Source organism: Rhodococcus ruber, from assembly GCF_016804345.1.
Taxonomy (GTDB): domain Bacteria; phylum Actinomycetota; class Actinomycetes; order Mycobacteriales; family Mycobacteriaceae; genus Rhodococcus; species Rhodococcus ruber.
This window is the reverse complement of sequence record NZ_CP044211.1, coordinates 3,730,753-3,786,554: the sequence shown is the minus strand read 5'-3', so window position 1 is coordinate 3,786,554 and position 55,802 is coordinate 3,730,753. Positions and strand designations below refer to the sequence as shown.

The following is a 55,802-nucleotide window of genomic DNA, read 5'->3' as shown; positions in this document are numbered from 1 at the left end:
GATGTCGGTGTCTGGGCTGCCCGGCGGGATGACCGTGGTCGCCGACTCCATCACCGGACGCCCGTACATCGACAACAACGGGGTGCGCCAGCGGCAGGTCGGGATTGTCACCACCCCGACCGGTGCACCCTGGCGCCCGATAATGCTGGACACGCTGATGTGTTGGGAGTTGGTCGCCGAATCCGCTCCTGGTGCGCAGTACACGGTGATCCTGGAGCTGAGGGAGCGAGACTCGTGAACGTGCAGGTAGGGCTGGAGGCGATCGCCGAGGCCGAGGTCTCGAACGACCCGGAGCTGTGGGCGCAGACCATGCAAACCCAGAACGAGGAGGAGCAGCCGTGACCGTCGGAGTGAGCGCTGTCAACGTCGCGAACGAGGTGCTGGACTGGTTGCGCGGGGTCGCCCCCGCGGCGGTGGCCGGGCTGTACGTCAAGCTGCACACCGGGGACCCTGGCGCCGCCGGGGCGTCGAATGCGTCGGTGGTGACTACCCGTCGGCAGGCCACGATGAACGCCGCGGCCGGCGGGTCGATGACCCTGGCGTCGATGTCCGGGTCGTGGGCGATGACCGGTACCGAGACGATCACCCACATCTCGGTGCACGACGCCGCCACCGGCGGCAACTTTCTGTTCTCCGGGGCGCTGAGCACGCCGAGGTCGGTGGTCAACGGGGACACGCTGACGATGACCTCTCTGGTCGTCGGTAACACCCCGCTCGCCGCCTGATCTCGACGACCGCAGAAGGGAGCAGGTGACTCATGTCCTCGATGGGGATGAACAAGTCGGGGACGCAGACACTCGCCCGCGCCTCCTGGGTCAAGCTGACCTCGTTCACGGTGCGGTCCGGGTATCCGGACACGGTCATCTCGAACGACGCCCTGGTGATGAATGCCCCGGGCATCGGGGACATCACGTTCCAGGTGTCGTTCGAGTCGACCGGCGACGTCCAGCAGGTCCGGGTGGTGAAGAACGGGTCCACTGTGCTCGGCAGCGCGGTGAACGTCGGGGTGCTGGGCACGATCTCCGGGCACAGCGTCACCGCCGGGGACACTCTCGAACTGCAGGGCTACTCGGACTCGTTCTTCACCACCCGGACCCGGGTCACCGCGACGAGCACGTTCCTCGCATTCGACCAGACCACACAGGATCATCCGGCATCGTCCGGCCCGGAGGTCGGTTGGTACACCTCGTCGTCGGTGGAGGCGGAGAAGTACGCCGCCGCGAACCCCACCACGCTCGGCTGGTCCACGACCGCGGGCGTGGACCTGGACGTCGCCGCCGAAGTATCCCCTTCGATCGGCTGGGAGGTCGACGCGTTCCTCTACAAGCCGGAGAACTACGAGGGCACCGCCGACACGGTGATCGGCTGGCATACCGAGGCCGACCTGACGGTGCTGCGCAAGGCGCAGCCGCCGGAGGTGCTGTGGGAGGACACGGCGGTGTCGGTGCACACCGCCGACGGGCGTCTGCTGGGGGCGCTGCTGTGCTCGTCGATGGAAGGCATCACCTGGGGCCGGGAGCTGCGCGAGGTCTCGAGCTGCGAGATCACAGCACTCACGCAGGCCGACCCGGACCTGTTCGAGGACCTGCGCCCGTGGGTGCACTGGGTGACCGTGTGGCACGGGGAGCGCCCGGTGTGGTCGGGCCCGATCCAGCAGGCGACCATCGGGCGCACTCGCACCCGGATCACCGCCAAGGACACCGGCACGTTCATGTGGCGGACCCGGGTGCCGATCACCCGGCAGTGGGCGGACACCGACCCGACGAAGATCGCGGCCACGGTGCTCGCCTCGATGAACGAGCTGCACGGGATCACCGCCCCGCCGATCGTGCTCCCGGCGGTGACCGACGCGTTCACCTACGCCGCGGTGGCGGACTCGCGGATGCTCCACCAGATGTTCGACGACCTGGTCAAGCTCGGCCTGGAGTGGACCGTGGTCGCGGGCCGGTTCATCCTCGGCAAGTTCCCCGAGGCGCCGGTCGCCACGCTCGCCGAGTGCGACTTCCTGGTCGAGATCGAACGGATGCGGGATGGCACCGCCACGTTCAACGACGTGCGGGTGCAGGGGCAGAACTGGGCGCAGTCGGCGACGGCGCCGCTGGCCGGGCTGCGCTTGCAGACCCTCGTCTCGCTCGACGACGTGTTCGGGGTGTCGAACATCCAGAAGGCGGCACGTCTGTACGCCGCCGAGACCGCGGCGATCCGGGACGTGCTGGTGCTGCCGCCCAGCTCGTCGCTGCACCCGGAGGCGGACGTCGACTTCGACGACCTGATCCCCGGAAAGGTGCTGCTGGTGCAGGCCGAGGGCGTGTCGTCACTGATGCGGATCGATCAGGTGAACGTGTCCGCATCCCCGGCCGGCTTCGACACGCAAATCACGCTCGTCGCGATCCAGAACCGCGGGGAGATAGCCGAACTGGTGGGAAGGTGACATGTCGGGCACAGCGAAAGTGAAGCCTCCCAAGAACGACGCCGAGTGGGCGCGCGGGATGCAGCGGCGGGTCGAGCAGGTCGAGCACCCCTCGTCCACCCGGATCGGTCCGTGGGTGCTGTCCTCCGAGCAGGAGTCCGGCGACCTGATCGCCTCCCACGTCAACGGCGGCGCGGTGAAGCTCGCCCAGAAGCCGGAGGGCGAGGGCGAGGCCGACGCGGTCTCGTCCGGCTGGTCGCACATCAAGGTCTCCCGGCAGACCTCACAGACCATGAGCCGCGGCACCCACACCCCGGTCGCGTGGGACTCGGTGGACTCGCAGTCGAGCGACTGGTCTGCCACGCCGGGCTCGACCACCTTCGTCATCCCGCAGAACGGGGTGTGGCTGATCAACTACCGCCTCTACTTCGGGGCGCTGGCCGACGTCCTGGTGGAGTCGTTCGTGATCATCGACGGTTCGCCCCGGTCGGCGGACCGTACGGTGAGCGCCAGCGCTGAGCCGATGCTCTCGTGCACGGAGGTCTTCACTCTCAACGAGGGCGCCGAGATCGTGTGCACCGCCGGCAAGGCCGGAAGCGGCACGTTCACCATCGGCCCGTATGTGGGTGGGTCGGCGATGACCTCCCTGTCCTTGACCCGTCTCCCGATCGGATGAGCTGACATGGCGCAAGTGTGTGTTTCCCGCAACCTCGATATCACCGGCGGCGCGTTGTCTGTGCAGCCCTGGTCGGTGCCGCGGCACGTGTACGACCAGTCCTTCCCCTCCGTCGGCAATGGCACGTACGGGGCGCAGACCAACCTGCCGGGGAAGCTGATGATCGACTCGGGGGTGCAGGCGTGGACCAACACCTCGCCGTTGCCCGCGCAGGTGCTGTTCCGGCTCCACCGCGGCTCACGGTACTTCGCGGTGTCTTCCCCCAACGTCGTCCAGGTCCGGGACCGGTTCACCGTCGCGATCGAGGAGACCCCGCGGGTGCCGGACACCTCGAACCAGTACCAGAGCGCGTCCGGCGGCGGGGTGGACATGTCCACTAACACCGCGGCGAAGCCGTACGCCGGTCTGCTGCGGATCTGGGATGACGCGATGATCACCGAGGAATGGTTCGGCCCGGTCGGTCCCGGCGAGACGTTCCGGTTCCACTACCGGGCGACGCTGTGGACGCCGCCGCCGTGGTCGAACAACGCCAACGACAACGTCCCGTTCCACGAGTGCGAGATCGACCCGGTCCGGGTACAACTGCTCGCCTTCCCAACACAAGACCTGGAGGTGATGGGATGAGTCTTCGCGTGTGCACCGCCGAGTTCATGACGTCGACGACGAAAGGCACAGGCTTCTCCCCGTCGTGGATGCCGCGGATGGTGGCAGAACGCATGTCGGCGTCCGGCCGGGACGGGAGCACCGAGCGGGCGCCGGACGGGATCCCGTTCATCGACACCGACATCCTGTGGACCAACACCACCGACGACCCGCAGCACCTGCACATGACCGTGCACCGGGCGAGCCGGTCGCTGGTCTCCTCCAACCCGAACACCGTCGCGATCGACGACGCGTACTCGTTCGACGTCGGGCTGTCCCCGGCGGCGCCGATCCCGGCGGTGACCAACAACGGGTTCGGGGCGCGCCTCAAGGCGAGCCGGTCGACGGCGACCTCGGTGCTGTTCGGGCGGATCTTCCGGGACATCCCGGACTGGGTCACCAACGTCGACATCGGACCGATCGACCCGGGCGAGTCGGTGCACTTCCGGTACCGGGCGCTGTACTCCACGCCCGGGCAGTGGCGCACCGGCACCAGCGCCCGGCACGAGATGTACGCCCGGTGGGCGAGGCTGCGGCTGTGGGCCGCGCCGTGGGTGAACGGGAGCATCTGATGACTTACCCCTGCGTCGACCTCGACGACTTCGAGATGGTGGACGGGACGCACCTGCGCCCGAAGGATCACATGCAGTGGCGTCATGTCGCGCTCAACTACGCCAACGGGGTGATCATCTCGTTCGATCCGAACGACGGGGTCGCCAAGGATGTCGCGCTGCACGAGGTGCAGGCGCAGTGGACCAACACCACGCCACGTGATCAGTACGCCTACGCGCTGCTCACTCGTGCCGGTGGGAGAGTGGTGCTCCAGTCGCAGTCCTCCGCCTACATCCAGATGTCGGTCGGGCAGACCTCCGGGGTCTCGCCGGCTGACCCGTCGGCGCTCACGGCCTACTCCAAGTTCGGGGTCGGGTACACCCGTGGCGTCACCGCCGCCGGGGAGGCGTACTACGGCGTCATCGAGACCCGCATGGGCGAGCGCACGGCGGTGCTCGGGGACCGGGTGCTCCTGGCGCCGGGGGAGACGGTGAAGTTCAAGGCGGCGCTGCGGTTCGTCTCGACGTACTGGGAGTACCGCGACATCTACCAGGGCGACGTCGAGACGGAGGCGGAGGTCGACTCCGGCGAGTCGCAGATCGACATCTACGCCTACCCGGCGCTGTAGTTCACCACCACTCGTTACGGTGGCGCGCATGGCCTCACACGCTCCACCACCGCCGGGTCCGATGTTCGACCCCCCACCTTCCGACGCCGACCTGTTCTCCCAGATCGAGGACGTCGAGCAGGGCGCCGGGCGGTGGCACTCGATCATCGTCGAGGGCATCACTCTGCGGGCCCGCAAGCCGCAGCCGACGGCGCTGCGCTCGCTTACGGCCGCCACCTCCAAGTCGGTCGGGGCGGCGATGCGCAACGACATGGTGACCCTGTTCGTCCAGGACCATCTCGACCCCGAGTCGTGGGAGCGGCTGCTGGTGCACATGCTCGACCCGGCGACGGACTTCGATGTGAAGTCCCTCGGGGAGGTGATGAAGCGCATCGCCACGCTCGGGACCAACCGCCCTACCGTGCCGTCGTCAGTCTCGCGCTGGCGGCGGCGACCTACTGGCGCACGCTTCGGGCAAAGCTGATCCTCGCCGGGATCGCCGACCCGCTGCGTCAGCTGCCGGACCTGCACGCGCTGCTCGACGTGGTGGAGGCGGTGGCCGGGGAGTCGATGACCCGGGACGAGCTGGGCCAGTTCCACTTCCAGCTCTACCGCCCGGACCCGTCGGAGAAGCCGGTCGGGTTCGAGGAGGATGAGCAGCTCGATGCGTTCGCCGCGTTCGAGGCGGTGGCAGGAGGCCTGAAGTAGCGGCCTGTTCGTGGCGAGGTCTGCGGTGCACGGTGTGTCTTTACCGTGGTCGCCATGTCGCCCAGGTATTGGCCGCTCAAGCGCGGCCACATCGTCACATCAGGGTTCGGCCCTCGGTGGGGCGGGATGCACTTCGGCGTCGACTTCGGATGGGACGGCGGCTCCGGCGGCCTGCCCATCTACGCCGTCCAGGGTGGCAGCGTTGTCAACGTCGGGCCCGCCTCCGGGTTCGGGCAGTGGATCGTGATCGACCACCCAACCGAAGACGGAGCGGGCACCACGATCTACGGGCACATCATCCCCGAAGTCCAGTACGGCCAGCGTGTCGAGGCGGGCCAGCGGATCGGGCACATCAACCCGGACTCGCGCACGAACGGCGGCGTCGCCCCACATCTGCACCTCGAGTGGCATCGGGCTGTGTGGTCACCGCCCGGCCCGAACCGACTCGACCCACTCCCTCTCCTTGCCGGGGCGCTGTTCCCGGACGAGGCACCGCCCGCGCCGGCTACCTCCGTGCAGCGTGAGGGGTATTCCGACTACGTGCGGGAAGGGTTCGCGCAGCTCGTCCCACCGAAGGGAAACCGATGACCCTCTACGGCATCGACGTCAGCAACCATCAGCGGGCGTTCAACTTCGCCGCAGCCAAGCGCGAGGGGTTCGTGTTCGCCACCCACAAGGTCACCGAAAGCGACGACTACCGCGACCCGTACTGGCCCCGCGCCCGCGACCAGATGCGCGAGCACTTCCCCGGCCTGTTCGGCGGCTATCACTTCGCCCGCAACCATGTGGACGTGAACCGGCAGGCCGACGCGCTCCTCGCCCACCTCGGCGACCCGTCGATCCCGGTGCAGCTGGACTACGAGGACACCGACACCCGCGGCTCGATGGACAACATGAAGGCCCTGATCCGCGCGATCGAAGAGCGCGGGATGCGGGTGTTCGCGAACTACCTGCCGCGCTGGTACTGGACCGGACACATGGGCGCACCCCGCCTCGACGGAACCCCGCCGATCTGGAACAGCCACTACGTCCTCGGCACCGGCTACGCGTCGGTCTTGTACCCAGGCGACAGCCATGCCGGCTGGGCGGAGTTCCACACCGACGCGCCACCGGTGGTCATCCTGCAGTTCTCCGAACGCGGCCAGGTCGCCGGCCAATCCATCGACGTCAACGCCTTTCGTGGCACCGAGGAAGAACTCCGCGCGCTGTTCGGCAGCGCCCAACCCAAGGGGGAACCCGTGACCAACCTCGTCGAGCAGGGCGCCGGACAGTTACATCCGCAGCCGGGCCGCCTGCGTCCGATCGCGAGACCGCAGAACGTCAACCCGTCGACGCGTACCCCGGACGAGCCGTGGCCGTACGACATGTGGTGCGACATCTGGAACGAGGCCGTGTTCGACGGCTACGACATCCGCCCCGAATACGCCGATGTCCCCGACGACATGGGCCGCTCCCTTGTGGCACTCCTGCAGACCGTCGCTGCCCGCCAGGTCCGCGAGAAGGTGCAGCTGGACCGCATCGAATCCAAGCTCGACCGAATCCTCGGGGAGAAGAAGCTGTGAAGAACATCGGCAAGAATTGGCCGGCCATCCGACAGGTCGCCTACAGCGTTCTCGCTGCGCTCCTCGCCCTCGGGGTGGCGCTGAACGTCATCACCGAGGACCAGTCGACGCAGTGGCTGTCGATCGCCACGTCGATCCTCGGTGCGCTGGGGTTGCTCGTTGCGAACCTGTTCGTCGACCGCACCTCGCCGGCGCAGGAGGCGAAAATCGAGCAGGCCGTCGAGGTGGGGCTCGAGCGTGCAGCTCAGCGGGTGCAGCCGCAGGTACAGGCAGGCATCGATCACATGAACGATCTACGCGAGCAGTACGTCGACCCGTTTATCCGGCGGTGATGCGGGCAACGTGAGAATGCGTTCCACCTCTTCGCGAGGTGGAACGCATTTCGTCGTTTCGAGACAACTCATCGTCGTCGGCGGGGTGGTCGAAACACCGGCCGCGAGAAGCGGTGGCCTCGACCGCTCGCTGGGCGAGGCCACCGCGGTAGCCGCTCCTACCTTCCGAAAGTGACACTTACGACGTTGCTGGAATCGGTTGATCCCCCGGGGTTCGGCTGTGGTGCGGGTCCCAGCCATCGTTGGATCAGGGCGGGCTCGATGCCGTACTCGTCGGATGCGAGCGAAACGTAGTGGCGGCCGTACACCTGTTCCAGTGCTTGCCGGAATAGGCGCGGTGATTCTTGCGCCACTTCGACTGGCTCGTTCGTGCGCCAGCCTTGTGAGGACAGCTGGATACTCAAGCTACGGTAGCGCGAGGATGAGATCACGCCGATGTCCTTTGCGCGTCGTGTGATTGCGCCGACTGTGATCCCGTAGTCCGCTTTGATGCGCAAGTATCCATGTAGAGACAGAGATTCTGTCACCCGCTTGCGAACAACTCGCTCCGGTAGGAGCAAGGCGCCACCAAAGCGGAATGCGCGAGCCTCCTCTGGGCTACGTGTGCTCCCCAGAGGAGACTTTAGGTCTCGGTCGAAGATCCAATGGGCCGCTTCGTGCCCTAGGGTAAGCCGCTGCACGGCTCCAGGAAGTTGACTTGTGAGAGCTACGAGGGGTCGGTCGGTACCCACGTTTGGCCGGGATACTCCAACATGATCGGACACCGCACGAAAGGTTTCGTCCAAGTCGCTGATAACTCCGATTCCATGCCGCTCAAGAAGCCGGGTGACGTTCTTGACTGGGTCTTCTGGGCCCAGGCCGGCGGAACGGCGCAGAGCTTCGGCGCATTCCTCTGGATCGCCGTCGAACTCGGCGGGGTCAGGCAAGGCACTCGTGCGAAACTTCGATGTCTCGGAGATTGCGTTGAAGAGGCGAGCCGCCTCTGAATACAGTCGTTTCACTCGTCGTTCGTCACGCGCGCTGGCCTTTGCCTTCTTCCGAAAAGTGAACTGACCGGCGTCTGTTACTCCCTCTGTCACCTCGAAGAAGCTCATCGGGACGGAATACACCCGACACAGATCTAGTGCCAAAGGCTCCGGAAGGGCCCGGGTTCCATTCTGGACCCGAGACAAGAATCCCTGCGATACACCAGCGGCCTCTGAAAGCTCCTGCTGCGTCAGGCCCTTGAGGTCTCGCAGCGCCTCGAGGCGTGATCCGAGGAGTTCTCGGGGGGTTTCATTCATCATCATTTTCTGCGCGATCGATCTCAGCGCTACCGAAGAAGTCCTCATCGTCAGAGTCTCCGGCGAACGTCCTGTTGGTAAAGATATTGCCCCCTGCCCTCAGCGCAATGTCGAGGTCGTAAGGCACTGGCTTGCCGTAGATGCCGGGAGCGATCGGGCGGACGATTCGGAGGGTGAAACCTGCAGTCACCGACGCCTTCTTCGCGTAGTCCCAGAGAAGGAGGAGTTCGTTCGTCGACGGCTTCGGCTGGGGGACACCGAGCTCGTCCTCGCTGAACAAGCTCCACGCCTTCTGGCGGGCGGCGTTCTTGCCGGCGATCGGAACGCCGCCGGGGTACGTCTTGCGCCGTTCCTTCAGGAACCGCAGTTTCAGATTCAGTTCCGGCGCGGAGAAGTACAGCTGCCCCATTGCTTGCGGGTTGCCGGCCACTTGCCACTCCGGCGGGAGGCCTTCTTTCTCGAGGTATTCGCGGAGCGCGGCCCGCGTAACCATCGGGCGCATGTGCGGGTACTTCTTATGCGGGAAGCCCTCCATGCGGCTGTTGGCTTGCTCCAGGGCCAGGGAGACGCCCTCGTACATGCTGGGCGCAAGGATGCCAGCCTGAGTCACGATCTGCTGGCCTATTTCATCGGGCGTCATATTATGACCTTCTCTTCGGGTGCGGTCATAATATGACGTGGAATGAAAGATCGCAACTGCTTGGTGCGACCATCAGCCACGATGATCCATGCGAGGAGTGCTTGTGCGCCGCTCGGGTCAACGGAGTGATCATGCTGCAAGGCACGGTTGAGAACTCGGTGATCCCCTTCTCGTGGCGGTACGTCGGCACGACGATCCGGAACGACGAGCTCGTGTCCGGCGGTGGTGGTCCGCTCGGCCGTCTTGCATGACTTCCGGGTGTTCACCCCGTAGTCAGTCCACTCGGCTGTAGTTGATGCGGTCAGTCCGGCTCGAGCGACCCTCGAGCGTTCGAGCCGAACGAAGGAATGCGCCCTACCTCTTCGTGAGGTGGGGCGCATTCCGTGTGATCGCAGGCGCGTGGAGGTTACGAGTTCACGAGCTGGCTGGCGCGCTGGAAGGTGACACCGAGGATTTCGCCGATGTCACGCACAGGCACCTGACGGTCGGCGAGCTCACGCGCGAGCACCTTTGATTCGGCGAGTGCGTGCCGTTCGAGTCGTTCGGCTTCGCGGCGTTCGTTGCGGATCTTCTCGGCGCGAGCACCGGCGTCGGGAATGTCTTCGACATCGACGTGCATGTCGATGTCGAACGAGTCGGGTGCGGTGATCGTTCGGAGTGCGATGAGGTCTCGGGCCATTGCTTCGGCTTCGCCGATTCGTCGCGCCTGGGTGAGTTCGTCGAGTTCGGGGATTGCGACCATCCACCACTTGCCTTCGCGGGTGACGTTCACGCGATAGGTAGTCATGTCGGTGTTCCGTTCTGTCGTGTCGGTGTAGCGGGGGTGCTGGGGCCGGTTTCCCGGCCCCAGCGGTGTGGCTACTCGCGCTTGCTGGCGGCGATTGCCTTGTTCACTTGACGTACGACGCCCGGGGAGACTGTTCGGTGTCCGGTTGGAACCGAGACTGTCGTTCCGTTCGGTCCGTCCCAGATCTCGTGACTTCCCGAAGTGCGTTGCGGGGTGAAACCTGATTCTTTGAGGAGCTTCTGGATCTTCCGGGTGGGCTGCTCTGCAATCACAACGTTAGTCTATCCACTAGACTGTTTCTAGTCAAGCGAGTAGACAAAATGTCGATGTGGCTAGGGCGCATGGAAACGCCCCCACCCTCGTCGCGAGGATGGGGGCGCTTTCGCCGTGTGGACGCGGGCGGTGCTTCCCGGGCCGAAGCCCCACCGCCCACGCGAGGATCCAGCCTACGACGCGACAGGCGCCGCCAGCCATCTCCTGACTGTCGCCTCCGACTTCCCGATCTCATCCGCGATCGCATAGTTCGACCACCCGTCAGCGCGGAGCTGGCGCGCACGGTGACGCAGTGCGTCCACCGTGTCGCCCGGTACGTCATCCGGTCGCGTCTCTTCGGCTGGTTCGGACGCGGCCACCACGGTGAGCTGCGCTGACGCATGCGACGCGGGTGCGTCATCGGATGCGATCGGCTCGGTAACAATGTTCTCCGGCCGGTTGTTGTCACTGGACGACGTCGTGCTCGTGCGCGCCCGGGCGCGCACGATCGCCAGGTGCGTCACCGCCAGCGCGGCTGCTGGAGGAACCACCGCCACCGCAGTGCCTACTGCCGGATGCAGCGGCCCGGCCGGCAACAGCACATGCGCGATGTTCCCGGCCACCGACACGACTGCGCCGAGCCACAGCAGCGCCCACGCGTACCGCCGCGCCCCACTGTCGGCGGCGAACGTCACCACCGCCCACGTGCCGGCGAGGATCAGCCCGTCGACGACCAGCGGCCACACGGCCGCCTGCGCGCGCCCCAACCCCGCTCGCGCCGCCAGGTCCGCCAGTGCGGTGTACGACAGCCACAGTGCCGCCAGCCCGAGGGCTGCAACGAAGAGGCCGTCCCGAGGTGTCACCCGAGGTGCTGACAATGTCCCTTCTCCTTCCGATCGGTGCGATGCGGACCGGCCTTCCTCAGCCCGCATCGCGATGTACCGCTTATGAACCGGAAACCCCGTAAACCGCCCGGAACTACGGGCACCAATCGGCGCCGACCATCACCCACGGATTTACTCGATACGCTGCGCCAACCGCACCCACCCGCCCCCGCCAACACCCACCCAGTCACATAAGCCCTGGCGAGGCGGCGGAGGACCCGGGTTCGATTCCCGGCAGCTCCACCGGAACGCGAAGGACCCCGGCCACCCGGCCGGGGTCCTTCGCATCTGCCGGACCTCTACGGTTACCGGCATGGAGTACAAGCCGACGGCCGTGGTCGCCGCGGGCGGAGCGGTGGGCGCCGTGGCCCGGTACGCCCTGGCCGTGCAGTTCCCCGGCATCTGGACGATCGCGGCGATCAACGTCGCCGGCTCGCTGCTGCTCGGCCTCGTCGCCGCGCTGCTCGGTCCCGATCGCCTGTGGCGCCTGTTCCTGGGTGTCGGCGTACTCGGCGGCTACACCACCTTTTCCACGTTCGCCGTCGACACCGTCCGCCACCCCGCGACGGCCGTCCTGTACGTGACTGTGACCCTCGTCGGGGCACTCACGGCGGCACGCGTCGGGATGGCCACCGGTGAGGCGTGGCGGCACCGGTCGGCGACCCGATGACCGTCCTGCTCGTCGCCGTCGGCGGCGGTGCCGGTGCGGTCCTGCGCTACCTCGCGGGCCGGCACGTCCGCTCCTATCGCAGCGTCCCGGTGGCGACGATGACGGTCAACGTTCTGGGCTGCCTGCTGCTGGGCCTGCTGTCCGGCGCCGCGCTGGCACCGGCGACGTTCGCGCTGCTCGGCACCGGATTCTGCGGAGGCCTGACCACCTATTCGACGTTCGCCGTCGAAGCGGTCGGTCTCGTACGCGTGCGCCGCCCGGCCACCGCGACGGCATATGCGGTGGTGAGCGTGCTGGCCGGGACGGCCGCGGCCTGGGCCGGGTTCGCCCTCACGTCCTGACCGCCGGCGATCGACGCGCGCGGTGCACGCAGGCCGGGCAAGATGAGCAGGGCAAGGTCGGGTGGACGAGGAGGTCACATGGCGCACGAACGAGCGGGACAACCGGCGGCAGCCGCGGATCTGGAGGATCTCGCGCACCTGGTCACCGCGTACTACACGGTGACGCCGGACCCGCAGGATCCGTTGCAGCAGGTTGCCTTCGGCACCTCGGGTCACCGCGGATCGAGCCTCGACGGCGCCTTCAACGAGCAGCACATCCTCGCCACGACCCAAGCGATCGTCGAATACCGGGCGGCGCAGCAGGTCACCGGGCCGCTGTTCCTCGGCCGCGACACCCACGCGCTGTCGGAACCGGCATGGACGAGCGCACTCGAGGTGCTCGCCGCCAACGGCGTCGATGTGGTCGTCGACGCCCGCGACCGCTACACACCCACCCCGGCCGTGAGCCACGCGATCCTGCGGCACAACGCCGCCGCCGGATCCGGGGCCCGCGCCGACGGGATCGTCGTCACCCCGTCGCACAACCCGCCCCGCGACGGCGGATTCAAGTACAACCCCCCGCACGGTGGGCCGGCCGACACGGACGCGACGTCGGCGATCGCGGCGCGCGCCAACGAGCTGCTCGCCGCGGGACTCGACGGGGTGCGCCGGGTCCCTGCCGCCCGGGCGCTCGCCGCAGCCGGCCGGCACGACTTCCTCGCCGCCTACATCGACGACCTGCCGAACGTCGTGGACCTCGACGCCGTCCGCGAGGCCGGGCTGCGCGTCGGCGCCGACCCCCTCGGCGGTGCGAGCGTCGACTACTGGGGCGAGATCGCCGAGCGGCACCGGCTGGACCTGACCGTCGTCAACCCGCTCGTCGACGCCACGTGGCGGTTCATGACCCTCGACACCGACGGCAAGATCCGGATGGACTGCTCGTCGCCCAACGCGATGGCGTCGCTGATCGGCACCCGCGACCGCTACGACCTGGCCACCGGCAACGACGCCGACGCCGACCGGCACGGCATCGTCACCCCCGACGGGGGGCTGATGAACCCGAACCACTACCTCGCGGTCGCCATCGACTACCTGTACCGGCACCGTTCCGGGTGGTCCGCCGAGGCGAAGGTCGGCAAGACCCTCGTGAGCTCGTCGATGATCGACCGGGTGGCCGCGGGCCTGGGCCGCGGGCTGCTCGAAGTTCCGGTGGGCTTCAAGTGGTTCGTTCCCGGCCTGCTCGACGGCACCCTCGGATTCGGCGGGGAGGAGAGCGCCGGCGCGTCGTTCCTGCGGCGCGACGGCTCGGTGTGGACCACCGACAAGGACGGCATCCTGCTGGCCCTGCTCGCGTCCGAGATCACCGCCGTGACCGGCACGACCCCGTCCCGGCGCTACGCCGAGCTCGCCGAGCGCTACGGCGACCCGTCGTACGCCCGGGTGGACGCACCCGCCACGCGGGAGCAGAAGGCGGTGCTGGGGAAGCTCTCGCCCGAACAGGTCGACGCCACCGAACTGGCCGGCGAGCCGATCACCGCGACCCTCACCGCCGCGCCGGGCAACGGTGCCGCGATCGGCGGACTGAAGGTCACCACGGAGAACGCGTGGTTCGCGGCCCGGCCGTCGGGCACCGAGGACGTGTACAAAATCTACGCCGAATCGTTCCTCGGCCCCGACCATCTCGCGCAGGTCCAGGACGCGGCCCGCGACCTGGTGTCCCACGTTCTCGGCTGAGTCCGTACCGGCGGGACGCGCCTGCCGGACCGGTCGTGCGCGTCGCTAACATCAGGCCCATCATGCGAACACGCGACGCCGCCTTGCCGCGGGAGATCTGGGTCCTGGTCAGCGCGGCCTTCGTCATCGCTCTCGGCTTCGGTCTCGTCGCGCCCGCGCTGCCGCAGTTCGCGCGCAGTTTCGGCGTCGGGGTCACCGCGGCGTCCGTCGTGATCTCCGCGTTCGCGGCCATGCGGCTGCTGTTCGCTCCCGCCAGCGGAAAACTCGTGCAGCGGCTGGGGGAGCGGCCGGTGTACACCGCCGGTGTGCTCATCGTGGCGCTGTCGACCGGCGCCTGCGCCTTCGCGACGGACTACTGGCAGCTGCTGCTGTTCCGGGCGCTCGGCGGGATCGGCTCGACCATGTTCACCGTCTCGGCGTTCGGGTTGCTGATCCGCATCTCCCCACCGAACGCGCGGGGCCGGGTGTCGGGGCTCTACGCGACGAGCTTCCTGCTCGGCAACATCGGCGGTCCGCTCGTCGGCGGCGCGCTGGTAGGACTGGGGTTGCGGGCACCGTTCCTGATCTATGCGGTGGCCCTCCTCGTCGCAGCGGCCGTCGTGTTCGTGAGCCTGCGCCACTCCGCGCTCGCCGCGCCGGACTCGGGCGCCGGCATGCCCGCGATGCGGCTGCGGGAGGCCCTGCGGTCGCCGGTGTACCGGGCCGCACTCGGATCGAACTTCGCCAACGGCTGGGTCGTCTTCGGCGTGCGGGTGGCGATGGTGCCGCTGTTCGTCGTAGAGGTGCTCGGACGCGACGCCGGGCTCGCCGGGGTGGCGCTGACGGTGTTCGCCGTGGGCAACGCCCTGGTCCTGATGGTCTCCGGGCGGTTGTCCGACCGGTTCGGCCGCCGCCCGTTCGTCCTGCTGGGGCTCGTGGTGTGCGGGACCAGCACCATCGCGATGGGCCTGACCACGAACCTCGCGCTGTTCTTCGCGACCTCACTGCTGGCCGGCGTCGGGTCGGGCCTGATGAACCCGGCCCAGCAGGCGTCCGTCGCCGACGTCGTCGGCAGCAAGGCGCGCGGCGGCCCGGTGCTGGCGACGTTCCAGATGACCGCCGACGTGGGCGCGGTGATCGGACCGGTCGCCGCCGGAGTCCTGGCGCAGCACCTGTCGTACGGGGCCGCCTTCGCCGTGACCGGTGCCGTCATGCTGCTGGTGGCCGTGCCCTGGGCGCTGGCGCCGCGGCTCACCCGGGAACCCGCGGTGACCGAAGCCACGGAGCGCTGAGCGTCGACCTCGGTACTGTCGATGACGTGTGGATTCCCCTGCTCAGTCTGATCGCCCGGCTCGGTCTCGCCGCCGTGTGGCTGATCTCCGGCTGGATCAAGTTCGTCGATCCGTCGCAGACCGTGGTGGCCGTCCGCGCGTACCAGCTGCTGCCCGAGGTCCTCGTGCGGCCCGTCGCGGCCGGGCTGCCGATCCTCGAGCTCGTGCTCGGACTGCTGCTGCTGATCGGGCTCGCGGTGCGCGCGGCAGCGGTCGTGGGGGCGGCCGCGCTGCTGACGTTGATCGGCGTGATCGCGTCGGTGTGGGCGCGCGGGCTGTCGATCGACTGCGGGTGTTTCGGTGGCGGTGGGGCCGCCGACGTGGACGGCTGGGACTACGCCGGAGAAATCGCACGAGACCTCGGCTTCCTCGCCCTGGCCGCATGGCTGACCGTGTTCCCCCGCAGTCCGCTCGCGCTCGGTCCCGGCTCCCGGGCGAGGCTCTCAGCACGCACTCAGCCCGCGATGGCAGAGTGATCCCGCATCGATACCCGGACAGCGAAGGGCAGATTTCGTGAGCGCCAAGAAGGTCAAACCGGTCAAGTACACGCCGGAGCCGACGTCGAGCAAGTCCACCTTCATCCTCGGCGGGATCGCGGTCGTGGTGATCGCGGTGCTGGTCATCGGGGGGGTGCTGTGGCAGGCGAACCGGAGCAAGGCGCGCAACGAGGGCTACGGGACGGTGCAGAACGCGGCGGTGCAGGTGGAGTTGCAGGACGACGGGGTCGTCCTCCTCGGCCTCCCCGACGCCGCGACGACGATCGACCTGTTCGAGGACCCGCTGTGCCCGTACTGCGCCGAGCTCGAGCACAAGCACGGTCAGGAACTCGCGCAGGCGATCGACGCCGGCGACGTCGCTGTGCGATACCACATGCTCGCGTTCCTCGATCAGCTCTCGGCGAGCGGCGACTACTCGACCCGCGCGGTCGCGGCCGGTCAGTGCGTCGCGCAGGCCGGGGACGCGACGGCGTTCTCCGCGTTCCACGGTGCGCTGCTCTCGCCGGAGAACCAGCCCGCCGAGCGGGGCGACAGCGACCTCACCAATGCCGAGCTGGCACAGATGGCACGGGACGCCGGGGCGTCCGACGAGGCGGCGCAGTGTGTCGCCGACGGCGCGCGCGTCGAGCAGGCTGCGGTCGACGCGGAGGCGGGACGGCAGGCGCTCGCGGCGGCGGGCGCGTCCGGCACCCCCGCGGTGGTGCACAACGGCACCGTGATCGACGCACTCGGTAACGACAACTGGGTGGCCGAGCTCGGCTGAGGTGGCGGCGACGGTGGTCGGACGGACGACCGCCGTCGCCTCCCGGTCCGCACTGACCAGGCGATTTGTTGTCGTCGACGGCGATGGTGTAATTTTCTCTTCGCACCGGGGAGTAAATCCCGGGTGACGGTACGGGGCTATGGCGCAGCTGGTAGCGCACCACACTGGCAGTGTGGGGGTCAGGGGTTCGAGTCCCCTTAGCTCCACCATCGCGACACGAGGCGAGAGTGAATGCTCTCGCCTCTTGTCGTGAGAGGCCACCTCGGGTGGTCCGGTTGTTCAGGGGCTATGGCGCAGCTGGTAGCGCACCACACTGGCAGTGTGGGGGTCAGGGGTTCGAGTCCCCTTAGCTCCACTCCCGCACCCTCTCCACCCCCTCCGGGACGCCCCGATCGTTGCGCGGCCGGACCGGTATCCCGGGCAATGCCGACATTTCCCCCTCGGAACCTGCTTCATGCTCTCTCGTAGCGGCGCACACTGTGATGGATCGCTTCGAAAACGGGAGAGGTGAGCTGTCGTGTCCGAAGGTTCGAACATTACCCCGGGTTCTTCTGCCGGTTCCGGTGCCGGTGCCGCACCGGGTGCGGGTGCTACTGCCGGTTCGGGTGCCACTGCGGCAGCGGGTGCGTCTGCGCGCCATGCGGGTGGTGCCCACGAGGGTGGCGGCCCCGCCGCCGCTGTCCGCCACGGATCGGGGCCGGCGACCGGCTCGGGATTGAAGCAGGGTTTCGCCGCCGGCACGTCGATCGCGGCCGGCATCCTGCTGGCCACGGTCGGCGTCCTGCAGTTCCTGCAGGGCATCGCCGCGATCGCCAAGGACGACATCATCGTCGTGGGGCAGGAATACACCTTCTCCTGGGACGTCACGGCGTGGGGCTGGGTGCATCTGATCCTGGGCATCCTGGTGGCCGTGGTCGGTCTCGCGCTCGTCACGGGGGCGACGTGGGCGCGCGTCGCCGCGATCGTCATCGCGGCGCTGTCGATCATCGTGAACTTCCTGTGGCTGCCCTACTACCCGGGCTGGTCGCTCGCGATCATCGCGATCGACGTGGTGGTGATCTGGGCGGTGTCGACCTGGGACGCCGATCGCACCTGGGACGCCGGTCGTACCGAGCCGGGCTACCGTCCCTGATCAATCCTCGTACAAACGCTGCACGACGTCGGCGCAGCGCACGAGCACCCGCTCCGGCAGCGGGTGCCCGTGCGCGTCGACGTCCGTCGGCGGAAGCGGTGCGGGCAGCACGATGAACCGGCGAATGCGTTCCCAGCGGCCGAGGTCCGCGTTGAGCCGGTCGACGGCGGCCGCGGCCTCCGCCGGTGGGATCGGCCGGTCCGACATGGGGACGACCAGTCCCACGCAGTAGGGCCGGAGTTCACCTGCCACGACGAGGTCCGCGTCGGGCAGCAGTGCCCGGAACCGGCGTGCGACGGCAGCAGGCGCGACGTACTTGCCGGTGGAGGTCTTGAACACCTCCTTCTTACGGCCACGCAAGGTGACGAATCCGTCGTCGTCGACGGCGCCGCGGTCGCCGGTATGGAACCAGCCGTCGCGGTCGATGGCGGCCGCGGTGCGTTCGACATCGTCGTGGTACCCGGCCATGACCGCAGGGCTGCGGACGAGCAGTTCCCCGTCGGGGGCGATACGAACCTGCGTGCCGGGCAGGGGCCGGCCTACGGAGCCGAGACGCCGGCTGTCCGGGCGGTTGACGCAGGACGGTCCCGCCGTCTCGGTGATGCCGTAGCCCTCGAGGGCCGGCACACCGGCCCCGTCGAACCACTCGGCCAGCGGGCGGGCGAGCCGGGCCGACCCGGACAGCACGAATCGCAATCGACCCAGATCCGCGGCGCCGGACTCGACGCCGGTGCGGATCTTGCCCAGTACATGGGGAACGGATCCGAGGAAGGTGGGCCGGACGTCGCCGAGGTGCCGCACCACCCGGTCGGCGCGGCCGTCGACGAACGTCGGCAACCCCAGGTGCACGCCCACGAACAGCAAGGCGCGCCCGAAGACGTGGGAGAGCGGCAACCAGAGCAGTTGCAGGTCCGAGGAGGTGAGCATCCCCAGGCGGGCCATCGCCCGGGCTTCGTAGGCGACGGCAGCGTGCGACAGACAGGCACCCTTGGCGGTGCCGTCGGAACTGGAGGTGTAGATCAAGGTGGCCAGGTGGTCGGGGGTTACGCCCGCGATGCGGGCCGCCACCGCTTCAGGATCGGCGGCCAGGAGGCGCCGGCCCTCGTCCTCGAGCTCCCCGAGCCGATTCAGGTACAGCAGTGGCGTGGTGGGCAGCGGCCGGTCCGTGAACGTCAGCACGCTGCCCGAGTGCCGGAGCAGTGCCGCCACGTCCGCCGGCGGGGTAGCGGGGTAGATCGGCACGGTGACCGCCCCCGCACACACGATCGCCAGGTCGGCGAGGATCCACTCGTAGCTGGTGACGGCGCAGACGGCGACGTGCGCGCCCGGGGCGATGCCCCGTCCGATCAGCCCGGCGGCCAGCGCAGTGACCCGGCTGCCGACCTCGCCCCACGACACGCTCGACCAGTCGTCACCCGCGGGATGCCGGAACGCCTCCGCATGGGGCGTGCGGGCGACCCGGTCGAACAGCAACCGCGGCACGGTGCGGGCGGGTTCAGCCATCGCTGCTCGTCAATCCGCCGGGTCGCAGGGCGCGGCCGATCGCACGCGCCGCGGTGCGCACGAGCTGGGTCAATGCGGTGACCTGCGCGGTGTCGGCGGCCGCGACGATCGACAGTGCCGCGACGGCGATCCCGGGCCGCTCGAAGATCGGTGCGGCCACCGAGACTGCCTCCATCGTCACCTGGCGGTCGCTCACCGCGATCTCGGAACGGCGCACCTCGGCCAGGACCCGGCGCAGCTCGGCCGGTGAGGTGAGGGTGCGTTCGGTGAACCGTTCCAACGGCCGCGACAGCACCTCCTCCTGAACGGAGCGCGGGGCGAACGCGAGCAGCACGAGTCCCAGGCCGGACGCGTGGAGGGGAAAGGGACTGCCGACCCGGGCGAGGGTCTTCACCGCCCGCTGACCCCCCAGCCGTTCGACGAACACCACTTCTGTGCCCTCGCGCACGCCGAGCTGCACGTTCTCCTGGGTGATCTGCGACAGGTCTTCCAACACGGGCAGTGCCAGCTCGCGCAGCAGCGCACCGCGGGGCGCGAGGGCCCCGACCTGCCACAACCGGAGCCCGACGCTGAAGCCGCCGGACGAGTCGCGCTCCAGCGCGCCCCATTCGGTGAGATCCCCGGCCAGCCGGTGCACTGTGGTGAGCGGCAGACCCGTGCGCCGGGAGATCTCGCTCAGGGTCAGGCTGGGCTGCTCACGCGTGAACGCCTCGAGAAGGGTGAGCGCCCGTACCGTGACGGAACCGGTGGCCGGGCGGGCGGCGCCGGTAGGGGTCACGGTGTGTTCACCCCTTCCTCGGGAACTGCTCCGGCCGGGCCGGTACGACTCTGAGCGGAATGCTAGTCCAGCACTCGAGCGCGTTGTTCGGTTGCAGCATCGGATCCCGGTCGCGTCGATCCGGCGCGGTGAGCAGCACCGCCGCCCCGGGACGTGCACCCGGCCCGCCGACCTGCGCGCCCGGGGGAGCGCCCACCGAGCGGGGAGCCGGTTCCCCGGGCGTCCGCGCTATCGTGGCCGGAGTGAGCACCGCGATCCCGGCCCCCGACACGCTGATCACGCACCTACGGGACGTGCTGGTCGGGCCGCTCACCGAGATCGGCCAGCGCTTCTCGGCGCTGCTCACCGACCTGGTCCCGCACACCGCCCTGGTGATCTTCACGCGGGAATGCACCGGGCGGCCGCGCAAGGTGGCCGGCGACCCCGGTGTCGTCGACCGGGTGACCATCGCCGAACTCGACCGCATCCGGAGCGAACTCGCCACCGGGCAGATCCGTCGCGGCCCGGCCCGGATCGCGGGCCGGGACCGCGACGTGTGGGTGATCCTCGACGCCACCGATACGCTGCTCGTGCTCGTCCCGGACGGTGCCCGCACCGCCGCGATTCCCCTCGAGCTGGTCCGGGCACTGTTCGCCGTCGTGGCCACCGGCATCCAGCTCCAGGTCCGCAACGCCAGCCCGGCGTATCTCGCCGAATCGCGTGCCGCCTCGTCCGAACGCGCACGGACCGTCGCCGAGCTCACCGAGGCCCATGCGATGACACTCGAGTCGATCCTCGCGACGTTGCGGTCGAAGGACCTCGACGACACCCGGGCGCGCATCACCGCGCGTGAGACCGCCACCAATGCCCTCATCGGGCTCCGCTCGGCCGTCGACCGTCACCGCGAGCTCGCCGAGGAGGCAGTGACCACGGCCTTCGCTCGGCTGCACGGCGAGCTGCGTGGTCTGCTCCGGCACCGCGAGGTGGTTCTCGAGATGGTCGCCCCACCCGTGGACGGGCGGGCGCTGCCCGGAGAGGTCGCGCATGCCGCCCGGGCTCTCGCTCGCGGCGCGGTGCTCGCGATGTCCGCGCAGGCGGACCTCGGCCGCGTCCGGGTCGCCTGGCACTGTCACGGCGGCGACCTGCTGATCGACATCCGGGACGACGGGGACGGCGAGGCCGACGCCGCCGACCTCGCGCGGCAGTTGCGGGACCGGGCCGAGACCCTCGGCGGCACCGTGGAGGCCGAGTCCACACCGGGATGGGGTTGCCGCGTCGCGGCGCGGCTACCGCTCGACATGCCCGCTCCGGTGGCCGGTAGCTCCGCACTCGAGGCGCTGGCGGTGCTCGCGCCCCGTGAGGTGGAGGTGCTCGAGCACCTCGTCGCCGGCCGGCGGAACCGGGTGATCGCCGAGCGGCTCGGCGTCAGCGAATCGACGGTCAAGTTCCACGTGGCGTCGGTGCTCCGCAAGCTCGGCGTGAGCACCCGCGGAGAGGCGGCCGCGCTCGGCGCGGAGGCGGGGATCAAGGCCGCGGGCTGACGTCCGTCCCGGGCGTCCACTCGGCCGCGCGCCTGACGATTTCGGCGGCGATCTCGGCGGGCTCGGCGTCGATGCCGACGACGATCGCCGCCTCGTCGGGTTCGAGCGGCTCGAACGCGGCGAACTGCGAGTCCAGCAGGCCGGCCGGCATGTAGTGCCCGCGCCGTGCGCGCAGTCGTTCCCGGATCTGTTCGCGCGTGCCCGCCAGGTACACGAAGACCACGTTCTCACCGGCCAGGTCGTCGCGGTAGCTGCGGCGCAGTGCGGAACACGTCACCGCCCCCGGTCGGTTTCGCGCGGTGTGGTGCCGGATCCACTCGCCGATCGCCGCGAGCCACGGCGCTCGGTCCGCGTCGCCGAGTGGCCGGCCGGCGGCCATCTTCTCGACGTTGGCACGCGGATGCAGGTCGTCGCCCTCGAGCAGGTCCCATCCGAGGGTGTCGGCGACGAGTGCCGCGACGGTCGACTTACCGGAGCCGGACACTCCCATGATCACGAGAACCGGTGCGCCGGAGCGGCCGGGTGAGTCCATCTGTGCCTCCGTCGGTCGACGCCGGGGCGCTCGTCAGCGCCCCAGCATGCCCCACCGGGTGGACCGATTCACGGCGGCCCGGCGCGAGCGACGCTCGGACTCCGACATTCCACCCCAGACACCGTACGGCTCCCCGACTTCCAGGGCGTGGGTGCGGCAGCGCTCGAGAACCGGGCATCGGGCGCAGACGAGCTTGGCGCGGTACTCGCGCAGCTCGCGCGCGTGCCCACGTTCGCCGTCGGGATGGAAGAAGGCCGACGACTCGTGGCCGCGGCACGCAGCGTGCAGCTGCCAATCCCAGCTCTCGCTGCGGGGGTGGGGGAGGGTCACCGTGTTGGCGATCGACATTGCACTCCTCGGGCCTGCGAGGGGTCGCCTCGCCTGGACGCTGCGCCCTGTGAGGGCGGTCATACCTAAGCCTAACCCGACTTTCGTACTCGATCAACGACACTTCTGCATTCTTCAGGCAAAAGTGGCGGGGCTGGTCTTTCGGGCAGGTGAAGCCCGTCCTTCGATCAGGTACCGAGGCGTCTCGCCGCCGATAGCGTGTGCGCATATCGCGATACGTCGCCGACGTTGCGCGAGCACCGCACGAGAAGAAGGAGACACCGTCATGCCACAGCAGGTCCGGGGCGTCGTCGCCCGCGCGAAGGGCGCTCCCGTCGAGGTCGTGCCGATCGTCATCCCCGACCCGGGGCCGGGCGAGGTCGTCGTCGCGATCGCCGCGTGCGGAGTGTGCCACACCGACCTGCACTACCGGGAGGGCGGCATCAACGACGAGTTCCCGTTCCTGCTCGGCCACGAGGCCGCCGGGGTCGTCGAGTCCGTCGGTGAGGGCGTCGACTCGGTCGCGGTCGGCGACTTCGTCGTCCTCAACTGGCGGGCCGTGTGCGGGCAGTGCCGCGCCTGCAAGCGGGGCCGTCCGCAGTACTGCTTCGACACCCACAACGCGACGCAGAAGATGACCCTCGAGGACGGCACCGAGCTGACCCCGGCCCTGGGCATCGGCGCGTTCGCCGACAAGACCCTCGTACACGCCGGGCAGTGCACCAAGGTCGACCCCAGCGCCGACCCGGCCGTCGTCGGCCTGCTCGGGTGCGGGGTGATGGCCGGCCTCGGTGCCGCGGTCAACACCGGCGGGGTCACCCGCGGCGACTCGGTGGCGGTCATCGGCTGCGGCGGTGTCGGCGATGCCGCGATCATGGGTGCCCGCCTCGCCGGCGCCGACAAGATCATCGCGGTGGACCGGGACGCGAAGAAGCTCGAGTGGGCCACCGACCTGGGTGCGACCCACACCGTCAACGGCGCCGAGACCGACCCGGTCGAGGCGATCGCGGAGCTGACCGGCGGCTTCGGCGCCGACGTCGTCATCGACGCCGTCGGCCGCCCGGAGACGTGGAAGCAGGCCTTCTACGCGCGTGATCTGGCCGGCACCGTCGTCCTCGTCGGCGTGCCCACCCCGGACATGACCCTCGAGATGCCGCTGATCGACTTCTTCTCCCGCGGCGGGTCGCTCAAGTCGTCCTGGTACGGCGACTGCCTGCCCGAGCGGGACTTCCCGATGCTGGTCGATCTCTACCAGCAGGGCCGGCTGCCGCTCGAGAAGTTCGTGACCGAGCGCATCGCCCTCGATCAGGTGGAGAAGGCGTTCGAGACCATGCACCGCGGCGAGGTGCTGCGCTCGGTGGTGGTCCTGTGACCGGGGCGAGCGGAGCGACGGGGGATGTGACCGGGGCGAGCGGAGCGACGGGGGATGTGACCGGGGCGAGCGGAGCGACGGGGGATGTGACCGGGGCGAGCGGAGCGACGGGGGATGTGACCGGGGCGAGCGGAGCGACGGGGGATCGGCACCGTCTGCGTATCGACCGGGTCGTCACCCACGGCACCTTCGCCCTCGACGGCGGCGAGTGGGAGGTCGACAACAACATCTGGCTCGTCGGTGACGACGACGAGGTGGTCGTGATCGACGCCGCGCACACCGCACCGCCGATCGTCGACGCCGTCGGGGGCCGGAAGGTGGTGGCGATCGTGTGCACGCACGGGCACAACGACCACGTCACCGTCGCCCCGGAACTGGCCGCGACGCTCGACGCGCCGATCCTGCTCAACCCGGCCGACGACGTGCTCTGGGAGATGACCCACCCCGGGGTGCGGCACCGGCCGCTCGAGGATGGTGATCGGATCACGGTGGCGGGCACCGACATCCAGGCCATCCACACTCCCGGGCATTCGCCCGGCTCGACGTGCCTGTATCTGCCGGAGGCGGGTGAGCTGTTCACCGGCGACACCCTGTTCTCCGGCGGGCCGGGGGCGACGGGGCGCTCCTACTCGGACTTCCCGACCATCATCGGCTCGATCCGGGACAAGCTATTCGCGCTGCCCGCCGAGACGAAGGTGCACACCGGTCACGGCGACGGCACGACGATCGGCACCGAGTCCCCGCACCTCGAGGAGTGGATCCGCCGGGGCAGCTGACCCGGCCGCGGTGCGTCCCGTCGCCGGACCGCCGGACGGGACGCACCGCTACGCTCGCCTCATGGCGAACGAGCGGATCCCCGTGGTGATCGTCGCAGGCTTCCTGGGCTCCGGGAAGACGACCCTGCTCAACCACCTGCTGTGCAACAACCGTGGTGCGCGAATCGGAGTGATCGTCAACGACTTCGGCGCGGTCAACATCGACTCGATGATGGTCGCGGGACAGGTCGACTCGATGGTCTCGCTGAGCAACGGCTGTCTGTGCTGCGCCGTCGACGTCGCCGACATGGACGCGATGCTCGACCGGCTCGCACACCGCACCTCGGACATCGACGTCATCGTCGTCGAGGCCAGCGGACTCGCCGAGCCGCGCAACATGATCCGGCTCGTCGTTGGCTCGGGCAACGAGTACGTAGGCTACGGCGGACTCGTCCTCGTCGTGGACGCGGCCGAATTCGGCGGCACCCGTGAGCGGCACCCCGAACTCGACCAGCACGTCGCACTGGCAGATCTCGTGCTGCTCAACAAGACCGACCGCATCGACGGTGACGCCCACGACGAACTACTCGAATTGCTGTGCCGCCTCAACGACCGCGCCGCGATCGTGTCCACCGTGCACGGGCGCATCGATCCGGCGCTGTTGTTCGACATCCCCGAACGTCCCGAGCCGCAACCCGGCGAACAGCTCAGCCTCGACCGGTTGCTGTACGAGGAGCACGACGGCGAGCACACCCATCTGCACGACGGTTACGACGCCGTGGACTTCGATTCGCCGGTACCGCTGCACCCCCGCGCCCTCGTCGGCTTCCTCGAGGACCAGCCGGCCGGGGTGTTCCGAATCAAGGGGTACGTCCACGTCGTCGCCGGTGGTCGAACGCGCACCTATCTGCTGCACACCGTGGGCGACCACATCCGCTTCGACCCGGTGCGGCGTACGGGCGACATCCCTGCCACCACCCGGCTCGTCGTGATCGGTGCCGACCTGGACCCCGATGCGGTACGCGCTCGGCTCGCCGCGTGCGTACCCACCGAACCGGTGCCGGCCGATGCAATGCTGGCCGTGCACCGGTTCACGCCGCGCTGAGCGAAGGTGCGTGGACCCTCTACCGGGGTTTGTCTACCCCCGCGCGACGGTCGCCGACGTGCGGTTCGGGCGACGACGGCGGCTGCCCGGCTGTGCGCCGCGTTCCTGCCGAGCCGCCGGCTGCTCCTGCCGCGACGAGCTCTGCTGCCGGGCGGCACCGCCGCCGTGCTGTCGGGCGGCACCGCCGCCGTGCTGTCGGGCGGCACCGCCGCCGTGCTGCCGGGCACCGCGCTGAGCGGTCGCCCCGCTGCCGCCGCGTCGGGCCGGCCGTCGCGATGCGCCACCCGAGGGAGCCGCGGCCTGCTTGGCCGACGGTGCCACGTGCGGGGCGATCTCGCCGACCAGGTCCAGCACGTGCTCCGACTTCGCCGTCACCCGTACCGGGGTGACCTTGATCGCAGCCTTGCGCATGATGACGGCGAGATCCTTGCGCTGTTCCGGCAGGACCACGGTCACGACGTCGCCGGTGCTCCCGGCGCGGGCCGTACGACCCGAGCGGTGCAGGTACGCCTTGTGTTCGGCCGGCGGGTCCACGTGCACCACCAGTTCCACGTCGTCGACGTGCACGCCGCGGGCCGCGACGTCGGTGGCCACGAGCACCCGCGCCTCCCCGGAGGAGAACGCCGCGAGGTTGCGGTCGCGTGCGTTCTGCGACAGGTTGCCGTGCAGATCGACGGCGGGAATGCCGGACTCGGTGAGCTGACGGGCAAGCTTGCGGGCCTGATGCTTCGTGCGCATGAACAGGATTCGCCGGCCCGTGCCGGAGGCCAGGGTCCGCACGAGGTCCTTCTTCGTGTCGGCGTTGTCGACGTCGAACACGTGGTGCGTCATCGCCGCGACCGGGGAGTGCGCCTCGTCGACCGAGTGCAGCACCTCGTTGCGCAGGAACCGCGTGACGAGCTTGTCGACCCCGTTGTCCAGCGTGGCCGAGAACAGCAGGCGCTGACCGCCCTTCGGTGTCGCGTTCATGATCCGCGTCACGCCGGGAAGGAAGCCGAGATCGGCCATGTGGTCGGCCTCGTCGAGCACGGTGATCTCCACCGCGTCGAGTGTGACGAACTTCTGCCGCATCAGGTCCTCGAGCCGGCCCGGGCAGGCGATCACGATGTCCACGCCGCGGCGCAGCGCGTCGACCTGACGGTTCTGCGAGACCCCGCCGAAGATGGTGGTCACCCGCAGCCCGGCGACCCGCGCAAGGGGTTCGACGACCGCGGCGATCTGCGTGGCCAGCTCGCGGGTAGGGGCCAGCACCAGTCCACGCGGGCGGCCCGCGGCGCGGGTGGCGCCGCCGGCCAGGCGCGCGGTGAGCGGGATGGAGAACGCCAGCGTCTTGCCACTGCCCGTGCGGCCGCGGCCGAGCACGTCACGGCCGGCCAGCGTGTCGGGCAGCGTGTCGACCTGAATCGGGAACGGGCTGGTGATGCCGTTGTCGTTCAGGGACGCCACCAGGGTCCGGGGAACGCCGAGGTCGGAGAAGGAAACGGTCATAGGTACAGAACTGCCTTTCGATGCAGCGTGCACGCACTCCGAGACGATCTCGGAGGGCGCAGTGGATCGCCGCAAGGAAAGCCGATGCCGGTGTTGCATGCGGAGCCGGGCACGATCCCGGCCCGCCGGTATCCCACGACGGTGGGCATCGTCGTGATGCCCGAACTACCGCAGCCTACCCCACGCCGGGATGCTCGTCGGCGCACGCGTCGAGACCCACCCACTCGGACAGACCGTCGTCGAATCGCTGCCGCTTCCAGATGGGGACCTCGCGTTTGATGCGTTCGACCAGTTCGGCGCACACGGCGAAGGCTTCGGCCCGGTGCGGTGCCGCCGCCGCCGCTACCAGCGCGAGATCGCCGATGGTGAGATCGCCCACTCTGTGGACCGCGGCGACCGGCAGTCCCGAATCGGCAGCCACCTGTTCGCAGCAGCGGCGCAGGAAGTGCTCCGCCTCGGGATGGGCCTGGTACTCCAGCGCCTCGACCGAGCGCCCCCCGTCGTGGTTGCGCACCACGCCGCTGAACACCACGACCGCGCCGTGCTCCGGGCCGGCCACGGCGGCGTCCACGGTTCCCGGATCGAGCGGTTCGCTCGAGATCCGCGCCAGCAGTTCACTCATGCGCCCCTCCTCCGGCGACCTGAGCCAGCAGGTGGCCGAGAATCGGCTCGAGCACCGCCAGCCCGTCCTTCACGCCGCCCGGCGAGCCGGGCAGATTGACCACGACCGTGCGGCCCACGAGTCCGGCCACACCGCGCGACAGCGACGCGTGCGGGGTGACCTGCAGGCCGCGCAGGCGGATGGCCTCGGCGACCCCCGGCAGCTCGCGGTCCAGCAGTGCCAGCGTCGCTTCCGGCGTCGCATCCGTCGGGGAAGCACCGGTCCCACCGGTGGAGATCACGAGTGCGGGATCGCCGGCGAGCGCATCCTCGAGTCCCCACGCGATGTCCGCGTCGGCGTACACCAGCGGACCGCGCACCGTGAAGCCGCGCGTCTCGAGGAATTCCGCGATCAGCGGGCCCGTCCTGTCCTCCCGCGTACCGGCGGCCACACCCGTGGACGCGACGAGCACCGTCGCCGGTGCGCCCGTCTGCTCGACGAACTCGGCGTCCTCCGGCGCGACGGTCCCGGCCTCCCCGGCAGTGGTGGTCTCCTCCTCGCGACGACGCCAGTGCCCGCGTTTGCCGCCGTCCTTCGAGAGCAGCCGCACCCCGTTCAGCACCGCGGCGGGGTCGACGGCCTTGACCATGTCGTGCAGCGTCAGCCCGGCCACCGCGACGGCGGTGAGGGCTTCCATCTCGACGCCCGTGGGGCCCTTCGTCTTTGCCGTGGCTTCGATCGTGATCGCGTTGCCGGTGAACCCGAAGGTGACCTGCACCGACGACAACGCGAGCTGGTGACACAGCGGAATCAGCTCCCACGTGCGCTTCGCCGCAGCGATCCCGGCGATCCGCGCGGTGGCGAGCACGTCCGCCTTGGGCATGTCGTCGGCCCGCACCAGCGACACCACCTCCGCGGTGGTGACGAGCTCGCCGGCGGCGACCGCGACGCGGGCGGTGTCGGACTTGCCGGACACGTCGACCATCCGGGCGCGGCCACGGTCGTCGAGGTGGCTCAGCGGCCCGCTGTCGGGCGTGGTGACGTCGTGCGGTTCGGTCATAGCGGCAGCACCCTTACGAGTTCTCCGGGTTCGAGGCCCGTGGTGTCGGCGGGGATGTCGAGCAGCACATCCGCGGTGGCCATCGCGGCGATCAGGTGGGACCCGGCACCGGGGATCGCCACCACGGCGTCGCCGTCGCGCCGTCCGCGCAGGAACTGACGCTTGCCGGGAACGGAGGCGAGACTCGTTGCCAGAGGGCGCTTCTCGGGGTCGATCGCGGGCAGGCCCGCGGCGGAGCGCAGCACCGGCCTCGCGAACACCTCGAACGAGACCAGTGCGCTGACCGGATTGCCGGGAAAGGTCAGCACCGGTACCGCATCCACGAGCGCCGTGCCCTGCGGTCCGCCCGGTTGCATCGCCACGGAGACGAACTCGGCACCGCGCGGGCCGAGCACGTCCTTGACGACTTCGAAGTCGCCTTTCGACACCCCACCCGAGGTGAACACCACCTCGGCCACGGAGGCAGCGTGCGCGAGTTTCGCTGCGAACACCTCCGCGTCGTCGCCGCTGCGATCCACCGAGACCACCAGCGCGCCGTTGGCGGCCGCGCCGGCGGCCAGGGCCGGCCCGTTCGAGTCGTGGATCCTGCCCGTCGCGAGAACGCTGCCGCCGGGCACCAGTTCGCTGCCGGTCGAGATCACCGCCACGCGCGGCCGGGTGCGGACGGGCACGTGGGTGAGACCGACGGCGGCGAGGGCCGCGACGTGCCGGGCGGCGACGACGGTCCCCGCCGGCAGCAGGGGGCGGCCGCGACCGATGTCGCTGCCGCGTTCGCGCACGAACGCGCCCGGGGCGGGCGCTGTGCGCACGGTGACGTGACCTCCGCCGTCGGTCACGGTGTCTTCGACCGGGACGACGGCATCGGCGCCGACGGGCAGCGGCGCCCCGGTCATGATCTTCGTCGCAGTTCCCGGCACGTGCGTCGACTCGCCGTCACCGGCTGCCAGGACGGCACGAACGGGCAGGGTCACCGGTGCGGTGGTGACCGACGCCGTGTCGACCGCGTAGCCGTCCATCTGGGAGTTCCGGAAGGTGGGCAGGTCGATCGGAGCGACGAGGTCCTCGGCCAGTACCCGGCCGAGCGCCTCGAGCAGCGGGACCGGCTCGGTGCCGCGGATCAGCAACGGGGAGAGCAACGTCGCCACGTGTCGCGCATGCTCCTCCACCGACCGCCTGCCGCCCGCCATGGACCAATCCTAGGCACATCGGTCACGGCGCCGTGCGGCCTCGTCCGGGTCGTGTCCGTGCTCCTCCCACGCGACGGGGCGCGCGACGGCATACTGAGGGTCATGAGGACGGAGGCCCGATGACGGCGGTGCACGTGGGGATCCCGGCGGTGCGCCCTGCCGCGGCCGACGACGTCTCCGACCGGCCCGACACCCCCGTGCTGCTGGACCGGTTCGGGCGCGTCGCCCGCGACCTGCGGGTGTCGATCACCGAGAAGTGCTCGCTGCGGTGCACGTACTGCATGCCCGAGGAGGGTTTGCCGGCGATCCCGCGGGAGCGGCTGCTCAGCGCCGAGGAGATCGTCCGTCTCGTGGCCGTCGCGGTGCACCGGCTCGGTATCCGGGAGGTCCGCTTCACCGGCGGCGAACCGCTCATGCGGCGGGACCTCGAGCGGATCGTCGCCGGGTGTGCCCGTGCCGTCCCCGGCATCCCGCTGGCGGTGACGACCAACGCGGTCGGTCTCGCCCATCGTGCCCAGGCGCTGGCGGAGGCGGGCCTGACCCGGGTCAACATCTCCCTCGATTCGGTCGACCGCGCGCGGTTCGCGCAGCTGACCCGGCGTGACCGGCTCGATTCGGTGCTGGACGGGATCCGCGCCGCCAAGGCGGCGGGGTTCGCGCCGGTGAAGGTCAATGCCGTGCTGATGCCGCAGACCCTGGACGGGGCTACGGACCTGCTGGCCTGGTGCCTCGACGAGGGCGTGCAGCTGCGGTTCATCGAGCAGATGCCGCTCGACGCCGACCACGAGTGGGCCCGCGCGAACATGGTCCCCGCGCAGCGGCTGCTCGACGTGCTGGCCGCCCGTTTCTCCCTCACCGAGGTGGGGCGCGAGGATCCGTCCGCGCCGGCCGAACGCTGGGCGGTCGACGGCGGGCCCGCGACGGTCGGCATCATCGCGTCGGTGACCCGGTCGTTCTGCTCCGACTGCGACCGCACCCGCCTGACCTCGGAGGGCACCGTGCGCTCGTGCCTGTTCAGCGACCGGGAGACCGATCTGCGGGCGGCGCTGCGCGGCGGGGCGGGCGACGACGAACTCGCCGCGCTGTGGCGCGGCGCGATGTGGAACAAGTGGGCCGGGCACGGCATCGACGCGGCGGACTTCACGCCGCCGCAGCGCAGCATGGGAGCAATCGGTGGCTGAGACGACGACGGGTATCGAGGTGCGGTATTTCGCCGCGGCGGCGGATGCGGCCGGGGTGGAGAAGGAGACGGTGGCGTTGCCGCCGACGGCGGACCTGGGCGCGCTGAAGGCGGCGCTGGTCGACCGGCACGGCGCCGAGATGGCGCGCGTGCTGTCGGTGGCGGCGTTCCTGGTCGACTCCGAACTCACCCGTGACCTCGGACGCGCCGCCGGCCCGGCGGTCGACGTGCTGCCCCCGTTCGCCGGCGGCTGACGGGATCGCCCGCCCGGTGCCGGGTGCCCGTCAGCGCCACCAGGTGTCGAGCGGCGACACCGGCACGGTCCGCTTGTGGCGGGTGTTCAGGTACGTCCGTTCGAGCTTCTCGGCGAGCGCCGGGGTGACGTCCTTGCCCTCGAGGTAGTCGTCGATCTCCGCATAGGTCATACCCAGGGCCACCTCGTCCGGAAGGGCGGGCCGATCCTCCTCGAGATCCGCGGTCGGGACCTTCTGCCACGTGCTGTCGGGAGCCCCGAGTTCGCGGAGCAGGGCCGCGCCCTGCCGCTTCGTCAGGCCGGTGAGCGGGGTCAGGTCCACCCCGCCGTCGCCGTGCTTGGTGAAGAACCCGGTCACCGCCTCGGCTGCATGATCGGTCCCGACGACCAGAAGCCCGAGCTGACCGGCGATCGCGTACTGCAGGATCATCCGCTCACGGGCCTTGATGTTGCCCCGCACGAAGTCGCTCAGCTGCGACCCGTTGCCGTAGATCTCGTGCATGGCCTGCCCGGCCTCGGCGGCGGAGGCATCGGCACCGGGCTTGACGTTGATCCGCAACGAGCGGTCGGGGCCGATGAATTCCATCGCGACCTGCGCGTCGTGCTCGTCGGACTGTTCGCCGTAGGGCAGTCGCACGGCGACGAACTCGGCCTCGTGGCCCTCCGCGCGCAGTTCCTCCGCGGCGAGCTGGGCGAGGCGGCCGGCGAGTGTGCTGTCCTGGCCGCCGCTGATGCCGAGAACGAATCCCTTGGCGGAACTCGACACGACGTAGTCCTTCAGGAACTGCACGCGGGACCGGATCTCCGCCTGGGGGTCGATCGTCGGCCGGACGCCGAGTTCCTCGATGATCTGCGCGCGAAGGTTCGTCATCGTTCGAACCCTAGCGGGACGTCCGGCGGTGTGCTCGGGTGACATGCGCGGCGCGCGGCGGGCACACTCGTGACGATGAGCAGCGACCTCTTCCGCAAGCACCGGGCCGGGGCCCACCCCGACTTCTTCCGGGCAGAGGCCGCAGGGCTGGCCTGGCTCGCGGCCGCGGGCATGTCCGTCGTCGCCGTCCGCGAGGTCGCGGCGGACCACATCGATCTCGAGCGGTTGACCGAGGTGGCCCCCAGCGTCGCCGCGGCCCGGGGGTTCGGTGCGCGCCTCGCCCGCATGCACGCTGCGGGCGCCGGCGGGTTCGGTTGCCCACCGGACGGATTCGACGGCCGGCTGTTCATCGGCAAGCGCCCGATGAGCAGCACCGTCCACGCGAGCTGGGGCGAGTTCTACGTGGCGGAACGGGTCGCGCCGTTCCTGCGGATCGCGGTCGACGCCGGCAGCGTCACCGCGGCGCAGCTGCCGGACATCGAGCAGGCCTGCGCGCGCGTCGCCGCCGGCGAGTTCGACGACGACGAGTCGCCCGCCCGCCTGCACGGTGACCTGTGGAACGGCAATGTGCTGTGGACCGCCGCGGGTGTGGTGCTGATCGACCCGGCGGCGCACGGCGGTCACCGGGAGACGGATCTGGCGATGCTGGAGTTGTTCGGCTGCCCCCACTTCGACGAGATCGTCGCGGCCTACGACGCCACGTGCCCGCTGCGCGAGGGGTGGCGCGAGCGCGTGCCGATGCATCAGCTGCATCCGCTGGCGGTGCACGCGGCGGGCTACGGTGCAGGGTACGGGCGGGCGCTGCACCGGGCGGCGCTCGCGACCCTCGCGCTGGGAGAGAAGAGTTGACCGAGATCCTCGTCGTCGCCGCCACGAAGTCCGAGGCAGCGCACGTCCCGGCGCGCTACGAGACGGTGATCACCGGCATCGGCAAGGTGCACGCAGCCGTCGCGGTGACCGAGGCGCTGGCCCGGCACCGGCTCGGGACCCCGCCGACGGTGGTCAACATCGGGACCGCCGGCGCGCTGCACGTGCACCACGGCGGGCTCTACCTGCCGTCGGCGGTGATCAACCACGACATCAGCAGCGAGGTGCTGCGCAGCCTCGGCTATCCGGTCGAGGACGTACTCGAACTCGACGACGGCGACGGGACGGTGCTCGCCACGGGCGATTCCTTCGTCTCGGACGCGCAGGTGCGTGACGCGCTCGCCGCCCGCGCCGACCTCGTCGACATGGAGGGTTTCGCGATCGCTCTCGCCGCGTCCCGCATGGGCGCGCCGTGCCGGCTGGTCAAGCACGTCAGCGACCACGCGGACGAGACCGCGCTGGACTGGCCGGCCAGGGTCGACGCCAGCGCCCGCGAACTCGCGCAGTGGCTGGTGGAGCGGTACTGAACCGGCTCGTCAGCGCGCGGTGTACCCGAGACCGGTGACGCCGTCCGCGGCGGTCAGTCGCATCTGCGCGCCCTCGACCGTGTAGCGCACCTCGCCCGACAGCACGGCCAGGACGGCCGACTCGATGTCTGCGAGCTCCGGGTCGGGGCACGCCGCGCGGGTGGTGGCCAGCGGCCCGAACGTCAACGCGGTGTCTCCGACGGCGGCGTTGCCCGTGAACCGGTTGCAGCCGGTGCTGCCCGAGACCGTGCCGTCGGCGGCGACGGTCAGCGTGGGCGCGGCCTTCTCGAGGACCCGGGAGGTCGAGACCGCGGTGGCCGTGACGAGCTCGGTGAGCACCCACTGCGTGCCCACGACGGGACGGTCCGGGTCGGCGACCGTGCGGTCGAGCAGTGAGACGGACACGTCGCCGCCGTCGAGGGTCAGCACGTCGCCGTCGAGGTGCCAGCGCGGCTGCGCGGCGAACAGGTCGGACAGCCAGGTGTCGGCGCCGTCGATCGGCGGCGGGCACGACATGAGGGTGCTGGCGAGCCGATCGGCGCGCAGCACCCCGTCGGCGAGATCGACCGCGCCCACCGACCGGTTGCAGCCGGCGGTCGCGGCGATCCGGCCCGACTCGGGGAACTCCACGACGAGGGGTCCGCCGCCGGGAATCGGTGGGCCCGACACCGCGGTGGAGACGAAGGCGCGTCCCGTGAGCACGGCGGGGTCCTGGGGCGCGGTGGCGGCGCCGTCGCCCGCGCAGGCGGCCGTCGTCGCCGCCAGGGTGAGGAGCACCGAGAGCCCGAGCGTCCGCAGCATGCCGGTCACCGTACCGTCCGCCCGGCGGCGGCCGGTGCCGTGACGACGCGGCGCGCGAGGTCCGCCCACCCGTCGGCGAGCCGGTCGAGCGAATACCCGAGATCGCGCCACTGATGCAGGACCAGGGTGGCCTCGAGGGGGGCGAACAGGGACTGGGCCAGCAGCGGCAGGTCGCCGTCGACCCCCGCGGTGCGCAGCAGGAACTCGATGTGGGTCAGGCTTACCGCGCGCGCCGGGGCGTTGAACCGGGCTTCGGCGGAGCTCTCGGCGGCCCGCAGCACCTCGCCCTGCACCTCCACGAGGCGGATGCGGGCCCGGCCGAACGCGACGAGCCGGTCGACGGGATCGGCGCCGGGGCCCAGGGGCGGGGGACCGGTGAGGAACTGCTGCTGCAGTGCCTGTTCGGAGTGGTCGAGCAGGGCACGCATGAGTCCCGCGCGGGAGCCGAAGCGCCGGAAGACGGTGCCCTTGCCGACCCCGGCGCGGGCGGCGACGGCATCCATCGTGACCGCGTCGACGCCGCGTTCGGCGACGAGGAGCGAGGCCGCCTCGAGGAGCCGGCGCCGGTTGCGGGCGGCGTCGCATCGTTCGACGCTCTCGTCCCCGGCGAGCGGCAGCAGCGGAATGTCCACCACGTCACAGTACCGCCCGGGAACATAAGTGGACCGCAGTCCGTTTATAGTGGCGTCAGACCCGGACACCCGAATCGAAGGAACACTCCCATGTCCCAGACCCGCGTTCTCGCTCTCGTCGGCAGCCTGCGCTCCGCCTCCGTCAATCGCCGCCTCGCCGAGACCGCGGCCGCCGTCGCGCCGCAGGGTGTCGAGGTCGCCGTGTACGAAGGCCTCGGCGAGGTGCCCTTCTACAACGAGGACCTCGACGGCGAGCCGGGCGCGCCCACCGCCGCCGAAGCGCTGCGCGTCGCGGCGAACGAGGCCGACGCCCTCCTGCTCGTCACCCCCGAGTACAACGGCACCATCCCCGCCGTCCTCAAGAACGCCATCGACTGGCTCTCCCGCCCGTACGGCGCCGGTGCCCTGGCCGGCAAGCCCGTCGCCGTGATCAGCGCCTCGCCCAGCGGCAACGGCGCCAAGTGGGCGCTCGAGGAGACCGTCAAGGCGCTCGGCATCGCCGGCGGCCGGACCGGCCTGCAGCTGTCCATCGCCGGCACCCTCGACAAGTTCGGCGACGCCCACCCGAAGGAGAACGCCGAGGTCGCCGGGCAGATCTCCGCGCTGCTCTCCGAGCTTGCCGCCGCGCGTCGCGAGCTCGTCGACGCCTGACCCGATCACGCCTCGGACGGCCCCGGACCGCGCGCGGTCCGGGGCCGTCGGTGTCTGTGCCCGATTCCCGTCCGCGGCCGTGATTGCCGGGGCATGCTGCGGGGAATACCTCGCCAGTCCCCATCGCGACGGAGGAGCCCATGGCGCACGAGAGCGACAGTCCCGGCGAACACGAGCACACGATCACCCTGCGCGTCGACGGCCGTGAGCGCCGCTGCACCGTCGACGTGCGCACCACGATCCTCGACGCCCTGCGCGACCGGCTCGGGATCTACTCTCCGAAGAAGGGCTGCGACCACGGTCAGTGCGGCGCGTGCACGGTCCTGCTCGACTCCCGGCGCATCGTGAGCTGCCTGTCGCTCGCAGTCGCCCACGACGGCGCCGACGTCGTCACCGCCGCCGGGATCTCGGACGACGGGCCGTCGCACCTGCCCCAGGCGTTCGTCGAATGCGACGCGTTCCAGTGCGGCTACTGCACGCCGGGCCAGATCTGCTCCGCTGTCGGCATGTTCGACGAGATGGCCAAGGGTGCCCCGAGCCACGTCACCGCGGACCTCACCCAGGATCCCGAGCCGACCGACGACGAGATCCGCGAACGCATGAGCGGAAACCTGTGCCGCTGCGCGGCCTACCCGAACATCGTCGAAGCGCTCCGGCACGTCGCGCGCGGGGAAGGACACTGCTCGTGAAGACGTTCCGCTACGAGACGCCCGCCGATCCCGCCGCCGCGGTTGCCGCGGTCGCCGGCCACCCGGGCGCCGCCTACCTCGCCGGCGGCACGAACCTGGTGGACCACCTCAAACTCGGGGTCACCGCGCCCGACGTGCTCGTCGACGTCTCCCGTCTGCCGCTCGACGTCGTCGCGGAGACCGCAGAGGGCGGGCTGCGGGTGGGCGCCAACGTGCGCAACAGCGACCTGGCCGCCCACCCGATCGTCCGCCGTCGGTACCCGGTCCTGGCCCGGGCCCTGCTGGCCGGGGCGTCCCCGCAGCTGCGCAACATGGCCACCACCGCCGGCAATCTGCTCCAGCGCACCCGCTGCGTGTACTTCCGGGACCCGTCGACCCCGTGCAACAAGCGCGCCCCGGGCAGCGGCTGCACCGCACTCGGCGGCTACACCCGCTACCACGCCGTCCTCGGCGCCTCCGAACACTGCGTCGCCACCCATCCGTCGGACATGGCGGTCGCGCTGCTCGCGCTCGACGCCGAGGTGACGGTGCTCGGCGCGCAGGGGGAGCGGTGCGTTCCCGTCGAGCAGCTCTACCGGCTTCCCGGCGACAGCCCCGAGCGCGACACGGTGCTCGAGCGCGAGGAGCTGATCCTGCACGTCGAGATCCCCGCCCCCGAGGGCGCCGTCTCGACGTACCGCAAGGTGCGCGACCGGGCGTCGTACGCGTTCGCACTCGTCTCGGTGGCGGCGGATCTGACGATCGTCGACGGGCTGATCACGGGATGCCGCGTCGCTCTCGGCGGCGTCGCGCACCGGCCGTGGCGCGCCCACCGCGCCGAGCACGTCCTGCTGGGCAGCGCCCCCGGCGACGCTGTCTTCGCCGCGGCCGCCGACGCGGAACTCGCCGATGCCCGGCCCCTCGACGGCAACGAGTTCAAGGTGCCGCTGCTGCGCCGCACCCTCGTCTCGGTGCTGCGCGAACTCACCTCGGAGGCAGTCGCATGACCCCCTCGGCCCAGCGCCCGATCGGCAGGTCGACGGCGCGGGTGGACGGCCCGCTCAAGGTGGCCGGCGCCGCGCCCTACGCGTACGAGCATCCGTTCGACGACCCCGCCTACCTCGTCCCGGTCACGGCGACCGTCGCGCGGGGAACGGTGACCCGCGTCGAGACCGCCCAGGCGCTGGCCCTGCCCGGCGTACTCGCCGTTCTCACCCCGTGGGATGCGCCCCGGCTGGCGGACACATCGGAGGCCGAGTACGCGGTCCTGCAGGACCCGGCCGTCGCCTTCCGGGGGGAGATCGTCGCCGCCGTGGTGGCCGAGACACCCGAGATCGCCCGACACGCCAGCGAACTGGTGCAGGTCGAGTACGAGTCCGCACCACACGACGTCGCGTTCCGGCCCGATCATCCGCGCAGTTATGCCCCCGAACAGGCCAACGGCGGCTATCCCACCGACTCGGAGCAGGGCGACGCCGCGGCGGCCGAGGTCGCGGAGCGCGACGGCGTCGTGGTCGACGGCTGGTACTCCACACCCGAGGAGCACAACAACCCGCTCGAACCGCACACCGTCGTCGCGGTGTGGTCCGGGGAGTCGTTGACGCTGTACGACTCCACGCAGAGCACCCACGGCGTCGTCTCCACCCTGGCGCCCGTGCTGGGTCTGCGCCCCGAGCAGATGCGGGTGATCAGTCCCTACGTGGGGGGCGGTTTCGGCTCGAAGGGGGCGCCGCACGCCCACGACGTCGTGGCGGCGATGGCGGCGCGCCTGCTGCCCGGCCGGGCGGTCAAGTTCGCGGTGTCCCGGCAGGACATGTTCGGCTACGTCGGGTACCGCCCGCCCACCGTCTCGCACGTCCGGTTGGTCGCGAGCCGGGAGGGGCGGCTCGAGGCGGTGGTACACGAGGCCTTCTCGCAGTCCTCGCACGTGCGTGAGTACGCGGAGCAGACGGCGGTGTCGTCGCGGGGGATGTACGCCGCGCCGTATCGGCGTACCTCGCACCGCATCGTCGCCCTCGACGTGCCTGCTCCCTACTGGATGCGGGCACCGGGGGAGGCGCCGGGGATGTTCGCGGGGGAGGTCGCGATGGACGAGCTCGCGGTGGCGTGCGGGCTGGACCCGATCGAACTGCGAGTGCGCAATGACCCGCCCGTCGACCCCGAGTCCGGACGTCCGTGGTCGTCGCGACGGCTGGTGGAGTGCCTGCGTGAAGGTGCGCGGGTGTTCGGCTGGGATCCGGCCGACCGCACCCCCGGCACCCGCCGCGACGGCCGGTGGCTCGTCGGCACCGGAGTCGCGGCAGCGAGCTATCCGCACCTGCTCAACCCCGGCACCGAGGTCGCGGTCCGCCACGACGGTGACGGTCGCTACACCGTGCGCACGGGCGCCGCGGACATCGGGACCGGTGCGTGGACCGCGCTCACGCTCATCGCGGCCGATGCGCTCGGATGCGGACCCGAGGACATCCACCTCGAGATCGGTGACTCGGCCCTGCCGAACGCCACGGTCGCCGGCGGGTCCTCCGGCACCTCGTCGTGGGGCACCGCGATCGTCGCCGCGGCCCACGCCTTTCGCAAGCGGCACGGTGACCGGCCGGATCCGGGCGCCGAGGCCTCGGCGACGGCCGAGGAGAACCCCGCCCTCGAGCACTACCGAATCCAGTCGTTCGGCGCGCATTTCGCCGAGGTGCGGGTGGACGTCGACACCGGCGAGATCCGGGTGCCGAGGATGCACGGTGTGTTCTCGGTGGGGCGGGTGGTCAACCCCCGCACCGCACGTTCGCAGCTGATCGGCGGGATGTGCTTCGGCATCTCCATGGCGCTGCACGAGGAGAGCATCCGCGATGCCCGCACCGGGCACGTGGTCAACCACGATCTGGCGGAGTACCACATCCCCACCCATGCCGACATCGGTGACGTGGACGCGACCTGGCTCGACGAGGACGACCTGCACGCGACACCGATGGGGTCGCGCGGGGTCGGGGAGATCGGGATCGTCGGTAGCGCGGCGGCGGTCGTCAACGCCCTGTGGCACGCCACCGGGGCGCGGGTACGACGGCTGCCGGCGCGCCTCGAGGACGTGCTCCCGCACCTGCCCGACAGCGCTGCGGGCGAGTGACGACCTGGGAATATCAAGGCTGTAACTCACAACATCTCGCGTTCTATGATTCTGTCGGCCACTAGGTGTAGTGTCTAGAGCGCTGGAAGGCTTGATCGTTTCCGGTCCCTCGGGGAAGCGGGATCGCAGTGGTACGACGGGCCTCGAGGCACTGCTGTGCAGTCAGTCGTCAGGTTGCCGAAAAGGGGAAGCCATGAACATCACCGTCTACACCAAGCCTGCCTGCGTTCAGTGCAATGCCACCTACCGGGCCCTCGACAAGGCCGGTATCGAGTACTCCGTCGTCGACATCTCGGAGAACCCCGAAGCGCGGGACTACGTGATGGCCCTCGGTTACCTGCAGGCCCCCGTGGTGGTCGCCGGCGACGAGCACTGGTCGGGCTTCCGCCCGGACCGGATCAAGGCCCTCGCCGTCGCTGCCTGACCCCGTCGCGAGCCGACCCACCGCCCCTGCGGCCGGTCGCCGGACCCGAGCGAAGTGATGTGAGACATCCATGACCTCGTTGGTGTACTTCTCGAGCGCATCGGAGAACACGCACCGATTCGTCCGGCGACTGGGGTTGCCGGCCACCCGGATCCCGTTGCACGACCGGGACGGCGCCTTCGAGGTGCACGAACCGTACGTGCTGATCCTGCCGACCTACGGCGGTGGCACCACCGCAACCGGCCGGGACACGAATTTCGTGCCCAAGCAGGTGATCCGGTTCCTCAACAATCCGCACAACCGTGCGCTGATTCGCGGGGTCATCGCCGCCGGCAACACCAACTTCGGCGAATCCTATTGTTACGCCGGGGATGTGGTTTCCCAGAAGTGCAAGGTTCCGTACCTCTACCGGTTCGAACTCATGGGTACCGCCGAGGACGTCGAGCGCGTCCGGGAGGGCCTGACGCAGTTCTGGGCGCAGTCGTTGCAGTCGGCCTGACCGCGACCCCACCCGTCCACTCCATCAACGCTGCGCCGCCGTCGGGCTACGGGCGCGGCGAACCCGTCTACTCACAGTGGGAGCAAGCACCGTGACCGTCACCGATGCCGCGCCGGCAGCGAGCGCCAAGATCGACGAGTCCCTCAAGGGCCTCGACTACCACGCGCTCAACGCGATGTTGAACCTGTACGGACCCGACGGCGAGATCCAGTTCGACAAGGATGTCGCCGCCGCCCGCCAGTACTTCCTGCAGCACGTCAACCAGAACACGGTGTTCTTCCACAACCTCGACGAGAAGCTCGACTATCTCGTGGAGGAGAACTACTACGAACCCGAGGTGCTCGAGCAGTACTCCCGGCCGTTCGTCAAGCAGCTCTTCGAACACGCCTACTCGAAGAAGTTCCGTTTCCCGACGTTCCTGGGCGCGTTCAAGTACTACACCTCGTACACGCTCAAGACGTTCGACGGCAAGCGCTACCTCGAGCGGTTCGAGGACCGCGTCTGCATGGTCGCGCTGACCCTGGCCGCCGGCGACGAGCAGCTCGCGACCCACCTGGTCGACGAGATCATCTCGGGCCGGTTCCAGCCCGCGACCCCGACGTTCCTCAACTCCGGCAAGAAGCAGCGCGGCGAGCCCGTCTCCTGCTTCCTGCTGCGGATCGAGGACAACATGGAGTCGATCGGCCGCTCGATCAACTCGGCGCTGCAGCTGTCCAAGCGCGGCGGCGGAGTCGCATTGCTGCTCAGCAACATCCGCGAGCACGGCGCGCCGATCAAGCAGATCGAGAACCAGTCCTCCGGCGTCATCCCCATCATGAAACTGCTCGAGGACTCCTTCTCCTACGCCAACCAGCTCGGGGCCCGCCAGGGCGCCGGCGCGGTGTACCTGCACGCGCACCACCCCGACATCTACCGATTCCTCGACACCAAGCGCGAGAACGCGGACGAGAAGATCCGCATCAAGACCCTCTCGCTGGGCATCGTCGTCCCCGACATCACGTTCGAGCTCGCGAAGCGCAACGAGGACATGTACCTGTTCTCGCCGTACGACGTCGAGCGCATCTACGGAGTGCCGTTCGCCGACATCGACGTCACCGAGAAGTACTACGAGATGGTCGACGACAAGCGCATCCGCAAGTCGAAGATCAAGGCGCGCGAGTTCTTCCAGACCGTCGCGGAACTGCAGTTCGAGTCCGGCTACCCGTACATCATGTTCGAGGACACCGTCAATCGGGCCAATCCCGTCAAGGGCAAGATCACCCACTCGAACCTGTGCTCGGAGATCCTGCAGGTCTCCACACCCTCCACCTTCAACGAGGACCTGTCCTACAGCCATGTGGGCAAGGACATCTCGTGCAACCTGGGATCGCTCAACATCGCCAAGGCGATGGACTCGCCGGACTTCGCGCACACCATCGAGGTGGCGATCCGGGCGCTGACCGCCGTGTCGGACCAGACCCACATCTACTCGGTGCCGTCGATCGAGCAGGGCAACAACGACTCCCACGCGATCGGGCTCGGGCAGATGAACCTGCACGGCTATCTCGCCCGCGAGCGCATCTTCTACGGCTCCGAAGAGGGCGTCGACTTCACGAACATCTACTTCTACACCGTGCTCTACCACGCGCTGCGCGCGTCGAACCGGCTCGCCATCGAGCGGGGTACGTACTTCAAGGGCTTCCCCGAGTCGAAGTACGCCTCGGGCGAGTTCTTCGACAAGTACACCGACCAGGTATGGGAGCCGGCCACCGCCCGCGTGCGGCAGCTCTTCGCCGACGCCGGCGTGGCGATTCCCACGCAGGACGACTGGCGCGCGCTGAAGGCGTCGGTCCAGGAGCACGGCATCTACAACCAGAACCTGCAGGCCGTGCCGCCCACCGGGTCGATCTCGTACATCAACAACTCCACCAGCAGCATCCACCCGGTGGCGTCGAAGATCGAAATCCGCAAGGAAGGCAAGATCGGTCGCGTCTACTACCCGGCTCCCTACCTGACCAACGACAACCTGGAGTACTTCCAGGACGCGTACGAGATCGGGTACGAGAAGATCATCGACACCTACGCGGCGGCCACCCAGCACGTCGACCAGGGCCTGTCGCTGACGTTGTTCTTCAAGGACACCGTCACCACCCGCGACGTGAACAAGGCGCAGATCTACGCCTGGCGCAAGGGAATCAAGACGCTGTACTACATCCGGCTGCGGCAGATGGCGCTCGAGGGCACCGAGGTGGAGAACTGCGTGTCCTGCATGCTGTGACGAATCTTGCCGGTACACATCGAAACTCAGGTAGGGAAAGACAGATGACCTCCGCACCCCGCGCGCATTCGCCGTCCCACGGCGCCCACGTCAAACTCGTCGACCGTGTCTCGGCGATCAACTGGAACCGCGTTCCGGACGAGAAGGACTCGGAGGTGTGGGACCGTCTCACCGGCAACTTCTGGTTGCCCGAGAAGGTTCCGGTGTCCAACGACATCCCGTCGTGGGGCACGCTCACCGAGTACGAGCAGGAACTGACCATGCGGGTGTTCACCGGTCTGACCCTGCTCGACACGATCCAGGGCACCGTCGGCGCCGTGTCGCTGATCCCGGACGCGGTGACCCCGCACGAGGAGGCGGTGCTCACCAACATCGCGTTCATGGAGTCGGTGCACGCCAAGTCGTACTCGAGCATCTTCTCGACGCTGTGCTCCACCCGCCAGATCGACGACGCGTTCCGCTGGTCGGAGGAGAACGAGAACCTGCAGCGCAAGGCTCAGATCGTCCTCGACTACTACCAGGGCGACAGTCCGCTCAAGCGCAAGGCCGCTTCGACCCTGCTCGAGTCGTTCCTGTTCTACTCGGGCTTCTACCTGCCGATGTACTGGTCGTCGCGGGCGAAACTGACCAACACGGCGGACATGATCCGGCTGATCATCCGCGACGAGGCGGTGCACGGCTACTACATCGGCTACAAGTACCAACGCGGACTCGAGCAGATCACCCAGGCCGAGCGCGACGAGCTCAAGGACTGGGTCTTCGAGCTGCTCTTCGAGTTGTACGACAACGAAACCCAGTACACCGCAGACCTCTACGACGAGGCCGGCCTCACCGAGGACGTCAAGAAGTTCCTGCGGTACAACGCCAACAAGGCCCTGATGAACCTCGGCTACGAGGCTCTGTTCCCCAAGGACGAGACCGACGTCAACCCGGCGATCCTGTCCGCGCTGTCGCCGAACGCCGACGAGAACCACGACTTCTTCTCCGGGTCGGGCAGCTCGTACGTGATCGGTAAGGCAGTCGTCACCGAGGACGAGGACTGGGACTTCTGATCCCCCACCCGCTGTGACCGAATGTCACATGGGTTCGATGTGATCGAACCCATGTGACATTCGGTCGTCGGGCTCAGTTCGAGTAGCCGTTGAGGGTGTTGCGTACGTCCGTCAGAACGGCTTTCGCGGCCACCGGGCCGGGCGTGGACCACACGAGGTCGTCCACTGCGAACAGCCGGCTGTCGGTGACCGCCCCGAGGTCGAGCCAGGCCTCGGAGTCCATCACCTCACTGCCGTGTGCGACGCCGTCCTCGCCGGCGAATCGGACGTAGATCAGGTCGCCCTCCGCGGCGGCCGGGTCGTCCTCGTCGAGCGGGGCGGCGGCACTCCCGTCCTGCACACCGAACCGCTGTGCGGGCGGGCGCGCGACGCCGGTGTCGGCGAGGACCTGGCCGGCGAACGACGCGGTGCCCTCGACGACCGCGCCGTCACCGGTGAACCGCACGATCGACGCCTGGGTCTGTGACGCGGTCGTCGCCGTGCCCACGTCCGTTGCGGTGGCGCGGTAGTCGTCGAGCACTCGGCCGGCCGCCTGTGAGCGCCCGAGTGTCTCTGCGGCGCGGAGGAACTGCTGCCGCCAGAACACCGGATCGGAGCCGACGAGCACCGTCGGAGCGACGTCGCCGAGGCGGCGGTAGAGCTCCGGGTCGGCCGAGGAGCCGAGGATCAGATCGGGCTCCGCACCGTCGATGAGCGCGACGTCGGGCGCCGACGTCGCGCCCACCGAGGGCAGTTCGGCGATGCCGGTGCCGAGGTACTCGGCACGGGCGACGTCGGTGGTCGTGCCGACCACGCGCTCCCACAGGCCCAGTGCGCACACCGCGTCCATCGCGGCAGCGTCGAGGACGACGATCCGCTGCGGGTCGACGGGCACCTCGGAGATGCCGCCGGTGTGGATCACCGATCGGGTGCCGCCGGCGGGCTGGCCCGGATCGAGGGGACTGGGTAGCGCGCACGCGGTCGTGGTGTCGCGTTCGATGCCGACGACGGCAGCCCCGGCGATGCGGGTGGTCGTGCGCACGATGCTGCTCGCCGGATCGTCGGTCGTCTCCGCGCATCCCGCCAGGCCGAGTGCCGCCACGGCAGTGAGGGCGACGGTGCACGTGACGGCGCGGGACCGGGACGCTGCGGGCATACGACCACTCCTGTCTAGGGGACGGTCCAGGTTAACTGGTGTGCGGATCGACCCCGAAAGCCTCGGCGAGGTCGTCGAGGATCTTGTGCGCGCCCTGGACGGACACCGGCGTCATCCAGAGGCTGTCGTCCACGTCGACCTTCCGGCCGCGCAGGTTCTGCCACAGCGGATTGGACAGGAACGGCTGCGCCGCCGCCTCGGACTTGCCCTCCCCGTCGCGGTACATGCTGACGAAGATCACATCCGCATCCGCCTCGCCGATGAGTTCGGGGCTGATCGCATTCATGATGCTGCTCGGATCGGCCGGATCGGGTCCCTGGCTCGCGGGCCGGGCCAGGCCGGCATCCTCGAGGACGATGCCGCTGAACGACGTGGTGCGGTAGAGGCGGGCGGTGGGCTCGCCGGCGAAGCGGACCACCGAGACGGTGGGGTTGCCGGCCGTGGCGTTGATCTCGTCGCCGATGGCTTTCGCCCGGGCCTCGTAGTCGGCGATCTTCTGCTCGGCGAGGTCCTCCTTGCCGAGGGCTCGCGCGGCGAGCCGGATGTTGTCCTTCCAGGTCGGTCCGGTGCTCTGGGAGAACACCGTCGGTGCGATGGCGGACAGCTTGTCGTAGTTCTCGCCGTCGCGCACGTCCGCGGACAGGATCAGATCGGGCTGCAGAGCGGCGACCTTCTCGAGACTCGCATCGGACACCGCGCCGACCGACGTCGCGTCCGCGGCGAACTGCTCGCGCGTGTCACCGAGGTAGTCGGGCAGGCCCTCGGTGCGGTAGTCGACGTAACCGACGAGTTCGGATTCGAGGAGCAGCGTCGCATCCGCATAGCTGGTGTCGAGCGCGACGACCCGCAGCGGCGGGGAGTCGAGAGTGGTCGTTCCGCGGAAGTGCTCGACGGTACGGGGGAAGCCCGCGGTGGCCGGGGCCTGCTCGGCCGTCTCGCCGGAGGAGCAGCCGGCGAGCAGCACGGCCGTGAGGGTCGTCGCGAGCGCGGCGATTCCGCGGCGCAGGGGGAGGGGGTGCAAGGTGAACCTCGTCTCTCGGGACCTTCATACTTAGGAGACGCTTACCTTATGTCCTGGAGGAAACGGGAGGTGCGGGGGGTGGTGGACGGCCCCCGGGTTGCGTGGGTCACAGACCCCCGTGGGTATGCTCGAGGGCCGAGTACGACACTGAGTAGGACCCGGTGAGCGTGCGGTGGTCGCACCGTCTACGATTCGATCAGCGCAAGCCAGAGAACGTTCGCCTCGCACTGCGAGTCGAGCGCGCAATCAGGAGGATTAGTGACTGCCGTAGCGCCCCAGCCAGTCCCGGAGATAGCTGCAGCGAGGCCGTACCCGCCGCGGCAGGGACCCAAGGGCTCGTTCTTCTACAAGATGATCACGACCACGGATCCCAAGATGCTCGGGATCATGTACATGGTCACCTCGTTCGCGTTCTTCCTCATCGGCGGCGTGATGGCTCTGCTCATCCGCACCGAACTCGCGGTTCCGGGTCTGCAGTTCCTGTCGAACGAGCAGTACAACCAGCTGTTCACCATGCACGGCACGATCATGCTGCTGATGTACGCGACCCCGGTCGTGTTCGCCTTCGCGAACTACATCCTGCCGCTGCAGATCGGCGCCCCCGACGTCGCGTTCCCGCGCCTGAACTCCTTCAGCTACTGGCTGTACCTGTTCGGCGCCACGATCGTGACCGCCGGCTTCATCACCCCCGGTGGTGCGGCCGACTTCGGCTGGACCGCGTACAGCCCGCTCACCAGCGAGCTGCACTCGCCCGGCGTCGGCGGTGACTTCTGGGTCCTCGGCCTCGGTGTGATGGGTCTGGGCACCATCCTCGGTGCGGTCAACTTCATCACCACCGTGGTGTGCCTGCGCGCCCCCGGCATGACCATGTTCCGGATGCCGATCTTCACCTGGAACATCCTCATCACCAGCGTGCTGATCCTCCTGGCGTTCCCGCTGCTGACCGCTGCGTTCTTCGGCCTCTTCGTCGACCGCCACCTCGGTGGGCACATCTTCGACCCCGCCAACGGCGGTGTCATGCTGTGGCAGCACCTGTTCTGGTTCTTCGGTCACCCCGAGGTGTACATCATCGCGCTGCCGTTCTTCGGCATCGTCTCGGAGATCTTCCCGGTCTTCTCCCGCAAGCCGATCTTCGGCTACACCGGCCTGGTCTACGCGACCCTGGCGATCGCGGCGCTCTCCATCGCGGTGTGGGCGCACCACATGTACGCCACCGGCGCCGTGCTGCTGCCGTACTTCTCGTTCATGACGTTCCTGATCGCGGTGCCCACCGGCGTGAAGTTCTTCAACTGGATCGGCACCATGTGGAAGGGCCACCTGACGTTCGAGTCGCCGATGCTGTTCTCGGTCGGCTTCATCGTCACCTTCCTGTTCGGCGGCCTGTCCGGCGTCATCCTCGCCAGCCCGCCGCTCGACTTCCACGTGACGGACTCCTACTTCGTCATCGCGCACTTCCACTACGTGCTCTTCGGCACCATCGTGTTCGCCACCTACGCCGGCATCTACTTCTGGTTCCCGAAGATGACCGGGCGCATGCTCGACGAGCGCCTCGCCAAGTGGCACTTCTGGCTGACCTTCCTCGGCTTCCACACCACGTTCCTGGTGCAGCACTGGCTGGGCAACGAGGGCATGCCGCGCCGCTACGCCGACTACCTGCCCTCGGACGGGTTCACCACCTTGAACATCGTCTCGACCATCGGTGCCTTCGTCCTCGGCGCCTCGACCCTGCCGTTCCTGTGGAACGTGTTCAAGAGCTACCGGTACGGGCAGGTCGTCACGGTCGACGACCCGTGGGGCTACGGCAACTCCCTCGAGTGGGCTACCACCTGCCCGCCGCCGCGGCACAACTTCTACGAGCTGCCGCGCATCCGCTCCGAGCGCCCCGCGTTCGAGCTGCACTACCCGCACATGGTGGACCGCATGCGTGCCGAGGCCCATGTCGGCCCGGGCAGCAACAAGCACAACCATGTGGCGCTGAGCGAGGGTGCCGAAAGGACCCCCGCCGACCGCTGATCCGTACCCCGGATCGACGCCTCCCGAGGCCCCGCCCGTCCCCGACGGGCGGGGCCTCGCGCGTTCTGCCGAGGGGACCCCTGCTCACTCGGCACCCCGTTCACCTGCCACAATGAGTGGGCAAGTGCCGCGACTGACGAAGGATCGGAGACGTAGGTGGCGTCTGACACCGCGATGCTGGTGACTGTGACGGGGCCGGACCATCCCGGCGTGACCTCGGTGCTCTTCGCGGCGCTCACCCGGCACGACGTCGATCTGCTCGACGTCGAGCAGGTCGTGATCCGCGGCCGGCTCACCCTCGGGGTGCTCGTCTCCTGCCCCGCAGATCCCGACGCGCTGCAGGACGAGATCGAGGCCGCCATGGCGACCATCGGCATGCACGCCCAGGTCCAGACCGGTGTCGAGCCGGGTATCGGCTCGTCCGTGTCCACACACGCCCTCGTGGTCCTCGGCAGCCCCGTCAGCGCCCGGGCCCTGCGCTCGGTGGGCCGCGAACTTGCACGGCAGGGCGCCAACATCGACTCCATCCGGGGAATCGCCGACTACCCGGTGACCGGACTCGAACTCATGGTCACCGCCGCCGACCCCGGTTCCGAGGCCGACGCCCGACTGCGGGCCGGGCTGGCCGAGCTGGCCGCCGGCCTCGAGGTCGACATCGCCGTGGAACGCGCCGGTCTCGCCCGTCGCTCGAAGCGGCTGATCGTGTTCGATGTCGACTCCACCCTCGTCCAGGGCGAGGTGATCGAGATGCTTGCCGCACACGCCGGCGTGGAGGACAAGGTCCGCGCTGTCACCGAGGCAGCCATGCGCGGCGAGATCGACTTCACCGAGTCGCTGAACCAGCGGGTCGCCACCCTTGCCGGCTTGCCCGCATCGGTCATCGACGAGGTCGCCGAGAACCTCGAACTCACCCCCGGTGCCCGGACCACCATCCGCACACTGCGGCGTCTCGGGTTCCGCTGCGGCGTCGTCTCCGGGGGCTTCCGCCAGGTCATCGACGGTCTCGCCCACGAACTCGAACTGGATTTCGTCCGGGCCAACACCCTCGAGATCGTCGACGGCAAGCTCACCGGCCGCGTCGTCGGTGAGGTGGTGGACCGGGCCGCCAAGGCGCGCGCCCTGCGGGAGTTCGCCGCCGAGGCCGGCGTGCCGATCGAGCAGACCGTCGCCGTCGGCGACGGCGCCAACGACATCGACATGCTCGGAGCGGCCGGACTCGGCATCGCGTTCAACGCCAAGCCGGCGCTGCGTGAGGTCGCAGACACGGCTCTGTCCCACCCGTACCTGGACGCGGTGCTGTTCGTCCTCGGCGTCACCCGCGACGAGGTCGAGGCCGCCGACCGGGTCGACGGCACCCTGCGCCGCGTGCCCCTCGACACCGGTGCCTGAAACCACCGCACCGCACGGTGCCGATGTCGTGGCTCGCCACGGTGCCGATGTCGTGGCTCGCCCCGGTGCCGATGTCGTGGCTCGCCACGGTGCCGATTTCGTGGCTCGCCACGGTGTCCTCGCCCGGGGCTACGGGCATCGACCCGACCCGGACGACCCGGGGGCGGTGCTCGCGATGCCGATCGTGCTGCACATCCCCAAGCAGGACCCGCCTGCCCGCAGCGCACTCCTCGAGGCCGCTGCGATGGCGACGGTCGCGTTGTGCCTGGATCCGCGCGTCGGGACCGGACCGGAAGGCGAACCGGGACCGTGGCGCGAGCCCTATCTCGCGTGGACCGACGCGCGAATCCGCAAGGTCAGCCGCCGCGCCCGCGGCGCTCAGTGGCGCGCCGCGCAGGAGGTCGACGGAATCACCGTCGAACACCGCGGTGCGCAGGCCCGGGCGCTGGTCCCCGGACCCGTGGGACACCTGGATCCGCGCATCTCGCGGTTGCAGATCGGGGGCACGGACCTGCCACACGACACTCCGGACGATCCGCCCGCCGGCGTTCCGGTGCTGTGGATCGATGCCGCGCTCGACATGACGGTCGGGAAGGCCGCGGCGCAGGTCGGCCACGCCGCGATGCTGTTCGCCGGCGCCCTCGACGCCGAGCATGCCGGCGCCTGGGCCGAATCCGGTTTCGTGTGTGCCGTGCGTGATGCCGACCCCGTCCGGTGGCGGCACCTGACGAAGCGGGTCGCGGACGGCACGGCCGTGGCGGTGCGCGACGCCGGATTCACCGAAGTGGCTCCGGGGTCGGTGACGGTGATCGCCGTCCCGGGCTGATCACTTCGTGATCCGGAACACGAGCAGGGTCGGCCCCGTCAGGGGCAGCGTCGTGCCGGCGGGCAGCGGTGTGAGGTCCGCCGGTTCGCCGTCGACGGAGCTCGAGTCGAAGACACACACCATATCGCCGCGATACCACTCGGCCCGGCCGAGTGTGACGGCGGCGGGTCCGCCCGCGTGGAGCACGAGCAGACCGCTGCTGTCCGCCAGCGGAACGCCCGCGCGGGTGACCGTGCCCAGCTGCGAGCCGTCCACCCACGCCTGCAGCGTCCGCCGGTCTTCGTCGAGCCAGTCCGCGTCCTGCAGTTCTCGCCCGTCCGCGCCGAACCACACCAGATCGGGGTAACCGACCTGACGGGCCCGACCGTCGAAGAAGCGGCCCTGCCGCAGCACCGGGACCACCTTGCGCAGACGCAGCGCCTGCCGCACGAACTCCACCAGGTCCCGGTCCGCGTGCTCCCAGTCGAGGGGCCAGGCGTCGCGGACCGGGACGTCGGCAGGCACACAGTAGGCATTGTTGTTGCCACCCTGGGAGTGCCCGAACTCGTCCCCGGCGAGCAGCATCGGGGTACCGGTCGACAGCAGCAGAGTCGCGAGGAGCGCACGCACGTGCCGGGCGCGAGCAGCCACGACGAGGGGGTCGTCCGTGGGTCCTTCGACGCCGTGGTCGACGGATTCGTTGTTGTCACTCCCGTCACGGCCCTGCTCGCCGTTGGCCTCGTTGTGCTTGCGGCGATAGCTGACGAGGTCGGACATCGTGAAGCCGTCGTGCGCCGTGACGAAGTTGATCGACATCCACGGTCGGCGGGTGTGCCGGCCGTAGAGGTCCTCCGAGCCCGCGAGCCGGGAGGCGACCTCCCGAATTCCCGCCCCGCGTGCCCAGAAGCGCCGTACCGAGTCGCGGTAGCGGTCGTTCCACTCCGACCACTGGGGACCGATGTTGCCGAGCTGGTAGCCGGGCAGGGTCGCGTCCCAGGGTTCGGCGATCAGCTTGAGCCGGGTGAGGACAGGGTCGGTGGTGATCGCGGTGAACACTGCCGCGCGCGCGTCGAAGTCGCCGCCCCGAGGGCGGGCCAGTGCACTGGCGAGGTCGAACCGGAAGCCGTCCACGCCCATTTCCGTCGCCCAGTACCGCAGGCTGTCGCAGATCATCCGCACCGCCACCGGGGAACTGCCGTCGACGGTGTTGCCGCAGCCCGTCAGATCGATGTCGTGGCCGGTGGCATCGAGGAGGTAGTAGCCGGGTGCGTCGAAGCCCCGCCAGGACACGTGCGGGCCGTCCACCGACCATTCGCAGGTGTGGTTGTAGACCACGTCGAGGATCACTTCCAGTCCCGCCTCGTGCAGCGTGTCGACCATCGTCCGGAACTCCGCGATCTCGTTGCCGGGAGTGGTCGCGTAGCCGGGGTGCGGTGCGAAGTACGACGCGGTGGAGTAACCCCAGTGGTTGCGCATGCCGCGGACCCGTACTGGTGGCTCGGTGAGGAAGGCGTGCACGGGCAGCAGTTCGACGGCGGTGACACCGAGGCCGACCAGGTGGTCGAGGACGGCGGGCGCCGTCAGCCCCAGATAGGTGCCACGCCACTGTTCGGGGACGTCGGGATGGCGGGCGGTGTAGGAGCCGACGTGCAGTTCGTAGATCACCGTCTGCTCCCACGGCGTGCCCGGCCGGTGGTGCCGGGACCCGGCGGGGGTGTCGGTCACCACCGACAGCGGTGTGTGGCCCAGCGAGTCCACGGTCGACGCCTCACCGAACGGGGTGCGTTCGTAGCCGAGGAGGCGGCTCATGTCGCCGATGTCGCCGGTCAGCTGCCGACCCCACGGGTCGAGCAGCAGCTTGTGCGGGTTGGCGCGGAGCCCGGTCCGGGGCTGCCACGCGCCGTGCACGCGGTATCCGTAGCGCTGGCCCGGGCGGACTCCCGGCACCTCACCGTGCCAGACGCCGTACGTCTTGTCCGGCAGGTCGATGCGGTCCTCGCGACCCGTGTCGTCGATCAGGCAGAGCTGGACGCGGCTGCCGTGGGGTGCGTGCACCGCGAACCGGGTCCCGTCGTCGCCGGGGAAGGCGCCCAGAGGAAAAGGACCGGCGCCGGACCGGGCGACGGCAGGACCCGCCGGCGGCTCGCCGGGTACCGGTGAAGGGTGCGGAGGGGGCGAGGGGTACGACACGGAAGTGATCCTGCCGTGAACCGGGCTCGCGCGTACGCAAAGATGGTCGGCGTGGCCAAACCTGATCCCGATCTGCTCATCGAATTCGACGACGTGCTCGTACGGCGGGGCGGCAACGTCCTCGTCGGTCCCGTGTCCTGGAAGGTGGAACTCGACGAACGTTGGGTGATCCTCGGGCCGAACGGAGCGGGCAAGACGTCGCTGCTGAGGATCGCTGCGGCTGAGACGTTCCCCACATCGGGGACGGCGCACGTGCTGGCGGAGACGTTCGGGAAGACCGACCTGTCCGAGCTGCGACCGCGGATCGGGATGTCGTCGTCGGCGCTGGCGAACCGTGTCCCGTCCGACGAGAAGGTCGTGGACCTGGTGATCTCCGCGGGGTACGGCGTGCTCGGGCGCTGGCGCGAGCGGTACGACGAGGTGGACAGTGCGCGTGCCGTGGAGATGCTCGAGAGCCTCGGCGCCGAGCATCTGGCCGACCGCACCTACGGCACCCTCTCCGAGGGGGAGCGCAAGCGTGTCCTCATTGCCCGCGCGTTGATGACAGACCCGGAACTGCTGTTGCTCGACGAGCCTGCGGCCGGCCTGGATCTCGGGGGGCGTGAGGAACTCGTGGCTCGGCTCGGAGTACTGGCGGCCGATCCGGACGCTCCGGCCATTGTGCTGATCACCCATCACGTGGAGGAGATCCCGCCGGGCTTCACCCACGCGATGCTCCTCAAGGAGGGGCAGGTGGTCGCGCAGGGCCTTCTCGACGACGTGATCACGGGCGAGAACCTCAGCGAGGCGTTCAGTCAGGCGATCGCCCTGGACAAGGTGGACGGCCGGTTCTTCGCCCGCCGCAGGTACCAGCCCGGGCGGCACCGCCGCGCGTAGCGGAGCGGAGCCGTGGCCAGGCGGCACCGCCGCGCGTAGCGGAGCGGAGCCGTGGCCAGGCGGCACCGCCGCGCGTAGCGGAGCGGAGCCGTGGCCAGGCGGCACCGCCGCGCGTAGCGGGGCGGAGCCGTGGCCAGGCGGCACAGCCGCGCGTAGCGGGGCGGAGCCGCGGCCGAAAGCACGGCCGCGCGTCGTGGGGTGGCGCCGGCAGGTGGATGAGTCGTGGGTCACGTCATGCCGTAACTTGTGCGTATGGCTATCGAACGTTCGGGAGAACTCGCGGCGGCGGTGCCGCTCAAGGATGCCTCGACGGTGATCCTCGTCCGGGACGGCGACCGTGGCGTCGAGGTGTTCCTGCTGCAGCGCGTGCGCGGCATGGCGTTCGCGGGCGGGATGACGGTGTTCCCCGGAGGCGGCGTCGATCCGTCGGACAGCGCTGCAGCGGTGGCGTGGGCCGGCCCGCCCGTGCAGTGGTGGTCGGAGCGGTTCGGCACATCCGAGAACCTGGCGCAGGCGCTCGTTCTCGCGGCGGTGCGCGAGACGTTCGAGGAGTGCGGTGTCCTTCTCGCCGGGCCGACGCCGGACACCGTGGTGGCGGACACGACCGCGTTCGCTCCGGCACGCAGGCAGCTCGAGGCCCGGGAGTTCACCTTCGGTGAGTTCCTCGAGCGCGAGGGTCTGGTGCTGCGGGCGGACCTGCTGCGGCCGTGGTCGAACTGGATCACGCCGGTCGGGGAGGGCCGTCGTTACGACACCAGGTTCTTCGTGGCGGCGGCCCCGGAGGGGCAGATTGCCGACGGTGACACGAGCGAGGCCGACGCGGTGCGGTGGCAGACTCCACAGGAGGCGATCGCGCACTGGCAGGAGGGTGGAAGTGTGCTGCTGCCCCCGACCTGGAGCCAGTTGACGGCATTGTCGCGGTTCGGTTCGGTCGCGGAGATCCTCGCTGCGGAGCCGCAGATCACGCCGATTCTGCCGACCCTGATCACGGGAGACGAGGAGCTTCGGGTGGAGTTCCCCGAGCAGGACGGCTACTACGAGGCGGGGCCGCATCCGTGGGCCGCCCGGGGTGCCAACTAGCCTGTGCCTCATGGCTGAATTCGTGACGCTCGAGGTCTCCGACGGTATCGGCACCATCCGGCTCGACCGGCCGCCGATGAACGCACTCAACCGGCAGGTTCAGGAGGAGATCCGGGCCGCTGCTCGCGAGGCGACCGTGAACTCCGACGTCAAGGCCGTGATCGTCTACGGCGGGGAGAAGGTGTTCGCTGCCGGCGCGGACATCAAGGAGATGGCGGAGCTGAGCTACGTGCAGATGAGCGAGATCATCGCGGACCTGCAGTCGGCGCTCGGGTCGGTGGCGGACATCCCGAAGCCCACGGTCGCTGCGATCACCGGCTATGCGCTGGGCGGCGGTCTCGAGCTCGCGCTGGGTGCGGATCGGCGGATCGCCGGCGACAACGCGAAGGTCGGAGTGCCGGAGATCCTGCTCGGCATCATCCCGGGCGGCGGCGGAACCCAGCGCCTGGCTCGCCTGATCGGCCCGTCGAAGGCCAAGGATCTCGTGTTCACGGGCCGTTTCGTCGCGGCAGACGAGGCTCTGCAGATGGGGCTGGTCGACGAGGTCGTCGCCCCGGACGAGGTATATGCCGCGGCGCGCACGTGGGCATCGCAGTTCCCCCGGGGCGCCACCCGCGCGCTGGCGGCGGCGAAGGCAGCGATCGATCAGGGTCTCGATACCGACCTGGACACGGGCCTGAAGATCGAGCAGCACGTCTTCGCGGGCCTGTTCGCCACGAAGGACCGCACGATCGGCATGGAGTCGTTCGTGGCCAACGGTCCGGGAAAGGCGGAGTTCGTGGGGGAGTAGGCACCCCGGAACTGGAACTTGTTCACAGCTTACCGATGGGTAGGATGCCCTTCATGACTGCAAGCAGGACCGACGGGGTCGACCCCGCGCCGAACCCGCACGCCACTGCCGAGGAGGTTGCGGCCGCCCTTCAGGACACCAAGCTCGCGCAGGTGCTCTACCACGACTGGGAGGCCGAGACCTACGACGAGAAGTGGTCGATCTCCTACGACGAGCGCTGCATCGACTACGCGAGGGGCCGTTTCGATGCGGCCGCGGGCGAGCAGCCCCTCCCGTACGGGCGGGCCCTCGAACTCGGTTGCGGCACCGGTTTCTTCCTGCTGAACCTCATGCAGGCCGGAGTCGCGCGGACCGGCTCGGTCACCGACCTGTCGCCCGGCATGGTCAAGGTGGCGCTGCGCAACGCCGAACATCTCGGTCTCGAGGTGGACGGCCGGGTGGCCGACGCCGAGACGATCCCGTACGACGACGACACCTTCGACCTCGTCGTCGGGCACGCGGTGCTGCACCACATCCCGGACGTCGAGCAGTCGTTGCGCGAAGTGCTGCGGGTGCTGAAGCCGGGTGGCCGGTTCGTGTTCGCCGGTGAGCCCAGCACGGTCGGAAACTTCTACGCGCGCTGGCTCGGCCGGCTCACGTGGGAGGCCACCACCACCGTCACCAAGCTGCCGTTCCTGCGGGACTGGCGGCGGCCGCAGGCCGAACTCGACGAAT

The 55,802-nt window shown here is 69.6% G+C and carries 61 protein-coding genes and 2 tRNA genes (2 of these 63 only partly in view); 44 read left to right on the top strand and 19 right to left on the bottom strand.

Annotated elements, in window-relative coordinates; genetic code table 11:
* From F1734_RS17440 to F1734_RS17385, 12 genes are all read left to right on the top strand, one after another.
* On the top strand, positions 1-238 hold the final stretch of the coding sequence (locus tag F1734_RS17440; protein WP_228287052.1) for a sugar transferase. Its footprint begins 1,022 nt before the window's first position; the window shows 238 of its 1,260 coding nt (coding positions 1,023-1,260); its start codon lies off the left edge, out of view; it ends in the stop codon at positions 236-238.
* A gap of 100 nt (positions 239-338) precedes the next feature.
* On the top strand, positions 339-725 hold the full coding sequence (locus F1734_RS17435; RefSeq protein ID WP_203010819.1) for a phage tail fiber protein: 387 nt from the start codon (positions 339-341) through the stop codon (positions 723-725).
* A gap of 32 nt (positions 726-757) precedes the next feature.
* Positions 758-2,431 carry a hypothetical protein gene (locus F1734_RS17430; RefSeq protein WP_203010818.1) on the top strand — a complete coding sequence of 558 codons (1,674 nt, stop codon included), beginning with the start codon at positions 758-760 and terminating at the stop codon, positions 2,429-2,431.
* Between the two features lies 1 nt (position 2,432).
* A complete protein-coding gene (locus F1734_RS17425; RefSeq protein ID WP_203010817.1) occupies positions 2,433-3,086 on the top strand; it encodes a hypothetical protein in 654 nt (217 codons plus the stop codon).
* 6 nt (positions 3,087-3,092) lie between these two features.
* Positions 3,093-3,710 (top strand): DUF7172 family protein, encoded by a 618-nt coding sequence (locus F1734_RS17420; protein WP_203010816.1) that lies wholly within the window; start codon positions 3,093-3,095, stop codon positions 3,708-3,710.
* Positions 3,707-4,300 (top strand): DUF7172 family protein, encoded by a 594-nt coding sequence (locus F1734_RS17415; RefSeq protein WP_059174469.1) that lies wholly within the window; start codon positions 3,707-3,709, stop codon positions 4,298-4,300. Before F1734_RS17420 ends, F1734_RS17415 begins: the two co-directional genes overlap by 4 nt.
* The gene (locus tag F1734_RS17410; RefSeq protein ID WP_228287203.1) at positions 4,300-4,908 is read left to right on the top strand and encodes a DUF7172 family protein; all 609 of its coding nucleotides are present in this window, start codon (positions 4,300-4,302) and stop codon (positions 4,906-4,908) included. Before F1734_RS17415 ends, F1734_RS17410 begins: the two co-directional genes overlap by 1 nt.
* 28 nt (positions 4,909-4,936) lie before the next feature.
* Positions 4,937-5,371, top strand: coding sequence for a hypothetical protein (locus tag F1734_RS17405; RefSeq protein WP_238423967.1), 435 nt, complete (start codon positions 4,937-4,939; stop codon positions 5,369-5,371).
* Positions 5,329-5,595: a DUF7240 domain-containing protein gene (locus tag F1734_RS26555; protein WP_420803912.1), complete on the top strand. Its 267-nt coding sequence runs from the start codon at positions 5,329-5,331 to the stop codon at positions 5,593-5,595. The genes F1734_RS17405 and F1734_RS26555 overlap by 43 nt, the downstream gene beginning before the upstream one ends.
* A gap of 54 nt (positions 5,596-5,649) precedes the next feature.
* The gene (locus F1734_RS17395; RefSeq protein ID WP_238423966.1) at positions 5,650-6,183 is read left to right on the top strand and encodes a M23 family metallopeptidase; all 534 of its coding nucleotides are present in this window, start codon (positions 5,650-5,652) and stop codon (positions 6,181-6,183) included.
* Entirely contained in the window at positions 6,180-7,157 is a 978-nt protein-coding gene (locus tag F1734_RS17390; RefSeq protein WP_203010815.1) for a glycoside hydrolase family 25 protein, read from the top strand. Before F1734_RS17395 ends, F1734_RS17390 begins: the two co-directional genes overlap by 4 nt.
* The gene (locus tag F1734_RS17385) at positions 7,154-7,489 is read left to right on the top strand and encodes a hypothetical protein (protein ID WP_003938822.1); all 336 of its coding nucleotides are present in this window, start codon (positions 7,154-7,156) and stop codon (positions 7,487-7,489) included. The genes F1734_RS17390 and F1734_RS17385 overlap by 4 nt, the downstream gene beginning before the upstream one ends.
* A gap of 158 nt (positions 7,490-7,647) precedes the next feature.
* Here F1734_RS17385 and F1734_RS26550 read toward each other — a convergent pair whose 3' ends face one another.
* The 5 genes from F1734_RS26550 to F1734_RS17360 all read right to left on the bottom strand — a co-directional run bounded on the left by F1734_RS26550 (position 7,648) and on the right by F1734_RS17360 (position 11,314).
* The gene (locus F1734_RS26550; protein ID WP_420803911.1) at positions 7,648-8,772 is read right to left on the bottom strand and encodes a helix-turn-helix domain-containing protein; all 1,125 of its coding nucleotides are present in this window, start codon (positions 8,770-8,772) and stop codon (positions 7,648-7,650) included.
* Positions 8,765-9,412 (bottom strand): hypothetical protein, encoded by a 648-nt coding sequence (locus F1734_RS17375; protein WP_059174474.1) that lies wholly within the window; start codon positions 9,410-9,412, stop codon positions 8,765-8,767. The genes F1734_RS26550 and F1734_RS17375 overlap by 8 nt, the downstream gene beginning before the upstream one ends.
* Positions 9,413-9,818: 406 nt before the next feature.
* Positions 9,819-10,199, bottom strand: coding sequence for a hypothetical protein (locus F1734_RS17370; RefSeq protein WP_059174475.1), 381 nt, complete (start codon positions 10,197-10,199; stop codon positions 9,819-9,821).
* A 71-nt stretch (positions 10,200-10,270) separates the two neighbouring features.
* On the bottom strand, positions 10,271-10,471 hold the full coding sequence (locus F1734_RS17365) for a type II toxin-antitoxin system HicA family toxin (protein WP_082335489.1): 201 nt from the start codon (positions 10,469-10,471) through the stop codon (positions 10,271-10,273).
* Between the two features lie 174 nt (positions 10,472-10,645).
* Entirely contained in the window at positions 10,646-11,314 is a 669-nt protein-coding gene (locus tag F1734_RS17360) for a DUF2637 domain-containing protein (protein WP_059174476.1), read from the bottom strand.
* A 334-nt stretch (positions 11,315-11,648) separates the two neighbouring features.
* On the opposite strand from F1734_RS17360, the gene F1734_RS17355 reads away from it, so the two are divergent.
* The 9 genes from F1734_RS17355 to F1734_RS17315 all read left to right on the top strand — a co-directional run bounded on the left by F1734_RS17355 (position 11,649) and on the right by F1734_RS17315 (position 17,761).
* Positions 11,649-12,005: a fluoride efflux transporter FluC gene (locus tag F1734_RS17355; protein WP_010594666.1), complete on the top strand. Its 357-nt coding sequence runs from the start codon at positions 11,649-11,651 to the stop codon at positions 12,003-12,005.
* On the top strand, positions 12,002-12,346 hold the full coding sequence (gene crcB / locus F1734_RS17350) for a fluoride efflux transporter CrcB (protein WP_026137790.1): 345 nt from the start codon (positions 12,002-12,004) through the stop codon (positions 12,344-12,346). Before F1734_RS17355 ends, crcB begins: the two co-directional genes overlap by 4 nt.
* Before the next feature lie 78 nt (positions 12,347-12,424).
* Positions 12,425-14,059, top strand: a complete 1,635-nt coding sequence (gene pgm / locus F1734_RS17345; RefSeq protein ID WP_010594664.1) for a phosphoglucomutase (alpha-D-glucose-1,6-bisphosphate-dependent) — start codon at positions 12,425-12,427, stop codon at positions 14,057-14,059.
* Positions 14,060-14,121: 62 nt separating this feature from the next.
* Positions 14,122-15,330 carry an MFS transporter gene (locus tag F1734_RS17340; RefSeq protein WP_017680855.1) on the top strand — a complete coding sequence of 403 codons (1,209 nt, stop codon included), beginning with the start codon at positions 14,122-14,124 and terminating at the stop codon, positions 15,328-15,330.
* A 26-nt stretch (positions 15,331-15,356) separates the two neighbouring features.
* The gene (locus F1734_RS17335) at positions 15,357-15,845 is read left to right on the top strand and encodes a MauE/DoxX family redox-associated membrane protein (RefSeq protein WP_010594662.1); all 489 of its coding nucleotides are present in this window, start codon (positions 15,357-15,359) and stop codon (positions 15,843-15,845) included.
* A 37-nt stretch (positions 15,846-15,882) separates the two neighbouring features.
* Positions 15,883-16,629 carry a DsbA family protein gene (locus F1734_RS17330; RefSeq protein WP_010594661.1) on the top strand — a complete coding sequence of 249 codons (747 nt, stop codon included), beginning with the start codon at positions 15,883-15,885 and terminating at the stop codon, positions 16,627-16,629.
* A 133-nt stretch (positions 16,630-16,762) separates the two neighbouring features.
* Positions 16,763-16,838, top strand: a tRNA-Ala gene (locus F1734_RS17325).
* Between the two features lie 73 nt (positions 16,839-16,911).
* Positions 16,912-16,984: transfer RNA gene (locus F1734_RS17320), tRNA-Ala, on the top strand.
* 360 nt (positions 16,985-17,344) lie between these two features.
* Positions 17,345-17,761 (top strand): DUF7144 family membrane protein, encoded by a 417-nt coding sequence (locus tag F1734_RS17315; protein WP_010594660.1) that lies wholly within the window; start codon positions 17,345-17,347, stop codon positions 17,759-17,761.
* On the opposite strand, the gene F1734_RS17310 is transcribed toward F1734_RS17315, so the two are convergent.
* Positions 17,762-19,264 (bottom strand): AMP-dependent synthetase/ligase, encoded by a 1,503-nt coding sequence (locus F1734_RS17310; protein WP_017680853.1) that lies wholly within the window; start codon positions 19,262-19,264, stop codon positions 17,762-17,764.
* Positions 19,257-20,042 carry an IclR family transcriptional regulator gene (locus F1734_RS17305; RefSeq protein WP_203010813.1) on the bottom strand — a complete coding sequence of 262 codons (786 nt, stop codon included), beginning with the start codon at positions 20,040-20,042 and terminating at the stop codon, positions 19,257-19,259. Before F1734_RS17305 ends, F1734_RS17310 begins: the two co-directional genes overlap by 8 nt.
* Positions 20,043-20,284: 242 nt before the next feature.
* On the opposite strand from F1734_RS17305, the gene F1734_RS17300 reads away from it, so the two are divergent.
* Positions 20,285-21,562, top strand: coding sequence for a LuxR C-terminal-related transcriptional regulator (locus tag F1734_RS17300; protein ID WP_010594657.1), 1,278 nt, complete (start codon positions 20,285-20,287; stop codon positions 21,560-21,562).
* On the opposite strand, the gene F1734_RS17295 is transcribed toward F1734_RS17300, so the two are convergent.
* Together F1734_RS17295 and F1734_RS17290 are read right to left on the bottom strand one after the other, a co-directional pair.
* The gene (locus tag F1734_RS17295) at positions 21,546-22,094 is read right to left on the bottom strand and encodes a gluconokinase (protein ID WP_064066103.1); all 549 of its coding nucleotides are present in this window, start codon (positions 22,092-22,094) and stop codon (positions 21,546-21,548) included. The two genes, F1734_RS17300 and F1734_RS17295, sit on opposite strands and share 17 nt — an antisense overlap.
* A 33-nt stretch (positions 22,095-22,127) precedes the next feature.
* Complete coding sequence (locus F1734_RS17290) at positions 22,128-22,442, bottom strand: WhiB family transcriptional regulator (RefSeq protein WP_003938109.1); 315 nt, start codon at positions 22,440-22,442, stop codon at positions 22,128-22,130.
* A gap of 265 nt (positions 22,443-22,707) precedes the next feature.
* Between F1734_RS17290 and F1734_RS17285 the strand changes: the two genes are divergently transcribed.
* The 3 genes from F1734_RS17285 (at position 22,708) to F1734_RS17275 (ending at position 25,653) form a co-directional block, all read left to right on the top strand.
* Positions 22,708-23,793: an S-(hydroxymethyl)mycothiol dehydrogenase gene (locus F1734_RS17285; protein WP_010594655.1), complete on the top strand. Its 1,086-nt coding sequence runs from the start codon at positions 22,708-22,710 to the stop codon at positions 23,791-23,793.
* A 116-nt stretch (positions 23,794-23,909) separates the two neighbouring features.
* On the top strand, positions 23,910-24,569 hold the full coding sequence (locus F1734_RS17280) for an MBL fold metallo-hydrolase (RefSeq protein WP_203010812.1): 660 nt from the start codon (positions 23,910-23,912) through the stop codon (positions 24,567-24,569).
* A gap of 61 nt (positions 24,570-24,630) precedes the next feature.
* Positions 24,631-25,653 (top strand): CobW family GTP-binding protein, encoded by a 1,023-nt coding sequence (locus F1734_RS17275; RefSeq protein WP_203010811.1) that lies wholly within the window; start codon positions 24,631-24,633, stop codon positions 25,651-25,653.
* Between the two features lie 33 nt (positions 25,654-25,686).
* Here the strand turns inward: F1734_RS17275 and F1734_RS17270 are convergent, their stop codons facing one another.
* The 4 genes from F1734_RS17270 to F1734_RS17255 form a co-directional block, all read right to left on the bottom strand.
* Positions 25,687-27,141: a DEAD/DEAH box helicase gene (locus F1734_RS17270; RefSeq protein ID WP_119699871.1), complete on the bottom strand. Its 1,455-nt coding sequence runs from the start codon at positions 27,139-27,141 to the stop codon at positions 25,687-25,689.
* 175 nt (positions 27,142-27,316) lie between these two features.
* Positions 27,317-27,763, bottom strand: coding sequence for a molybdenum cofactor biosynthesis protein MoaE (locus F1734_RS17265; RefSeq protein ID WP_010594651.1), 447 nt, complete (start codon positions 27,761-27,763; stop codon positions 27,317-27,319).
* On the bottom strand, positions 27,756-28,802 hold the full coding sequence (gene moaCB / locus F1734_RS17260; RefSeq protein WP_010594650.1) for a bifunctional molybdenum cofactor biosynthesis protein MoaC/MoaB: 1,047 nt from the start codon (positions 28,800-28,802) through the stop codon (positions 27,756-27,758). Before moaCB ends, F1734_RS17265 begins: the two co-directional genes overlap by 8 nt.
* Positions 28,799-29,989: a molybdopterin molybdotransferase MoeA gene (locus F1734_RS17255; RefSeq protein ID WP_043805479.1), complete on the bottom strand. Its 1,191-nt coding sequence runs from the start codon at positions 29,987-29,989 to the stop codon at positions 28,799-28,801. The genes moaCB and F1734_RS17255 overlap by 4 nt, the downstream gene beginning before the upstream one ends.
* Before the next feature lie 119 nt (positions 29,990-30,108).
* On the opposite strand from F1734_RS17255, the gene moaA reads away from it, so the two are divergent.
* Together moaA and F1734_RS17245 are read left to right on the top strand one after the other, a co-directional pair.
* A complete protein-coding gene (moaA, locus tag F1734_RS17250) occupies positions 30,109-31,170 on the top strand; it encodes a GTP 3',8-cyclase MoaA (protein ID WP_010594648.1) in 1,062 nt (353 codons plus the stop codon).
* Positions 31,163-31,423: a MoaD/ThiS family protein gene (locus F1734_RS17245; RefSeq protein WP_010594647.1), complete on the top strand. Its 261-nt coding sequence runs from the start codon at positions 31,163-31,165 to the stop codon at positions 31,421-31,423. Before moaA ends, F1734_RS17245 begins: the two co-directional genes overlap by 8 nt.
* 30 nt (positions 31,424-31,453) lie before the next feature.
* Here the strand turns inward: F1734_RS17245 and nadE are convergent, their stop codons facing one another.
* Positions 31,454-32,293: an ammonia-dependent NAD(+) synthetase gene (gene nadE, locus F1734_RS17240; protein ID WP_010594646.1), complete on the bottom strand. Its 840-nt coding sequence runs from the start codon at positions 32,291-32,293 to the stop codon at positions 31,454-31,456.
* A 75-nt stretch (positions 32,294-32,368) separates the two neighbouring features.
* Here nadE and F1734_RS17235 point away from each other — a divergent pair, with 75 nt between their 5' ends.
* A complete protein-coding gene (locus F1734_RS17235) occupies positions 32,369-33,142 on the top strand; it encodes a fructosamine kinase family protein (RefSeq protein ID WP_010594645.1) in 774 nt (257 codons plus the stop codon).
* Positions 33,139-33,687: a nucleosidase gene (locus F1734_RS17230; protein ID WP_010594644.1), complete on the top strand. Its 549-nt coding sequence runs from the start codon at positions 33,139-33,141 to the stop codon at positions 33,685-33,687. The genes F1734_RS17235 and F1734_RS17230 overlap by 4 nt, the downstream gene beginning before the upstream one ends.
* Before the next feature lie 9 nt (positions 33,688-33,696).
* On the opposite strand, the gene F1734_RS17225 is transcribed toward F1734_RS17230, so the two are convergent.
* Complete coding sequence (locus F1734_RS17225) at positions 33,697-34,488, bottom strand: META domain-containing protein (protein ID WP_026137785.1); 792 nt, start codon at positions 34,486-34,488, stop codon at positions 33,697-33,699.
* Positions 34,489-34,493: 5 nt separating this feature from the next.
* Positions 34,494-35,123 (bottom strand): TetR/AcrR family transcriptional regulator, encoded by a 630-nt coding sequence (locus F1734_RS17220; RefSeq protein ID WP_017680843.1) that lies wholly within the window; start codon positions 35,121-35,123, stop codon positions 34,494-34,496.
* An 87-nt stretch (positions 35,124-35,210) separates the two neighbouring features.
* Here F1734_RS17220 and F1734_RS17215 point away from each other — a divergent pair, with 87 nt between their 5' ends.
* From F1734_RS17215 to nrdF, 8 genes are all read left to right on the top strand, one after another.
* Positions 35,211-35,771: an NAD(P)H-dependent oxidoreductase gene (locus tag F1734_RS17215; protein ID WP_017680842.1), complete on the top strand. Its 561-nt coding sequence runs from the start codon at positions 35,211-35,213 to the stop codon at positions 35,769-35,771.
* A gap of 140 nt (positions 35,772-35,911) precedes the next feature.
* A complete protein-coding gene (locus F1734_RS17210; protein ID WP_010594640.1) occupies positions 35,912-36,460 on the top strand; it encodes a 2Fe-2S iron-sulfur cluster-binding protein in 549 nt (182 codons plus the stop codon).
* On the top strand, positions 36,457-37,446 hold the full coding sequence (locus F1734_RS17205) for an FAD binding domain-containing protein (protein WP_010594639.1): 990 nt from the start codon (positions 36,457-36,459) through the stop codon (positions 37,444-37,446). Before F1734_RS17210 ends, F1734_RS17205 begins: the two co-directional genes overlap by 4 nt.
* A complete protein-coding gene (locus F1734_RS17200; RefSeq protein WP_203010810.1) occupies positions 37,443-39,557 on the top strand; it encodes a xanthine dehydrogenase family protein molybdopterin-binding subunit in 2,115 nt (704 codons plus the stop codon). The genes F1734_RS17205 and F1734_RS17200 overlap by 4 nt, the downstream gene beginning before the upstream one ends.
* Before the next feature lie 193 nt (positions 39,558-39,750).
* Positions 39,751-39,981: a redoxin NrdH gene (locus F1734_RS17195; protein ID WP_003936942.1), complete on the top strand. Its 231-nt coding sequence runs from the start codon at positions 39,751-39,753 to the stop codon at positions 39,979-39,981.
* A gap of 70 nt (positions 39,982-40,051) precedes the next feature.
* Complete coding sequence (nrdI, locus tag F1734_RS17190; protein WP_010594637.1) at positions 40,052-40,480, top strand: class Ib ribonucleoside-diphosphate reductase assembly flavoprotein NrdI; 429 nt, start codon at positions 40,052-40,054, stop codon at positions 40,478-40,480.
* Between the two features lie 91 nt (positions 40,481-40,571).
* Positions 40,572-42,737 carry a class 1b ribonucleoside-diphosphate reductase subunit alpha gene (gene nrdE, locus F1734_RS17185; protein ID WP_017680840.1) on the top strand — a complete coding sequence of 722 codons (2,166 nt, stop codon included), beginning with the start codon at positions 40,572-40,574 and terminating at the stop codon, positions 42,735-42,737.
* A 44-nt stretch (positions 42,738-42,781) separates the two neighbouring features.
* Positions 42,782-43,789: a class 1b ribonucleoside-diphosphate reductase subunit beta gene (gene nrdF, locus F1734_RS17180; protein ID WP_017680839.1), complete on the top strand. Its 1,008-nt coding sequence runs from the start codon at positions 42,782-42,784 to the stop codon at positions 43,787-43,789.
* A gap of 73 nt (positions 43,790-43,862) precedes the next feature.
* On the opposite strand, the gene F1734_RS17175 is transcribed toward nrdF, so the two are convergent.
* Both F1734_RS17175 and F1734_RS17170 read right to left on the bottom strand, forming a co-directional pair.
* The gene (locus F1734_RS17175; protein ID WP_017680838.1) at positions 43,863-44,924 is read right to left on the bottom strand and encodes an ABC transporter substrate-binding protein; all 1,062 of its coding nucleotides are present in this window, start codon (positions 44,922-44,924) and stop codon (positions 43,863-43,865) included.
* A 31-nt stretch (positions 44,925-44,955) separates the two neighbouring features.
* The gene (locus tag F1734_RS17170; RefSeq protein ID WP_010594633.1) at positions 44,956-45,945 is read right to left on the bottom strand and encodes an ABC transporter substrate-binding protein; all 990 of its coding nucleotides are present in this window, start codon (positions 45,943-45,945) and stop codon (positions 44,956-44,958) included.
* A gap of 258 nt (positions 45,946-46,203) precedes the next feature.
* On the opposite strand from F1734_RS17170, the gene ctaD reads away from it, so the two are divergent.
* The 3 genes from ctaD (at position 46,204) to F1734_RS17155 (ending at position 50,173) form a co-directional block, all read left to right on the top strand.
* Positions 46,204-47,958, top strand: coding sequence for an aa3-type cytochrome oxidase subunit I (gene ctaD, locus F1734_RS17165; protein ID WP_081005275.1), 1,755 nt, complete (start codon positions 46,204-46,206; stop codon positions 47,956-47,958).
* 174 nt (positions 47,959-48,132) lie between these two features.
* Positions 48,133-49,347, top strand: coding sequence for a phosphoserine phosphatase SerB (serB, locus tag F1734_RS17160; RefSeq protein ID WP_017680837.1), 1,215 nt, complete (start codon positions 48,133-48,135; stop codon positions 49,345-49,347).
* 52 nt (positions 49,348-49,399) lie between these two features.
* A complete protein-coding gene (locus F1734_RS17155) occupies positions 49,400-50,173 on the top strand; it encodes a peptidyl-tRNA hydrolase (protein WP_051009418.1) in 774 nt (257 codons plus the stop codon).
* Here F1734_RS17155 and glgX read toward each other — a convergent pair whose 3' ends face one another.
* Positions 50,174-52,342 (bottom strand): glycogen debranching protein GlgX, encoded by a 2,169-nt coding sequence (gene glgX, locus F1734_RS17150; RefSeq protein WP_372462581.1) that lies wholly within the window; start codon positions 52,340-52,342, stop codon positions 50,174-50,176. It abuts the gene before it with no gap.
* Between the two features lie 42 nt (positions 52,343-52,384).
* Here glgX and F1734_RS17145 point away from each other — a divergent pair, with 42 nt between their 5' ends.
* From F1734_RS17145 to F1734_RS17130, 4 genes are all read left to right on the top strand, one after another.
* Complete coding sequence (locus tag F1734_RS17145; protein WP_026137783.1) at positions 52,385-53,218, top strand: ABC transporter ATP-binding protein; 834 nt, start codon at positions 52,385-52,387, stop codon at positions 53,216-53,218.
* A 252-nt stretch (positions 53,219-53,470) separates the two neighbouring features.
* Complete coding sequence (locus F1734_RS17140) at positions 53,471-54,298, top strand: NUDIX hydrolase (protein ID WP_010596607.1); 828 nt, start codon at positions 53,471-53,473, stop codon at positions 54,296-54,298.
* Between the two features lie 10 nt (positions 54,299-54,308).
* Complete coding sequence (locus tag F1734_RS17135) at positions 54,309-55,088, top strand: enoyl-CoA hydratase/isomerase family protein (RefSeq protein WP_119699869.1); 780 nt, start codon at positions 54,309-54,311, stop codon at positions 55,086-55,088.
* A 53-nt stretch (positions 55,089-55,141) separates the two neighbouring features.
* Positions 55,142-55,802, top strand: partial view of a class I SAM-dependent methyltransferase gene (locus F1734_RS17130; protein WP_119700317.1) — the 5' portion only. 311 nt of this gene lie beyond the right edge of the window; only the first 661 of its 972 coding nucleotides appear in the window; its start codon is at positions 55,142-55,144; its stop codon lies off the right edge, out of view.

Coding starts and splice junctions, on each gene's coding strand:
- F1734_RS17430 (WP_203010818.1), top strand. CDS start 758: ATGTCCTCGATGGGGATGAACAAGTCGGGGACGCAGACACTCGCCCGC.
- F1734_RS17425 (WP_203010817.1), top strand. CDS start 2,433: ATGTCGGGCACAGCGAAAGTGAAGCCTCCCAAGAACGACGCCGAGTGG.
- F1734_RS17420 (WP_203010816.1), top strand. CDS start 3,093: ATGGCGCAAGTGTGTGTTTCCCGCAACCTCGATATCACCGGCGGCGCG.
- F1734_RS17415 (WP_059174469.1), top strand. CDS start 3,707: ATGAGTCTTCGCGTGTGCACCGCCGAGTTCATGACGTCGACGACGAAA.
- F1734_RS17410 (WP_228287203.1), top strand. CDS start 4,300: ATGACTTACCCCTGCGTCGACCTCGACGACTTCGAGATGGTGGACGGG.
- F1734_RS17405 (WP_238423967.1), top strand. CDS start 4,937: ATGGCCTCACACGCTCCACCACCGCCGGGTCCGATGTTCGACCCCCCA.
- F1734_RS17395 (WP_238423966.1), top strand. CDS start 5,650: ATGTCGCCCAGGTATTGGCCGCTCAAGCGCGGCCACATCGTCACATCA.
- F1734_RS17390 (WP_203010815.1), top strand. CDS start 6,180: ATGACCCTCTACGGCATCGACGTCAGCAACCATCAGCGGGCGTTCAAC.
- F1734_RS26550 (WP_420803911.1), bottom strand. CDS start 8,772: ATGAATGAAACCCCCCGAGAACTCCTCGGATCACGCCTCGAGGCGCTG.
- F1734_RS17375 (WP_059174474.1), bottom strand. CDS start 9,412: ATGACGCCCGATGAAATAGGCCAGCAGATCGTGACTCAGGCTGGCATC.
- F1734_RS17370 (WP_059174475.1), bottom strand. CDS start 10,199: ATGACTACCTATCGCGTGAACGTCACCCGCGAAGGCAAGTGGTGGATG.
- F1734_RS17355 (WP_010594666.1), top strand. CDS start 11,649: ATGGAGTACAAGCCGACGGCCGTGGTCGCCGCGGGCGGAGCGGTGGGC.
- crcB (WP_026137790.1), top strand. CDS start 12,002: ATGACCGTCCTGCTCGTCGCCGTCGGCGGCGGTGCCGGTGCGGTCCTG.
- pgm (WP_010594664.1), top strand. CDS start 12,425: ATGGCGCACGAACGAGCGGGACAACCGGCGGCAGCCGCGGATCTGGAG.
- F1734_RS17340 (WP_017680855.1), top strand. CDS start 14,122: ATGCGAACACGCGACGCCGCCTTGCCGCGGGAGATCTGGGTCCTGGTC.
- F1734_RS17310 (WP_017680853.1), bottom strand. CDS start 19,264: ATGGCTGAACCCGCCCGCACCGTGCCGCGGTTGCTGTTCGACCGGGTC.
- F1734_RS17295 (WP_064066103.1), bottom strand. CDS start 22,094: ATGGACTCACCCGGCCGCTCCGGCGCACCGGTTCTCGTGATCATGGGA.
- F1734_RS17290 (WP_003938109.1), bottom strand. CDS start 22,442: ATGTCGATCGCCAACACGGTGACCCTCCCCCACCCCCGCAGCGAGAGC.
- F1734_RS17285 (WP_010594655.1), top strand. CDS start 22,708: ATGCCACAGCAGGTCCGGGGCGTCGTCGCCCGCGCGAAGGGCGCTCCC.
- F1734_RS17275 (WP_203010811.1), top strand. CDS start 24,631: ATGGCGAACGAGCGGATCCCCGTGGTGATCGTCGCAGGCTTCCTGGGC.
- F1734_RS17270 (WP_119699871.1), bottom strand. CDS start 27,141: ATGACCGTTTCCTTCTCCGACCTCGGCGTTCCCCGGACCCTGGTGGCG.
- F1734_RS17265 (WP_010594651.1), bottom strand. CDS start 27,763: ATGAGTGAACTGCTGGCGCGGATCTCGAGCGAACCGCTCGATCCGGGA.
- moaCB (WP_010594650.1), bottom strand. CDS start 28,802: ATGACCGAACCGCACGACGTCACCACGCCCGACAGCGGGCCGCTGAGC.
- F1734_RS17255 (WP_043805479.1), bottom strand. CDS start 29,989: ATGGCGGGCGGCAGGCGGTCGGTGGAGGAGCATGCGCGACACGTGGCG.
- moaA (WP_010594648.1), top strand. CDS start 30,109: ATGACGGCGGTGCACGTGGGGATCCCGGCGGTGCGCCCTGCCGCGGCC.
- nadE (WP_010594646.1), bottom strand. CDS start 32,293: ATGACGAACCTTCGCGCGCAGATCATCGAGGAACTCGGCGTCCGGCCG.
- F1734_RS17235 (WP_010594645.1), top strand. CDS start 32,369: ATGAGCAGCGACCTCTTCCGCAAGCACCGGGCCGGGGCCCACCCCGAC.
- F1734_RS17225 (WP_026137785.1), bottom strand. CDS start 34,488: ATGCTGCGGACGCTCGGGCTCTCGGTGCTCCTCACCCTGGCGGCGACG.
- F1734_RS17215 (WP_017680842.1), top strand. CDS start 35,211: ATGTCCCAGACCCGCGTTCTCGCTCTCGTCGGCAGCCTGCGCTCCGCC.
- F1734_RS17210 (WP_010594640.1), top strand. CDS start 35,912: ATGGCGCACGAGAGCGACAGTCCCGGCGAACACGAGCACACGATCACC.
- F1734_RS17200 (WP_203010810.1), top strand. CDS start 37,443: ATGACCCCCTCGGCCCAGCGCCCGATCGGCAGGTCGACGGCGCGGGTG.
- F1734_RS17195 (WP_003936942.1), top strand. CDS start 39,751: ATGAACATCACCGTCTACACCAAGCCTGCCTGCGTTCAGTGCAATGCC.
- nrdI (WP_010594637.1), top strand. CDS start 40,052: ATGACCTCGTTGGTGTACTTCTCGAGCGCATCGGAGAACACGCACCGA.
- nrdF (WP_017680839.1), top strand. CDS start 42,782: ATGACCTCCGCACCCCGCGCGCATTCGCCGTCCCACGGCGCCCACGTC.
- F1734_RS17175 (WP_017680838.1), bottom strand. CDS start 44,924: ATGCCCGCAGCGTCCCGGTCCCGCGCCGTCACGTGCACCGTCGCCCTC.
- serB (WP_017680837.1), top strand. CDS start 48,133: ATGCTGGTGACTGTGACGGGGCCGGACCATCCCGGCGTGACCTCGGTG.
- F1734_RS17145 (WP_026137783.1), top strand. CDS start 52,385: ATGGTCGGCGTGGCCAAACCTGATCCCGATCTGCTCATCGAATTCGAC.
- F1734_RS17140 (WP_010596607.1), top strand. CDS start 53,471: ATGGCTATCGAACGTTCGGGAGAACTCGCGGCGGCGGTGCCGCTCAAG.
- F1734_RS17135 (WP_119699869.1), top strand. CDS start 54,309: ATGGCTGAATTCGTGACGCTCGAGGTCTCCGACGGTATCGGCACCATC.